Origin of the sequence: Burkholderia sp. 22313, assembly GCF_052045245.1 — a bacterium.
GTDB lineage: Bacteria > Pseudomonadota > Gammaproteobacteria > Burkholderiales > Burkholderiaceae > Burkholderia.
Window position 1 is genome coordinate 1 of record NZ_JBQEON010000018.1, and the last position, 57,671, is coordinate 57,671.

Below are 57,671 nucleotides of genomic sequence, written 5' to 3' on the forward strand. Positions count from 1 at the left end.
ATGTCGCGTACTGAGTCGCCCCGGCCGTTGCTCGAGATGCGCCGGATCAGCAAGACGTTTCCGGCCGTGCGCGCGCTCGACAACGTCAGCCTGACCGTCTACCCCGGCGAGATCCATTCGCTGATGGGCGAGAACGGCGCAGGCAAATCGACGCTGATGAAGATCCTGTCGGGCGCCTACCGCGCCGATGCCGGCGGCGAGATCCTGATCGACGGCGAGCGCATCGACGTCGACGGCCCGCTCGCCGCGCGCGATGCGGGCGTCGCCGTGATCTACCAGGAGCTGTGCCTCGCCCCGAACCTGACCGTCGCGGAAAACATCTACGTCGGCCGCGAACTGCGGCACGGCAACCGGCGCTGGGGCACGATCGACCGCGCGGCGATGGCGCGCGGCTGCCAGGACGTGCTCGCGCGTCTCGGCGCGCCGTTCGGGCCCGACACGCTCGTCGGCACGCTGTCGATCGCCGAACAGCAGCTCGTCGAGATCGCGCGCGCCGTGCACACCCGCGCCCGCATCCTCGTGATGGACGAACCGACGACGCCGCTGTCCTCGCGCGAGACCGAGCACCTGTTCGGCCTGATCCGGCAACTGCGCGAGGAAGGTCTCGCGATCATCTACATCAGCCACCGGATGGCGGAGATCTACGAACTGTCGGATCGCGTGTCGGTGCTGCGCGACGGGTCGTACATCGGCACGCTCGAGCGCGACGCGCTGTCGGCCGAGCGGCTCGTCGCGATGATGGTGGGCCGCGACATCTCCGGTTTCTACAAGAAGGAACACGCACCGTACGACCCCGGCCACCTGCTGCTGTCGGTGCGCGACATCGCCGACGGCGAGCGCGTGCGCGGCTGCAGCCTCGACCTGCATGCCGGCGAAGTGCTCGGCATCGCGGGGCTCGTCGGCGCGGGCCGCACCGAGCTCGCGCGACTGATCTTCGGCGCGGAGCCGCGCACGCGCGGCGACGTGAAGCTGGGCGAGCGCGCGTTCGGCGCCCATTCGCCACGCGAATCGATCGACGCGGGCCTCGTCTACCTGACGGAAGACCGCAAGCGCCAGGGCCTGTTCCTCGACATGAGCGTGCGCGACAACATCAACATCGCCGTGTGCAACCGCGATGCACGGCTCGGCGCGCTCGATCTCCCGCGCGGCGCCGAACGCGCACGCGACGCGATCGCATCGCTGTCGATCCGCGTGCCGCACGCGAACGTGAACGTCGGCGCGCTGTCGGGCGGCAACCAGCAGAAGGTGCTGCTGTCGCGCCTGCTCGAGACGAAGCCGCGCGTGCTGATCCTCGACGAACCGACGCGCGGCGTCGACATCGGCGCGAAGTCCGAGATCTACCGGATCATCAACGAACTGGCCCGCGCGGGCGTCGGCGTGATCGTGATCTCGAGCGAACTGCCGGAGATCATCGGCGTCGCCGACCGCGTGCTCGTGATGCGCGAAGGCGAGATCGCCGGCGAACTCGGCGGCCACACGCACACCCCGATCACGCAGGAAGCGATCATCGCGCTCGCCACCGGCTCGCAAGCCGAACTCGCCGACGCGCACTGACCACGGCCCCTTCATTTCCCTCTTCATTCAAGGTACCGAAATGATCAACCCGACCAAGCAGCGGAACCTCGCTTCCGCGCCGGCCCAACCGGTCGCCAACCGCACGCCGCTGATGCGCGGCGCCGATCATCGCGCGCGCATGCAGTCGCTGCTGCGCACCGCCGGCATGCTGCCGGTGCTGCTGGTCCTGTGCATCGGCTTCGGCTTCCTGACCGACGGCTTCTTCACGCTACAGAACCTGTCGATCGTCACGCAGCAGGCATCGATCAACATCGTGCTCGCCGCCGGCATGACCTTCGTGATCCTGACGGGCGGCATCGACCTGTCGGTCGGCTCCGTGCTCGCCGCGTCGGCCGTCGCCGCGCTGCTCGCCTCGACCCTCCCCGGCTGGGGCTGGCTCGGCGTGCCGTTCGCGCTCGCCGTCGGCCTCGTGTTCGGCGCGATCAACGGCGGCCTGATCTCGTTCCTGCGCCTGCCCCCGTTCATCGTCACGCTCGGCGCGATGACCGCCGTGCGCGGCGTCGCCCGCCTGATCGGCAACGACACGACCATCTTCAACCCGCAACTGCCGTTCGCGTTCATCGGCAACGGCACGGTGCTCGGCGTGCCCTGGCTCGTCATCATCGCGGTCGCGGTGATCGCGCTGTCGTGGTTCATCCTGCGCCGCACGGTGCTCGGCATGCGCATCTATTCGGTCGGCGGCAACCCGGAAGCCGCACGGCTGTCGGGCATCAACGTGCGGGCGATCCAGCTGTTCGTGTATGCGGCATCGGGCCTGCTCGCCGGTCTCGGCGCGGTGATGTCGGCCGCCCGGCTCTACGCGGCCAACGGCCTGCAGCTCGGCCAGTCGTACGAGCTCGACGCGATTGCCGCGGTGATCCTCGGCGGCACGAGTTTCGTCGGCGGCGTCGGGTCGATCGTCGGCACGCTGATCGGCGCATTGATCATCGCGGTGCTGACCAACGGCCTCGTGCTGCTCGGCGTGTCCGACATCTGGCAGTACATCATCAAGGGGCTCGTGATCATCGGCGCGGTCGCGCTCGACCGCTATCGCCAGCGCGACTCGGCCCGCACCTGATACCGCTTCCCTCGCTGTTCAACCATCGGGGCGCAGGCAGGTCCTCCTGCGCCCGTTTGCCAACGGACCTTCCGGAGACACAACGACATGTTCAAGCACCACGCCGCCCTGACCGCCGTCGCCTGCGCACTCGCCTTCGGCGCTGCCGCCGCCCATGCCGCCGACAAGCCGCTGAAATCGATCGGCGTCACGGTCGGCTCGCTCGGCAACCCGTACTTCGTCACGATCGTGAAAGGCGCCGAGGCCCGCGCGAAACAGCTCAGTCCGAACGCGAAGGTCACCGCGGTGTCGGCCGACTACGACCTGAACAAGCAGTTCACGCAGATCGACAACTTCATCTCCGCGCACGTCGACATGATCCTGCTCAACGCGACCGACCCGAAGGCGATCGAGCCGGCGGTGAAGAAGGCGCAGGCGGCCGGCATCACGGTCGTCGCGGTGGACGTCGCGGCCGCGGGCGCGAACGCGACCGTGCAGACCAACAACGTGAAGGCCGGCGAGCTGGCATGCGACTACCTCGCGAAGAAACTCAACGGCAAGGGCAACGTGATCATCGAGAACGGCCCGCAGGTGTCGGCCGTGATCGACCGCGTGAACGGCTGCAAGGCCGTGCTCGCGAAGAATCCGGGCATCAAGCTGCTGTCGAGCGACCAGGACGGCAAGGGCTCGCGCGAAGGCGGGATGAACACGATGCAGGGCTACCTCACGCGCTTTCCGAAGCTCGACGGGGTGTTCACGATCAACGACCCGCAGGCGATCGGCAGCGATCTCGCGGCGAAGCAGCTGAACCGCCCGAACATCGTGATCACGTCGGTCGACGGCGCGCCCGACATCGAGGTGGCGCTGAAGTCCAACACGCTCGTGCAGGCGTCGTCGAGCCAGGATCCGTGGGCGATGGCGCAGCAGGCCGTCAACGTCGGCTACGGGATCATGAACGGCCGGAAGCCGGCCAACCCGATGATCCTGATCGAGCCGACGCTCGTCACGCGCGACAACGTGAAGGACTACAAGGGCTGGAGCAGCCCGCGCTGATCGCGCCGCGCGATCGGAGAACCGGTCGACGCGGTGCTGTCGCACCAGATGTGGCCAGACGGCACGCGCATGCACCGGACGGCGCATGCGCGACGCGTCGTCATGCGCCGCCCTTCGCGCCGTTGCCGCGCGCCTGCAGCTGTTGCAGGCTCTCGTCGACACTCAGTTCGGACATCGCATCGTCGCGCAGCGTATCGTCTGCCGCGCGGTGCAGCGCATGCAGCGCGTGCTCCTTGAGCCGCACGATCGCGAACTGCAGCCCGCGTGCCGCGCATTCGGCCGCGAACGTGCGCAACGATTCGATCGTCGTGCCGTCGACATCCGGCGTTTCCTCGAGGCTCAGCATCACGGTATGCGTATCGGGCGCGGCCTTCATCAGCGCGCGCGCGCGATTGAGCATCCGGTCCGCGTTCGCGAAGAACAGCTGTGCCTCGGGCCGCACGATCAGCACACCGGGCACCGGCTTTGCATCGGCATGATTCGCCACGTCGACGAAGTCGTGCCCGTCACGCAGCCGGCCGAGCACGCTCACGTTCGGCTCCGACAGCTTGCGCAGTGTCAGCAGCAGGCTCACGCCGATGGCCGCGAGCAGCCCGTGCAGCACGCCGAGCACGAGCACCGCGAGCAACGCCGCGATCACGACGAGCCGGTCGCGATGCCAGACCCAGTACGGCCGAAACACCGACGGATGCAGCGAATGGCTGACCGCGAAGATCACGATTGCCGCGAGCACGGGTTCCGGCGTGCGCGCGAGCTGCGGCAGCAGCAGCCACACGATCAGTGCGACCACGCCGGCGGCCCACAATCCCGCGAAACGCGACTGCGCCCCGGCCGCCTCGTTCGCGGACGTCGCGGAATAGCCGGCGCCGACCGGCATGCCGTGCAACAGCCCTGATACCAGGTTCGCGCAGCCGATGGCGACCAGGTCGCGGTTGGCCGACACGCTGTCGCCGTGCTTGAGCGCGAAATTGCGGATCGAGCCGTACGACTCCGCATACAGGATCAGCATCAGCGCGAACGCGAGCTCGATCGTCTGCATCCATGCGCTGCGATCGAGATGCGGCAGCCCGAATTCCAGGTGCCGGAAATCGATGTGTCCGACGATCGCGATCCCGTACTGCTGCCAGTCGAGCACATAGCCGGCCGTGATCGACAGCACGATCACGACGAGCGTCGCGGGCACGCGCGAGCGCCGCCCGAGTATGAACAGCAGCGCGAGCGCGGTCGCGCCGAGCCCGCCGCTCGCGAGGTTCGCGTGCGGCGCGCCGGTAACGAGGTCAAGCGCGACGCGCGGCGCGTCGCTGTGGTGCACGGAGATCGCGAGAATCTTCGGCAGCTGTTTGATGACGATCGTCAGCGCCAGTCCAAAGGTGAAACCGCGCAGGACCGGACGCGCGACGAAATCCGACATGCCGCCGAGCCGCGCGGCGCCTGCCAGGATGAACAGCACGCCGGTCATCGCAACGAGCGCGGCCGCCAGCGCGAGCTGCTCGGCCAGCGCCAGGCCTGACTCGGCCAGCACGGTCGCCGCGAGCACCGCCGCCGACGACGAGGTCGACGACACGATCGCAAAGCGGCTGCGGCCGGTCAGCGCATAGACGACGAGGCCCGACAGCAGCGCGATCAGGCCGGCCTGCGGCGGCAGGTTGGCCAGCCCCGCATACGCGACCGCCTCGGGAATCAGCAGGCCGGCGATCGACAGGCCGGCCAGCGCATCGAGGCCGATGCGCTGCGTGGGCGGCGGCGTTGCCGCATCGAGTGCAGCAAAATGCTCGGGATGCTGCGGGCCGGCATCCGGGCGGGTCTGTGCGGTCGTCATGAGGCGATCGGCGCCGTGCGCGTGTCAGGGCTTGACGGCGATGACACCCGACCAGCCGGGCAGATAGCGCGCGTCCTGCTCGTGGGCTCGGCGCAGTGAGATATCGAGCGCCTTCGAGAAGTTCTTGCGAATCTGGTCGAGCGTCACGTGCTGGCGCAGATAGTCGGCCCACAGGAATTCGCTGAACGGCGTCGCATCCTTCGCATAACCGCCGGCCGTGCGCAGCTCGCCGGCAAGGCTGCGATACGGATCGTCCTCGAGCCCCGTCAGCGACTTCGGCAGGTGTGCGTAGTCACGCCGCGAGCCGTCCGCGCCGAACGGATGCACCCACTGGTTGTGCTCCATCATCCGCCAGAAGATCGTGTCGTCGAGCCAGGACAGATCCTTCAGCAGCATCGCGTTGACGCGCGATTCCCCTTCCTCGATCAGCGCGAGGCCGAGATGGTGGTGATCGGTAATGTAGTGCTGGCCGCCCGGGCCGATGATCGCCGGAAACCAGTGCGATTCGATCGCCGCCTTGCGCGCACGCTTGCCGAGCGTCTTCCAGTGCTTGCGCTTCGCTTTCACTTCGCGATAGCCGACCGTCATTTGCGTCGGGTGCAGCGCGTCCAGCCGGACGGGAATCAGATGAACGTCGTTGCCGAGTGCCATGGTCGTACCCCATGTTGCGAATTTCCGGCAACGATACTCCTGATCGAGCAAGTCGTTAAGACGTCGCGACCTCGATACCCGTGCGATGGCCCCTCTCTGACACGCGGCCGCGCGCACGGCGACACGTTCGCGGCATTACATCCGCAAGTCGTCGCGCTCGAGGCGATGGCGAACGTAAGGCATCCCGTCGTGCACGACGCTCACGCGCCGCATCCCGAGCTTGCGCGCGACGTTCAGCGAACCCGTGTTCGCTTGCGCGATGTCGGCGATCACGCGCGGCAACCGCACGGTGTCGAACGCATGGCGCACGACGGCCGCCGCGGCCTCGCACGCGACGCCGCGCCCCCATGCCGCACGCACGAGCCGCCAGCCGATCTCGACGTCGCGCGCGCCGCTCGCATAGTCGGGAATCAGCAGGATCCAGCCGAGGAACGCGTCGGGCGCCGCCTTCTCGAAGATCGACCAGTAGCCGAGGCCCGGCGGATAGTCGCGCGTGATCCGGTGCGTGACGAAGCGGCGATGCTCGACCGGGTCGTGCCACGGGCCCGCGATGTGCCGCGTGACCTCGGGATCGCGATCCATCTCGATGCATGCGTCGAGGTCGGCCAGCACGCGTGGGCGCAGCCACAGCCGCCCGGTCTCCAGCACGGGCAACGTGGCAACGGAAGCTTCGGTCATCGGGACTCCTGATTCGGTGGCGATGCGCATCGCACTCATTACATAACTGATACAAATAGCCTTCCGGAATGATACAGATGCCTGACACTCGTCTCGCGCCGCCCCGTTTCCGCTTCCGCAATAGCGCATTTCATAGGGATTATTCCCGATTCGAGGTTATCGCGCCCCACATCGCACGGCACGGCGGCCTACACTCGATTGCATGCCCCCGCAACGCGCGCCGGCCGGGCTGGCATTCGCCTGCAGATCGCGAGCGCGCAAGCCAACAAGGAGACCTCGGACATGAGCTGGACCCGCGAACAACGCAACGTCACGATCGCCGCCTATCTGGGATGGACGCTCGACGCGTTCGATTTTTTCCTGATGGTCTTCGTGCTGAAGGACATCGCCGCCGAATTCGCGTCGACCATCCCCGCCGTCGCGTTCGCGCTGACGCTGACGCTCGCGATGCGTCCGCTCGGCGCGCTCATCTTCGGCCGGCTCGCCGATCGCTTCGGCCGCCGTCCGACGCTGATGGTCAACATCGCGTGCTACTCGGTGCTCGAACTCGCGTCGGGCTTCGCGCCGAGCCTGACCGCGCTGCTCGTGCTGCGCGCGCTGTTCGGCATCGCGATGGGCGGCGAATGGGGTGTCGGCTCCGCGCTAACGATGGAAACCGTGCCGACCCATGCGCGCGGCTTCGTATCGGGCCTGCTGCAAGCCGGCTATCCGAGCGGCTATCTGCTTGCGTCCATCGTGTTCGGTCTGTTCTACCAGTACATCGGCTGGCGCGGGATGTTCATGATCGGCGTGCTGCCCGCGCTGCTGGTGCTGTACGTGCGCGCCCACGTGCCCGAATCGCCGGCCTGGAAGCAGATGGAAAAGCGCGCGCGGCCGAGCCTCGGCGCGACGATGAAGCAGAACTGGAAGCTCACGATCTACGCGATCGTGCTGATGACCGCGTTCAACTTCTTCTCGCACGGCACCCAGGATCTCTACCCGACCTTCCTGCGCGAACAGCATCACTTCGATCCGCACACCGTGTCGTGGATCACGATCGTGCTGAACATCGGTGCGATCGTCGGCGGCCTGTCGTTCGGTGCGATCTCGGAGCGGATCGGCCGCCGCCGCGCGATCTTCATCGCCGCGCTGATCGCGCTGCCGGTGCTGCCGCTGTGGGCGTTCTCGAGCGGCGCACTCGCGCTCGCCGCCGGTGCGTTCCTGATGCAGATCTCGGTGCAGGGCGCGTGGGGCGTGATCCCCGTCCACCTGAACGAGATCTCGCCCGACGAGATCCGCGCGACCTTCCCTGGCGTCGTCTACCAGCTCGGCAATCTGCTCGCGTCCGGTAACGCGACGATGCAGGCATCCTTCGCGGTTTCGCAAGGCAACAACTACGCGTATGCCCTCGCGCTCGTGGCCGGCACCGTGGCCGTCGTGATCGCCGTGCTGATCCTGTTCAGCCGCGAACGCCGCGGCATCGACATGACGCAATCGGTCAATACGCGTACCACCGTCGGCTGACCGCTCGTATTGCCGCATCGCATCATCGCGCGTGCCCCGTCCCGTCGGGGCCGCGCGACAGACTTTCCGCATCCGCACATCGAACTAGAGGAATTTGTCCAGATTCCCCGCTTGCCCGCGCCGCCCGCGTCTTTTTATCTTAATAAAAACGGCTGTTTGAATCAGATAAGCAAATCACCTGTTCGCGGCCGGGCGACCGGCATTGGGAGGCGGGACATGGCAGTAAGTCAGGAGGGACGACCGTCCGCGGGACGGTCGTCCGGGACGCGGTCATCCGGCAATCGGCAGACCGGCGGCACGAAGGCGCGCATTCTCGACGCGGCCGAGGACCTGTTCATCGAACATGGCTTCGAAGCGATGTCGATGCGGCAGATCACGTCGCGCGCGGCGGTGAACCTCGCCGCGGTCAACTACCACTTCGGCAGCAAGGAAGCGCTGATCCACGCGATGCTGTCGCGCCGGCTCGACCAGCTCAACCAGGAACGCGTCGGCATCCTCGACCGCTTCGATGCGCAGCTCGGTGCGCATATCACCTGCGAACACGTGCTCGGCGCGATGTTCATTCCCGCGCTGAAGGCGTCCCGCGACCCCGAGCGCGGCGGCCCCGCATTCCTGCGGCTGATCGGCCGCGCGTACACCGACCCGTCGCCGTTCGTGCGCAACTTCCTGACCGCGCACTACGCAAGCGTCGCCGGCCGGTTCTTCGATGCGTTCCAGCGCGCGCTGCCGCATCTGCCGCGCACGGAGCTCGGCTGGCGGCTGCACTTCGCGATCGGCGCGCTGTCCGGCGCGCTGGCCGGTGCCGAGACCGAAAGCCTGATCGACGAGTTCTCGCAAGGCCGCACGATGAACGACGTGCAGATGATCGCGCGGCTGTCTTCGCTGATCGTCGCCGCACTGAAGGCGCCGATGCCCGACAGTGCGCAGTTGTCGATCTTCGCGGCCGTGCTCGACGATGCGGGCGCGAGCGAGGCGTTCGGGCTGTCGTCGAGTACGGCAGCCGTCGATACCGCGACGCTGCATTCGGCAAGCTGATCGCATCCGGCCGCGCAGGCGGCGTTCCACGATATGGGCGGCCCGGGTCGGCGTTGATGCGCGGGCTCGGGCCGAACGACTGTCATGCGGCGGGAGTCAGGCTGGCTTTCGTCGACGAAAAGCATGAGACGGGAGCAAGCGTTGAAGTGCTGACTCTCGCCGACCGCGAAGCATGGGGCGAGAGCAAGCGTTGAAGTGCTGACTTTCGCCGACCGCGAAGCATGGGGCGAGAGTAAGCGCTGAAGCGCTAACTCTCGCCGACACCGGAGACACATCATGTCCTCATCCGCAGCAACCGCAGCGGCCCAGCTCCCGCCGAACAGCGACGGCGTCTGGTACGCATCGTATCCGCCCGGCGTGCCGCACGAGATCGACGTCACGCAATACGCATCGCTCGTGCAGTTCTTCGACGAATGCACGACGCGCTTCGCCGAGCGCGTCGCCTACGTGAGCGCAGGCGCATCGATGACCTACCGCACGCTCGCGCAGAAAGTCGATGCATTCGCGTCGTATCTGCAAAGCACCGGCGTGAAGCCGGGCGACCGCGTCGCGATCATGCTGCCGAACACGTTCCAGTACCCGGTCGCGCTGTTCGGCACGCTGAAGGCGGGTGCGATCGTCGTCAACGTCAATCCCCTCTACACCGCGCGCGAACTCGCGCACCAGCTGAAGGACAGCGGCGCGCAGACGATCGTCGTATTCGAAAACTTCGCGCGCACGCTGCAGGACGCGCTGCCGGAAACGCAGGTGAAGAACATCGTCGTCACCGCGCTCGGCGACCTGCTCGCCGACGGCTTCAACGCGAAAGGACGCCTGATCAATTTCGTGCTGAAGCACGTGAAGAAACTCGTGCCGGCCTACAGCCTGCCGCAGGCGATCCGGCTGCGCCCCGCCCTCGCGCTCGGCGCGCGCGGCAAGCCGCAGCCCGTGCAGACCACGCGCGACGATCTCGCGTTCCTGCAATACACGGGCGGCACGACCGGTGTCGCGAAAGGCGCGATGCTCACGCACGGCAACCTGATCGCGAACCTGCTGCAGGCCAAGGCGTGGATCGCCGACCAGGTGTCGGGCGACGTCGAAACCGTGCTGACGCCGCTGCCGCTTTATCACATCTATTCGCTGACGGTGAACGCGTTCATCTTCATGGGGCTCGGCGGGCGCAACATCCTGATCGCGAACCCGCGCGACATGAAGATGGTGATGAAGATCATCCGCCACGAAACGTTCACCGGAATCACCGGCATCAACACGCTGTACAACGCGTTCCTCGACAACGAGGAATTCCGCAAGCGCGACTTCTCGCAGCTCAAGCTCGCGATGGCGGGCGGGATGGCGATGCAGCGCGCGGTCGCGGAGCGCTTCCAGCAGGTCACGGGCCGGCCGGTCGTCGAAGGCTACGGGCTCACCGAATGCTCGCCGATCGTCACGATGAATCCGGTGGACCTGAACGACATGGCCGCGTTCAGCGGCTCGATCGGCCTGCCCGCGCCGTCGACGCTCGTGCGCTTTCGCCGCGAGGACGGCACCTGGGCCGGCATCGGCGAGCCGGGCGAGCTGTGCGTCCACGGTCCGCAGGTGATGCGCGGCTACTGGCAGCGGCCCGACGAAACCGCGAAGGTGATCGATGCCGACGGCTGGCTCGGCACCGGCGACATCGGCGTGATGGACGAGCGCGGCTTCATCCGTCTGATCGACCGCAAGAAGGACATGATCCTCGTCTCGGGCTTCAACGTGTATCCGAACGAGATCGAGGAAGTGCTGGTCATGCATCCGGGCATCAGCGAAGCCGCCGCGATCGGCATTCCCGACGAGGTGCAGGGCGAGCGGATCAAGGTGTTCGTCGTGCGTCGCGACCCGACGCTCACGGTCGACGACGTGCTCGCGCACTGCCGCAAGAACCTCACCGGCTACAAGATGCCGAAGCTCGTCGAGTTCCGCGACGCGCTGCCGCAGACGAACGTCGGCAAGATCCTGCGCCGCGCGCTGCGCGACGAGGAACTCGCGAAGATCAACGCCGCGAAGCACGGCTGAAGCCCCATCGCCCCAGGAGACGCTGTCGATGAACGAAGGAAAGAAGCACCGCGCGGCGCACGTTGCCGCCGCTGCGGTTGCGTGCATGCTGTTGCTCGTGCAGCCGGGGCTGCATGCGCAGGAAACGGCCGATGCCGCGAGCGCGGCACAGGAGGCCGCCTTGCCGGCGGACCTGGCAAAGGTCACGCGCGAGCCGGTCTCGCAGCAGGCGCGCTGGCTGCGCACGGCCGCCCAGCGCGGCACGCTCGCGCAACTCGACGACGCCACGCTCACGGCACTCTTCAAGGCACTCGATCCGCTCGCCGTGCCGCTCTATATCCGCAACGGTCCCAACGGCTATCCGTCGTACCAGTTCACGATGGTGCGCCAGGAACGCATCAGCGGGAAATGGTCCGATACGCCCGACCGCATGCTCGTGAAGATCACCCGCGAGCCGCTGCGCGTGTATGCGAAATGGCTGCCGGGTGGCGCGCATGCGGGCCAGGAGACGATCTACGACACGACGCAGCGCAAGGACGAGATGTACGGCCATCTCGGCGGCCTGCTCGGCAAGATTCCGTTGTGGACGGCGCTCGACGGTGCGCTCGCCCGCGCACAGTCGAATCACCAGGTGAAGGATCTCGGCACCGAGTTCATCACGAACCTGTACCTGACCGAAGGCAAGAAATACCAGGAAGCCGGCGTGCAGCGGCCGACGCAGGTGGAAGCGAAGACGATCGGCGGCGTGCGCGTCGTCGCGCTCACCTATGAGACGCCCACCGGCCGGCCGCAGTTCTACGCGAAAAAGGAAACCCTCGGACTCGACCTGCACGCGCCCTACTTCCGGACCGTCGAGTCCTATGACAACGACGGCAGGATCTTCGAGCGGATCGTCATCGAGAAGATCGCGCCGGCGACACTCGACGAATCCGCGTTCGATCCTAAAAATCCTGACTACGCGTTCTGAGCGTCACGCGCGCCGCGCACGCCGGAGTCAGTCGTCGTCATCGTCGTGATGCTTGCGCCAGTGCTTGTAATAGTGCCGGCGCCATTTGCGGTAGCCGTCGTCGTCCTCGTCGCCGTAGTAGCCGTATCCGTAGCCCGGATAGGCGACCACGGCCGGCTGCGGCGCCACATAGACCGGTGCCGGCTCGGCATAGACCGGCGCGACCGGCACGCCGATGCCCACCGACAGGTCGACGTGCGCCATTGCACTGCCGGAAGCGAGCAATGCCATGCTCCCGATCAAAACCGCCAATCCCTTCGTGTTCATGTTCCCGTTCCCTGATCTGCCGGCCTGCCCGGCACGCGCGACGAAGGTACGTCAGCCGCGCACCGGCAGGTGCTACGCCGTTGCGAGAGTCGTAACGCGACGTAACCGAACGGCACTAGCCATTTGACCGAATCGCGAAAATGCGCGGGAACGTCTATAGTGGGTTACGGTTCGACACAATCACGACTGCGCGCTCGTGGAACGAACAGGGTAAAATCCCGCCAAACACCGGGTGGGCGACCACGCCACACACACGCACAACATATTCTCTGACGCAGGCTCCTGCCGCACCTCAATGGCCAATCCCGCAGAATCCCATCCGCAAAACGACTTCATCAATGCGGCGCGCAAGGAACGTAAGCGCGTTGAAATCTATCTCGTCAACGGCATTCGCCTGACGGGGTGTATCGAGTCGTTCGACCAGTACCTGGTGATGCTGCGCACCCCCGTGGGTCTGCAAGGCATCTACAAGCGCGCGATTTCCACGATCCAGCTCGACACGGGCGGCTCCCGTCCTGGCGGCAGCGGTCCCCGCGGCCCGCGGCCCGGCGGCCGGCCGGGCGGTCGCGAAGGTGGCGGCCACAGCCCGTACGGCTCGCATGGCGGCTCCCGCGAATCGCGCGGCGACGGCGGCTACGGCTCGCGCGAGCCGCGTGAAGGTTACGGTTCCCGTGAACCGCGCGAGGGTTATGGCGCGCCGCGTGAACCGCGCGAAGGCTACGGCGCCCCGCGCGAACCGCGTGAATACGGTGCGCCGCGTGATGCCGGCGATGCATCGGGCAATACGTCGTCGTCCGATTCGCGCGGCGGCAACGGGCCGGTGATCGTCACGCGCCGCCGGCGAATCGTGCCGGACGGCCAGTAAAACAAAAGGGCAAGCCAACCGGCTTGCCCTTTTTACTGGTGGGTCGGCGCGGCATGTCGCCGCAGCGGCCGCGCCGTGACCGCTCAGCGTACCTTCGTCGGCAAGCCCGCGTCGGCCTCGCGCTGCAGCGAACGCACCTGCTGCTGCAATGCGCGCAACTGCGACTGGAGCTCCGCCTGTTGCGCCTGCAACGCCGCCGTTTCGTTACGCACGTTCTTCTGGCGATCCGCGACAGCTGCCTGCTGCTCGCGCGCGATCGAGATGTCGGCCTGCAAGCGCCGCGCCCGCTCCTGCGTGACTTCGATCTGCCGGTCCATTTGTGCCTTCTGCGATTCCAGCTTCGCCGCACGCAACTCGTTGACGGCCAGCCGTTCCGCCTGATGCGAGAAATCGCGATAGATCGATTCCGCGCGTGATTCGTCGGAAGTCTTGATCACGCGCCAGAATGCCTTCTGCTGGAACAGCGCGACGAAATAGGAACCGTCCTTCACGCTGAACAGCAGGCTTGCGCCGTAGCTGCCGTTATAGCTCGTGCGCATTTCAGTCAGCGAACGCGCCTGGATCTGGCGCTGCAACTCGTCGACCGTGCTCGGCCCGGTCGTTTCACCCGCCTGCGGCTGCACCGACGTCTGCACCTGCTGATCGATCACCGGAATCGCCGCCACCGGTGCCGATGCCGGCTGTACCGCCGGCGCCCCATTGCCGGCCAAGCCTTGCGCGTACGCGCCCTGCATGCCTCCCATCATGGCGAGCAACACACACGCCCGCCCCAACCCCGTCATATGGCTCATGAATTTTTATTCCCGCCCGTGTCGTTGTAATTCAGCGCGATTTTATCTCATTAATTACTCGCTTTCGCGGGTCTCGGGCTCTTCGTCGAATATCTGATATTTACGCATCTTTTCCCACAAGACCTTGCGGCTGATGCCGAGCTGCTGCGCCGTATCCTGGCGTCGCCAACCGTTCGCATCGAGGGCCGCGATCACGCGGCTGCGCTCGCTCATGTCCCACTTGCTGCGGTCGACGAAAACTTCCGCCGCGCTCTCCACCGGCACCGGCTGCGCCGAATTGCGCGCATGCGCGACCAGCCGCTGCAGTCGCGCGGCATCCCAGCCGCCCGTCTGCCGCACCGTCACCCCGACCCGCTCGGCAAGATTGCGCAACTCGCGCACGTTGCCGGGGAAATAGCTGTCCGCGACCGCGTCGGCGAGCCAGTAAGGCAGGTCGGACAGTTGCGCGAGCCGCTCGTCGCCCACCACCTCCGCGACGAACGACTTGAACAGCGCGATCTTGTCGACCGCGCCGCGCTCTTCCAGCGACGGAATGCTCAGCTCGATCACCGCGAGCCGGTAGTAAAGATCCGCGCGGAACAGGCCATCCTTCACCAGCTGCGGCAGCTTCTTGTTGCTGGCCGCGACGAGACGGAAATCGACCTTGATCGGCGTCGTCGCGCCAACCCGCAGTACCGCGCCGTCCTCGAGCACGCGCAGCAGCTTGACCTGCTGGTACAACGGCAAGTCGCCGACTTCGTCGAGGAACAGCGTGCCGCCCGCCGCCTGTTCGAAATAGCCTTTATGCGCAACAACCGCACCGGTGAACGAGCCTTTCGCATGCCCGAAGAACAACGATTCGAACAGGCCGTCCGGAATCGCCCCGCAGTTGACCGGTACGAATTCGCCCTGGCGGTAACGCGAATGCTTGTCGTGCAGCAGTTGCGCGATGCGCTCCTTGCCGACGCCGGTTTCGCCGTGCAGCAGCACGTTGGTATCGCAGTCGGCGAACGTGTCGACTTCGTGCAGCAGCGCCTGCATCGACTCCGAGTGCGCGACCAGTTCGGACGGCTGCAGCGTTTCGGCCGCGTGCGCACGCAGTTGCGTGACGAGCTTGCCGATCATCCCGCGCAGTTCGGCGCAGGTGAAGTCGAGCGGCAGGATGTGCGAGTAATCGGGCGGATACTGCGACGCGTCGTGATCGCGTGCCGCACCGACCCACACGACCGGCATGCCGATGTTGGCCTGCCAGTCGCGCAGGAAGGCCGCGCCGGTTTCGATCATCGTCACGCTGATGATCGCGAGCGACGGCCGCATCGCGGCGCGCTCGGGCGAGATCTCCGCATTGTCGGCGCGGATCACCTCGACGTCGAAGCTCGCCATGCAGCGGGCAACGCGGTCGACGATGTCCGCCTTGCCTTCCCAGACGTACAGGTCGAGTTCTGCGATTGCGGGGGGGGTTCTCATCGGGTGGTCTTGCTTCTCTAATTGCTGACAGTTTGCGCAGCGCCGCAGGTCAGCGACATTTGATGTACCGTGGCGGCACCGAGCTGGACGCCCAGCAGATCCAGCAGCGGATCGATGATACCGTCCAGCGCGCTCAACAGCGGGCTCAAAACGCCGGTCAGGACGTCCAGCAGTTTTGGAATGAAATCCGGTGTGACCGTAACGGTGACCAGTCCGAACAGCAGATCCACCTTCGGTGTGATCGTGGCCGAGCTCAGACCAGCCAAGGCATTGCTCACGGCCGAACCCAGCGCATTCGTGTTGGTGGTCCAGTAGTAGGACGGATCGCTTCCGCCCCGTCCGTAAAACGTATTGGTCGCCGTGTTGCCTGCCAGATTCACCGACACGTTGGAAACGGTCGCGGAAACCTCGACCGCGCCAGCCAGCACCAGCACGTCGAGTACCTTGGCGGGCGTCGAGCAGTTGTAGGTCGCCGGCAGGTTGAGCAGGTTGCCGCTGAGTGGTGGCTGGCCGATACAGAGATTCGCGACGCTCGGTTGCGCGCTGATCGTGGCCGAATTCGGCGAGGTCAGGCAATTGGTGGACAACAGCGTTGCGCTGCCGGCACCGAGCTGCAAGTAGATCGGCAAGTAAACGTTGGCGGACGCCACGACCGGCAGCGGGTTCACCCCAAGGTTGACGAGAAGATAGAGGCCGATCTGCGCATTCGTCGCGACCGTGCGCCATGCGCCGGTCGCGACCTTCCCGCCTTCGCCTACCGCGATGGTCGGCGGGCTGATGACCTGCGCCTGCAACTGCACGATCGAAACGGAGTTGCCGTTCGACAGCGTCAGCGGCACGTTGGCGCCGATCACGACGCCCGGCTTGCCGCTCTGCGAGATCTGCGCCATCGCCATCACGAGATCGAGCACGTTGACGGTCGCGTCGGCTGCCGCCTGCGCGTTCGCGAGACCGAGCGTGAGCAGCGACGTGGCACTCTGCCCGGTCAGCTTCGCGACGTTGATGTTGGTATTGCTGAGCAGACTCAGATTGAGGATGTTGTTCAGTGCGCCGGTCGCACTCGACTGCAGGGTGGCGCCGAGCGTGGTGGTCTTCCCGACGGCCGCCACCATCGCGTTGAGCAGCGTACCGACCGATGCCTGCGCATTGACCAGCCCGCCTATGGTCCCGTTGCCGACCGACAGCGATTGCAGTGCGACGGCGATATCGCCGAGCTTGACGTTCGCGCACGCGAGCCCCTGGTAAGACGCGAGATTGAGCGTCAGTGGCGTACCGCCCTGGCCTTGCAGCAACGCGCCCAGCAGTGCATTCACAAGACCGGGATTACCGGTCGGCACACCCGAGCAGCCGACTCCGCCGACGGCGGCCAGCGTCGCACCGATTGAGAACGTGTCGATGTTGGTCGCCTTCGCGGTCGACGTGGCGGTCACGGTGCGCGTCGGTCCGAAGAAGAAATACGGCATCGATTTGGAAATCGTGACCCGGACCGCGTTCAGCTGCGTGAGCTTGGGGATCGACGTCTTCGACGTATAGAAACTGCTCGACGTCCCGGTTGCCGTCGGTGCCCAATAACCGCAATCGGCCGACAGCGTCGTGGTGCCGTCGACGGAAAAGCCGTTCGTCGATGCGTTGTTCGTGGCCACGCTCGTCACGTTCGCACACGTATCATCCAGCCGCTGGACCGCGGCGAGTGCTGCGAGATCGGCGACGCGCTGCATGTCGCGACGCGCCAGGAACACGTTGCCGATGTCGACCGAACCGAGAATCACCATCGCCAGCAGTATCCATACGGATGCCATGACGACGACCGCGCCGCGCTGGCGCCGCGGCGCGACGTGCCCTCGTCCGGTCACGCGATTTGATGAATGGCGAGCCGCGCTCATTGCCGCCTCGCTCAATACGATTGCATGGGATGCTGTCCGCCGGACCCGCCGTTGCCGTTCGAGTTGACCGGCGACCCCATCGACTCCGGAATCTTGTGCTTGAACGAATCGAGATAGCGCTGGTAACTGAGCGACGCGGCATCACCCAGCATCGGCAATGCCGGTCCGGCCGCACGGTTGTCGCGCTGCAGCGCGAGCAGCGCATCGGTCGAATGGCCGATTTCCGATGCCCTCGCCGTCGATTGCTCGCAATGGGCTGCCGTCGCGGCCCCCATCAATGCAACCAGTGCGATGCCGCGATGCAGCCATGCCAGGTGGCGATTGAAACGTTTGTCGTTCGACATGTCACTTCCCCCCGAATGCTTTGTCATTGTGCGAACCGCTGCAGCAGCGGCACGGTGGGATCGAATCCCTGAATGTTTGCGACTGGCGACGGCCGCCTTGCGACATCGGCACCCGACACGTTGACCACGCTGCCCGAGCCAACCGGCGTCGGCGTCGCCGTCGCGACCGAGGCCGGTGAAGAGGCCGCACGGCGCCACGCACGCGCTGCCGTCGTGATTTTCATCGCGTCGCCACGGATGTCGTTGCGAATGTCGGCCGACAGCTTCTGCTGCGTCATGAGGCGCTGCGCGTCGTGCGTACGACCGGACGCGAGCAGGTACAGCACCAGGTTGCTGATGATCTTGGGATTGTTCTGATCGAGTTCGGCCGCCTTCATCAGCGGGATGCGCGCGCCTTCGACATCGCCGCTGCGCAGTTTCGCGTAAGCGAGATCCGACAGCGTCGCGGCATCGGTCGGTGCCAGCACCGTCGCCTGCGACAAGGCTTGCGCGGCGCGCGGGAAATCGCCCGCCGCACCGGCGATCAGCCCCAGTCCGCGATACCCGCGCGCGGCCAGTGGCGTGTTGAGCAGTTGCGTATAGACGACCGTGCTTGCGGCCGGCTGGTCGGTCATGCGCAACGCATCGGCGCGCAGCAGGATGGTCTGCGGTGACGCACCGTACTGCTTCTCGTATGCGTCGATATGCGCGAGCGACGCGTAATACAGTCCTTGCGACTGCATCCGCTCGATCAGGCCCAAATACATGCCGGGCGTGTCGGGTGCTGCCTGCTTCTGCGCCGCGGCGTCCATCAATGCCGCTCGCTCGGCCTGCGGACCGACGCCATACCCGCTTTCCTTGAACGCCGAACACGCGCAGAGCAGACTCGCCATCGCCACCATGCCGGCTACTTTCGCGATTTCATCGATGCGTTTCATCTTCCGTCCTTTCCCTTCCCTGCGTCAGTGCTGCGCTTGGCTCAGCGCACGCAACACCGAGATCATCCCCGGGCCGGCCGTCACGATCAGCAGCGCGGGCAGAAGCGTCACGATCATCACGCCCGTCATCTTCACCGTCAACCGACCGATGCGCTCACGCAGCATGGCACGACGTGCCTCGCGCAAGCGTTCGCCGAACTGCTTGAGCGGTTCCTGGACCGCGCCGCCGTGCTTGTCGACCTGGATCAGCAATCGCACGATGGCACGCAGATCCTCGTTTTCAAAGCCAGACGACAACCGCTGCAACGACTGCTCGCGCGTTCGCCCCGCCGCGAACTGCCGTTGGGCGATCTCCATTTCCGACGACAGCACGGGCATCATGCCTTTGAAGTCGTTCGTGACGACCTGGATACTCTGATCGAGCGACAGGCCAACCCCTTGCAGCAGGCGCAACATGTCGACCAGCAGCGGCAACTCGTCGATGACGGATTGCCGACGCTTCGCGGCACGGCGCCGCAGGTAGAGCTTCGGCACCATGAATCCGACGATGAACGAAATGCCCACGCCGAGCCACCACTGCGTGCCGCTCACACGCGACCCGATCACGCCGATATAGGCGAGCGGAATGACGATCGAGCAGGCGATCCGCGCACTCAGGAACAACCCGCGAGTGCGCGTATCGACAAAGCCGCACTGTTCGAGCAGCAACCGATCCTCTTCCGCAACGACAAGCCGACCGATACCGGTATCCAGCCAGCGCATCCCGAGCGCCGACAGACGCGCCTGCAATTGCGCGAATCGCGACGGCTGATCGGTTGCCTGCCGCGCGTCCCGATCTTTCCGCAACGCCTCGTCCGTATCCTGCGCCGCCCGTCCGCTTGCGGCCGCCAGCGTTGCGAGCCGGCGCTCAAGCGCGTCGGTCAGCGTCCGGCCGCTGCGCGATTGCGCATTCGCACTGCGGATCGCGAGCAGCGCCAGCAACAGGATGCCCAGCGCACCAAGCACCAGTGCGAGCGAACCAAGTTGATTGGCTGTCATGCCGTCACCTGAGTTTGGCCATGTGATAAAGCCAGATCCCGCCCGCGACCTGCAGCATGAAGGCGAGGACCAGCAACTGGCGACCGGTGTAGTCGTTCCACATCGACTGCAGATAGAGCGGATTGGTCGCAATGACGAAGCTGCCGATCGCGATTGGCAGCATGACGAGCACCCATGCGGACAAACGCGTTTCCGACGACATCGCCTCCAGTTCCCGCTCGGCCTGTTCGAGGTCGCGCATGAACGTCGACATCCGGTCGAGCATGATGTCCGCGCGACCGCCGTAGCGCACCGACAGCCGCAGCACCGACCCGACCAGTTCGAATTCCTTGGTGTGGTAGACGCTCGCGATATGCATCATCGCGCGGTCGATCTCGACACCCGTGCGCAGCATCCTCGACACATGGTCCAGGCATCCGCGCAACGGCGCCTCGGTCGTCTGCAGCGCGGCCTGGAACGCGGCCGGCACACTATTGCCCAGCGTCACCAGCCGCACGATCCCGTCCAGAAACGACGGCAACTGACGAACGATCATCAGGCGCCGCCGATGTATGCGCGACACCAGCCAGAACACGAGCAGTGCTGCTCCGCAGACGAGCGCGGCGATGCCGCCGAGCCAGCCGCCCCGGCTGCCTGCAGCGAACGCGACCCCGGCCAGCGCCAGCAGCGCAAGCAGCGCCTTGCCGCGCGCGTCTTCGATTCCCGCACGGCTTGCCACGTTGGCGAAATACTCGGTCGCGACTGCACGCCAGCGCCCCCATTGCGAAGCCGATACGCCGGACGACACGCGTGCCGCGGCGGGCGCTGCCGCTGCGACAGACGCCGGCCGGATATCCCGCTGCGGCACACCGCCCGCGCGCGCACCGGGTTCGATCCGGCTGTCGATGAAGCGCTGCACGTCGGCACGATCGCGTTTCATCTCGCCGTGCCGCCACAGCATCAGCGCGGCGGCAGCGAGCAAAAGCGCCATTGCCAGCACGCTATACATTGAAACCCCCGCCGCCGCGGCCGAATCCGCCGCTGAACCCGCCACCGCCGCCGAAGCCGCCATCATTTCCGCCGAAACCACCCTTCAGCGTCTGACGGAAGCGGGCGAGCTTCGGCGAGTGCGGATGAATGCCGAGCGACTCCCAGTCGTCGACCTCTTCGCCGTCGGGTGTCACACGCGCCTCGTAGCGATACAGTTCCTGCGTCGCGATGATGTTGTCCGACAGTCCGGTGACCTCGGTAATCGACAGGATCCGGCGCCGCCCGTTCGACAGACGGCCGATTTGCACGATGAAGTCGATCGCGTTCGCGATCTGCCGGCGCAGGCTCGACTCGGTACCCTGGAACCCGGCGAAGCCGGCCAGCATCTCGAGACGATAGAGGCATTCGCGCGGCGAACTCGCATGCACGGTCCCCATCGAGCCGTCGTGACCCGTGTTCATCGCCTGCAGCATCTCGAGCACCTCGCCGCCGCGCACTTCGCCGACGATGATCCGGTCCGGCCGCATCCGCAACGTATTGCGCAGCAAATCGCGAATCGACACGACACCGGTCCCGTCGAAGCCTCCGGGCCGGCTTTCGAGGCGCACGACATGCGGGTGATTCAGCGACAGTTCGGCCGTATCCTCGATCGTCACGACACGTTCCGGCTCAGGAATGTGGAATGCGAGCGCATTGAGCAGCGAAGTCTTGCCCGAGCTCGTGCCACCCGACACGAGGATGTTGCAGCGCGCCTCGACCGCCGCCTCGAGCAGCGCGCCGACCTCCGCATTGAACGTGCCGTTGCCGAGCAGATCGGCCGGCTTGAGCGGATCCTTGCGGAATTTCCGGATCGACACCACCGGCCCGTCAATCGACAGCGGCTCGATCACCACGTTGACACGCCCGCCGTCCGGCAGCCGCGCATCGACCATCGGATTCGATTCGTCCAGACGCCGGCCTATCGGCGCAAGGATGCGCCGCACGATACGCAGCAGGTGTGCGTTATCGGTAAAGCGAATCGGCAGCTTGACGAGGATCCCGTGGCGCGACACGTAGATATCGTTGTAGCCGTTGATCAGGATGTCCTCGACATGCGGATCGGCGAGCAGATCCTCGATCGGCCCGAATCCGGCAAGCTCCTTGGTCAGCGCCTCGGCAATCGCCCTGACCTCGTTCTCGTTAAGCGGGATACGCCGCAAACGCACGAAGCTGTCGATCTCGAGATCCACGAACTGGTTGATCGCCTGGCGCGACCAGCGACCGAATTCGGCCCCCAGTTCCTCGATGCGCGTCAGCAAGTGTTCGTGCGCGGCATTCTTGATGTCATGGAACTGTTGCGACTGGGAGAACGGCGCGGCGCCGTCGGCAAATTGAATGTCGTGTGCCATCGCTTACGAACGCTTGGACGAAGGTTGAATGAAACGCTTGAGTACGGACAGTCCCGAAGCGGCGCTCTTTCCCGCCGTCACCGTGCCTGCCAGTCGCTCCGCGAGCGGCTCGAGCGCACGCACATACGGATCGCGCTCGGCCATGTCGACAATGAGTCGCCCCTGGTTCGCCGCCTGCCCGATCGACACGCGTCGAGAAGGTAACGTCGTCAGCAACGCGATGCCGAGCCGGTCCGCGATCTGTGCCGGCGTGAGGCTCAGCGCCGCGTCGTACTGATTGACGACGACACGCATCTTGCCGAGGTTGATCCCCGCATCGCGCAGCCCTTCCAGCAGATCGACCGCGGAGACGATCGACGCAACGCCTTGATCGCAGACGAGCCACGCCTCATCGGCAACCGCTGCGATCTGCGCGACGAACTCCAGGTTCGTAAAGCCACCCAGATCGACGATCTGCTGATCGAAGAATGCGCGCAACCGGTTCAGCAGGCCGACGCAAGCCGCATACGACACGTCGCGCAAATCGGCGAGGTTCGGCGGCAACGTCGTCAGCGCGACGCCGCTCGCATGTCGTGCGAGGGCCGTGTTGACGAATGTCCTGTCGATGCGGCGCAGGTTGCGCACGGCCTCGACAAAGTGGAATTCGCAACGCGTATTGAGGAACAGCGCGCTATCGCCCGCCGGCAGGCCCAGATCGACGAGCGCCGTTTGCCGGGCATGCGGTGTGGCGACACCGAATGCGGGCGCATCGCCTGCGACGTTGCCGACAGCCGCGCGCTTGTGCAGCCGAACGGCCAGGTTCGATGCGAGCGTACTCACGCCCATCCCGGCACGCGCGCCGAGCAGCGCGACCAGCTTGCCGTGGCGATTGGCCGGTTCCGCGCCGGCGTGCTCGAGCAGCCCGCGCGTGATACGCAATGCGTCTTCAGCACTGCCGGAAACGTCGATGAAATCGCGTACCCCGGCCCGCAGCGCGGCGAGCGCGCTTTCCGGTTCCGCCAGGGTACCGAGCGCGACGACCGGCAGGCTCGGGTGCGCAACGCGCACTGCCGCCGCGGCAGCACTTGCTTCGGCCTGGGCACGGGAAAAATCGATGAAGACGATCGCGGGGTTCAGCCCCACGATGCGCTGGGCCAGCGCGCCAGGCTCCAGCGACACCGCTTCCACGGTACCGGCCGAGGCGAGCGTATCCCCCAGCCAGCGGAGATGCTCGTCCTGGCGGGATGCGCATACAAAATAGTCAGTCACGGCGGACTCAGCCAATGAAAGGGTTCTCGCGTTCATGTTGAATACCCCCGAATCCGTATCGCGCGACGCGGCGCCGTGCGGTCATTTCGAAAATCCCGGTGCGGCGTCCGGCGACGCGATACCGCCAAGATACGAACGCCAGACCGGCCCGTCGCGCTGCTCGGACAACTCGCCCGGCGTTGCCGGAAGCGGTGCGCCCTTCGCGATCGGTGCGACCAGATGCGGTGTCACGATGATCACCAGTTCCTTGTCGTTCTGCTGGTAATTCAACGACTTGAAGAATGCACCGATGATCGGCAGATCACCCAGGAGCGGCACCTTGCTGATGTTCGACATCGTTTCGCGGTCGATCAGACCACCGATCACGAAGCTCTCGCCATCGCCCAGCTCGACCGTCGTATCCGCGCGCCGGGTCGTGATGGCCGGCACCGACACGCTGTTGATCGTGACGCCATGCTGAAAGTCGAGCTGGCTCGATTCGGGTGCGACCTTGAGCGCAATCCGCCGCTGGCTCAGCACGGTCGGCGTCAGCGTCAGACCGACGCCGTACTGCTTCCAGTCGATCGCTGTCGAGCCCAGTGCCTGCGGCACCGGTACCGGAATTTCACCGCCGGCGAGAAAGCTCGCGCTTTGCCCCGACAGCGCCACCAGCGTCGGCTGCGCAAGCACGCGGGCCAGGTTGTTCGCTTCAAGAATCGAGATATTGCCGAAGATGCCGCGGCCGGCGGAATTCACGACCAGGTTGAACGCCGACGCGATCGGAATGCCGGCCGTCGCCTGGAATGCCGACGTCGCGCCGCCCGTCACGGACTGAAGGCCACCCGGCGAAAATGCGCCGAACGCGAATCCGTTGCTCTGCTTGAAGAAGTTCAGCCCCGCCTCCTTCAGCACCGAGCGGCTGAATTCGACGACGCGCACGTCGACCTGCACGACGCTCCGGCTACCGACGGTCGACGCATCGATCACCGTGCCGTCCTTGCCCCCCATTCGTTTGCCGACCGCCACGGCACGTTCGTGCGCATCAAGCGAAGCCGAGGCGCCCGACAGGACCGCAGCTCCGCCGTATGCCTTGACCTTCGGCCCCGAACCATCCAGTGCCGCCTGAGCCGCTGCATCGACGACATTGACGTTCCACACCGTCGGCTCGTCGCGTCCCCGTTCCCATAACAACACGTTCGTCGAACCCGGTGCCTTTGCAACCAGCAGCACCGACCCCGCATGGCTCCCCTTCATGACCAGCACGTCGACGACGGCGGGATCGCCCACCGCAATCCGTTGCAGCGTGCGGCCGGCAGCGATCTGCCGTTGCGAGCCGACCGCAAGGTCAATCGACGCGTTCGTGCCGGCAGCCTCCGTCAGAACCGCAAAGGTCATGGCCCAAATGGCAATCGCGTATGCAATCAGTTTATTTGTCATTGTGTCGGGGGCCGTCGCGCGGCCTTCTCTCTTCCGTAGCTGCTGTCGATGATCGTACGTTGATGTCAATAGGCGACCGTTTCGGCATGCCCGCCACGAATGACTTCGATGCTGCTGCCGCTCCCCCGGGCCATGATCGGCGCGCGCGGGGCAACCGGCGCGCGGGGCGTACCGCGCGCGCGCGCGCCCGACAGGTCGTCCAGCCATACGCCGCTCGCGGCCTGCGCCGACGGCGTCGCGTCCCCGACCGCCGTATGAACCGCGACCGTCTGTGTCGCGATTTCGGTGTCGCGCGGATTGCGCAGCGCGAGCGTCAGACGACCGCTTGCCTCGGCAAGCGTGAGCGCATCGACCTGTGCCGTCGGCACGGCGAGCACCGCGGTCCGTACCGCGCCGCTCGGACCACCGCCGCCGTCCCGATCGGATGTAGCGTCGCCAAACGACAGCACACGAACTTTCGACAACAGCAGACGTGCCTGCGTACCGGGGATCTCCATGTTCGCCTGGGCGCCGCCGGAGCCGTCACGTCGCAGATTCAGGAACACGTCGACGAAGTTACCGGGCCGCAACCGGTTGCCGACCGCGTTCGTTTCGTCGACCTTCACGGCGACGGCGCGCTCACCGAGTGCAATCTGGTCGGCCAGTCCGGAGGTCAACCCGCCTTCGACCACCGGTGCCGCGGCAAGAATGTCGTTCGCCGGCACGCGACCGACCAGGACCGTCGGATCGCTGAACCCGCCCGTCGGCATCATGGAAACCTGTGCAAGCTTCAATGCATCGGCGGGAATCGGCTGGCCTGCCGGCAGCAAGCGTGCCGCCACGACGATCGGCACCGTTTGCGCCGCGGTGGTCGACATCGCCACAACCGGCGGATGGGCCGGCGCGCGACCAAGCGTCCATGCATAGATCCCGAGCAGGACGGCGATTGCGATCAGCAGCCCGGCGATGATCTTCGTCAAGTTGTTGGCCATGGTGAATGTCGGTGCCGTAGATTGATGTAGTTATGGTCGAACGAGGACACCGCTGCGTGCATGTGACCCGCTGTGTGTGCTGTCCGGCTCATAGGATGCTTGCCGGATTGATCTGGACGGTGGCCGTGCCGGTAAGCTGCGTCGGCGTGACGAGACCCAGCAACGGCAGAGACGGAACCAGTGGATGCGCCTGGTATGGATAGGTCACCGTGACCGTCACGCAATACATCGTCGGGTCGTAGCTGCATGTGCCCGATACCGGCGTCGGGATCTGGACATTGGTCAGCCAAGAAGTAAGGCCGACAGCCGTCGCCTTCGCTGCGCTCGCCCGGTCCGCCAGCGCCTGTGTGCCCGAACCGTTGGCCTCGTACACATAGTTCAGTGCCGAGCGCGCCCCTTCGGTCGCGGCAAGCGTCAGGCCCTGCTGAACCGCGAAGATCAGCCCGAACGTCACGATCGCGTACAGAATGAGGAAAAAGAGCGGAAATACCAGCGCAAATTCGACGGCAGTCGCCCCTCGCTCCCGCAAGCGCACGCCCGGTCGATCCTGTCGTTTCATCGCCCGCTCCAGGTAACGACCAGATAGCCCAGCCAAATTGCCGCGGCAATGACGAGACACGCCGCGTATGGTGTCGAGCGTCGTCCGCCGAGCGCCATTGCCGGCAATCCGCGCACCCATAACGTGCCGAGCGGCGTGTGAGTGAGCAGCATCAACGCAAGCACGTGCAATCCGGCGGCAAGGCTGGCAATAACCCACAGCCAAAGCAATATCGGCAGACCGCACCACGCGCCGAGAACCGCGAATACCTTGACGTCCGCCGCGCCCATGACGCGCATCGCAAAAAGCGGGAAGAAACTGACCAAACCGACCAGCATGCCGATCAATGCCTGCCCTGTCGAAATACCAAACGGATTTGCGTTTACCAGTGAACTGACGAGTGCAGCAGTGCCCCCGCAGATGACAAGCGAATTCCGTACGAGCCGAAATCGAATATCACCGGCAGCAACGAGAGCGGCCCAGGCAAAAAAAATGCTGGTGCTGATGAGATGTGCCATATCGGTGAACGACTGCGCATGCCGATGTAACGGCGAGCGAGCCGCAACCGCGACTCGCTCGCCCCAACGAACTGCAAGGGTCAGGGCAGCGAACTGGCAATCGTGGAGAACAGAGCCGAGATCTTCGTGCCGATGGTCGTCACGCTGGTAATGATCAAGGCTGCAATCAGACCCGCAATCAGCCCATACTCGATCGCGGTAACCCCGTCTTCTTCCTTGAGGAAGCGCTTGATGAGTGCTTTCATTTTTTAATTCCTCGTGCCTAAATGTACATTTTTTGGCCTTTTATACGTTGTACATCCCCGCATATCCGGCCCTTGCCCCACGCTGTTCGCTACATCTGCGGTAACGACAACCGGGTGCGCTTTCTTTATATGTCACCCCGAGGGGTATGTATCACGATTTGATGCAAGTTAACATTCGCGATAGTGACCTCCTCGAACGTTGTGTACCGAACTGTACATTTCCTTACATCTGCTCCAGATTCTATATCCGATCCTATTTAACCTCCAACTTCTTTTAAGACCGGATCGTAAAAACTTTCCGAAGCACGACGTATTTGTACGGCGTTTCGGTACGACTTACACATAGGATTTACGATAGGTTAGATGTGCACACCTAATCCACCAGTAAAACAATCTACCTGCCCGCCAGGCCCGCCTGAGCCCCACGTTACGCCGCACGCGTAACGCCAATGTTGTGACGTTACGTTACGAAACGGCCGAAACCGTTCTCATTTGACTGCCCTTAAACATTTTCAACAATCTTTCAGTTTCCACAAATCCCTTTCCCGACAAGGAATTGCTCCGTTTAAAACCAATCCTCGATCCGTCCGCAATCGACGTGGCACGACAGTTGCAGAGTAATCCTCGCATCACCCAACACAACACATCAGTTTCAATGCGAGGACGAAATGGACATTCAGGTTATCCCTCATGGCACGCTCCGGACGACTATGATCGCGGCCACCGTGGCAGCCATGCTTTCCCTCTCCGCGTGCGGCGGCTCCGGTTCAATCAGCAAGGGTTTCAGCGGCGGCTCGAGCTCGGGCAGCGGCGACTCGATCTCCACGTCGGGCGGCGGGACCTCGGGCGGGACCTCGGGCGGCACATCCGGCTCGACGAGCGGCAGCACGTCGGGTAGCACCAGCGGATCGACGAGCGGCAGCACCAGCGGCACGTCGAGTGGAACGTCCAGCGGTACGTCCAGCGGTACGTCCAGCGGCACGAGCGGCACCTCCGGTGTGTCGGCGAACCCGGTGGGAAATCTCCTCGCAGGCACCAGCAACCCCATCACGAATCTCGGTGGAACCGTGTCCAGCCTCGGCGGCGTCGTCGCGAGCCAATCGCTGCCCGGCGTCAATCCAGGCACGACGCAGGCGGCAGGCGGCATCGTGCAACACGTCGGCGGCGCGGTCACGGCGCTCGGCAATGGCCTCGGCAACGGCCTCGGCCAGCTCGGCGCGACGAAAGACCCGGTTGGCGTCACGGTCGCCAGCACGGGCGGCGTGGTGAATCAGCTCGGCGGCGCGGTCACGCAGACCGGCAATCTGGTCACGAGCCTCGGCGCCGGCCCGCTGTCGCCGCTCGCCCCCGTCACGGGCGCCGTCGGCGGCCTCGTGACGCAGGTCGGCAACGCGGTATCGAACGGCGGCACCACGCTGTCCAACGTGCTGTCGACGGGCCCGATCCAGCAGATCACGCAAACGGTCAGCTCGGCGATCACGCCGATCACGACGATGGTCGGCCAGACGACGCAGACGGTCGGGACAGCCACCGGCCTCGGCGCTCCGGTCAACACGCTACTCGGCACGATCGGCAACGGTCTGAACCAGGCGGGCGCGATCATCGCGTCGACCGGCGGCAACCCCGTCACGACCGGCCTCGGCGGCACCGTCTCGTCGACCGGCAATACCGTGAAGGCCGTCGGCGGCCTGCTCACGGGCGGCAGCGGCGGCGCGACCAACCCGCTCGCCCCGCTCACGGGCCTCCTGTCGACCGTTGGCGGGCTGGGCGGCGCAACGGGCGGCACCAGCGGCGGCCCGCTCGCTCCGGTTACCGGCCTCGTCTCCACCGTTACCGGTGCACTCGGCGGTGCAACGGGCGGCAGCAGCGGCCCGCTCGCTCCGGTCACCGGCCTCGTGTCCACCGTTACCGGCGCACTCGGTGGCGCAACGGGCGGCAGCGGCGGCCCGCTCGCTCCGGTCACCGGCCTCGTGTCCACCGTCACCGGCGCCCTCAGCGGCGCAGCAGGCGGCAGCGGCGGCCCGCTCGCTCCGGTCACCGGCCTGGTCTCGACGGTCACCGGCGCACTCGGCAGCGCAACGGGCGGCGGCAACCCCATTGCCGCTCCGATTCCCGCAGGCACCAGCACGGCCGGCGCACCGTCACTGAGCGGCGGCACGGGTGCCGTCACGAGTTCCGGTTCGGGCTCGAACCTGCTCTCGCCCGTCACGTCGCTGATCGGCGGCCTGCTCGGCGGCACGCACGGCAAGTAACCCGACCTTCATTCATCGACAAGACAGCGAGGAGTCCATCATGTCCCAGCAACGTTCCATCACGACGGTCGCGCTGCGCCAGTGGCGCGTGCCCTTCACCGCCTTCGCCGCAGCGTGCCTGCTGGCTGCTTGCGGCGGCAACAGCGTCAGCACGCCGCCAACCAGCAACAACGGCGGCAGCTCCAGCGGCACGAGCGGTACCAGTGGCACGAGCGGCACCAGCGGCTCGCCCACCGGCACCAACGGCGCCGTCAGCACGCTCGGCCAGACTGCGACCGATCTCGGCAGCACGGTCGGCAACGTCAGCGTGCCGGGCCTCGGTGACGGCGTGACGAAGGGCGTCGGCAGCACCGTCTCGAGCACGGGCACGATCATCAACGCGGCCGCCGATGCGCTGAGCAACGGGCTGGGACAGACCGGCACGATCAAGGATCCGGTCGGCACGACGGTCGCCGGCCTCGGCAATGTCGTCGGTGCGACGAGCAACACCGTGTCGGGGCTGAGCTCGACGGTCAAGGCACTCGGCACGGGCCAGCTCGCGCCGCTCGCGCCCGTCACGACGCCGGTCGGCACCGTGCTCGACACGGTCGCCAACGGCCTGGCGGCTGCCGGCACGACGATCGGCTCGACGCTGTCGTCGGGTGCCGTGCAGCAGGTTACGCAACCGCTCAGCTCGGCGATCACGCCGCTGGTGATCACCGCCGGCCAGGTCACGCAACAGGTCGGCACGACCACCGGCCTCGGACAACCGGTGTCGGGCCTGCTCGGCCAGGTCGGCGGCGCAATCAGCTCGGCAGGCACGAAGGTCGCAAGCACGTCGAACCAGCCGCTCGTTGGCGACGTCGGCCAGCTCGTCACCACGGTCGGCAACACCGTGACCAACGCGGGCGGCCTCGTGAACCCGAACGGCCCGAATGGCGCGGCACCGATCCCCGGCCTGATCACGAGCCTCGTCGGCAGCTCGACGGCAACCGTCCAGAACGGCTCGTCGTCGGGCTCCAGTTCGACGAACCCGCTCGGCGGCCTGCTGTCCGGCCTCGGTTCGACGCCGCTCGGTTCGCTCACGGGTGCGGTCGGCGGCACCACGGGCGGCTCGGGCAGCAGCCCGCTCGCTCCGGTCACGGGCCTCGTCTCGACGATCACCGGCACGCTCGGCGGCGCAACAGGTGGCGCAGGCGGTGCAAACCCTCTCGCGCCCGTCACCGGTTTGCTGAATACTGTCACCGGAGCAGTCGGCGGCGCAGCGGGATCCGGGGGTTCGTCGAGCCCGCTCGCACCGGTCACGTCGCTCGTCGGCGGTGTGTCGGGTTCGGCATCGTCGGGCAGCTCGACGGGCCTCCTGGCGCCGGTAACGGGATTGCTGGGCACGCTGGGTAGCGTTGGCAAGTAAGGAGGACGACCGCGCCTTTGCAGCCGGAGCATAAGGCGCGGCCGTACAAACACAACCGGCAATGCGGTACGCGGCGCGCGACACCCGGTGTCGCGCGCCCGCATTAGAAAGAAGACGAAAAAGCAAGGCCTACGAGGAAGAACAATGAAATCCAGACTCGACAGATGGATGATGCTGCTCGCCATCGCGGCGGCCAGCACGGCACAAGCACAGACGCGCGCAGCAGGTAACCCGCTCGACTCCCTCCCCCAGATCAACGCACCGAAGAAAGGCCCGAGCGTCACCGTGCAGGTCGCGCCGCAGGCACCGCAACTGCAGGAACTGCTGTCGCGGCACCTGACGCCGACGACGTTCCAGGTCGAAGGCGTGAAGTCGGTGCCGTTCGACGAAATCTCGCGTCGCTTCACGCCTCTCGTCGGCAAGGACATCACGATCGGCGAACTGATCGAGACCGCCAACGGCGTGACGAAGCTGTACCAGGATCGCGGCTACGCGCTGTCGTTCGCGTTCATTCCCGCGCAGACGTTCGAGAACGGCGTCGTGCGCGTCACGGTCGTCGAGGGCTACGTGTCGGACGTGAAGGTCACCGGCAAGCCCGGCGCGATGGAATCGAAGATCCGCGCGATCGCCGCGCACATCACGGCCGATCGTCCGCTGCGCCGCGCCACGTTCGAGCGCTACGTCAACACGTTCGGCCTCCTGCCCGGCGTGACGGTGAAAGCCAACGTGCCGCCGCCGCAGACGACCGACGGCGCGACGACGCTCGAACTGGCGGTCGACCGCAAGGCATTCAATGTCAGCACCGGCATCGATTTCAATCACCCGGGCGTACAGGGCCTCATCACGGCCACGGAGAACGGCCTCACGTCGTTCGGCGAGCAGTTGAGCATTTCCGCGCTGGTGCCGCCCGGGCGCGACAAACAGACTTACGTCGCGTTCAGCGGTGCGGTGCCGGTCGGCAGCAGCGGCCTGGTCACGCGTCTCGATGCCAGCACGTATCGCGGCAAGCCGACCGACAACCCGGGCCTGCCGTCGAGCGTCGAGCGTACCGTCAAGAACGAGAAGCTGGGTCTTTCGGCATCCTATCCGTTGCTGCTGAACAACCAGCGCAGCCTGCTCGGCACCGTGTCGGGCTATGCGTCGCACAACGAGGACCGTTACCAGAACAGGATCTCCGGCAACAGCATCGACACCCGTTCACAAGTCCGCGTGCTGCAAATGCAGCTCGACTACACGAGCGTGTCGGCCAAGCAGGTGCAGAAGTTGAGCGTCAACGTCGCAAAGGGCTTCAACATTCTCGGCGCCTCGAAAGCGCAGGACATCACGATCGGCTCCAACACGACATCGGTGGACAGCCCGATTTCGCTGACGTTCGTGCGCACCGGCGCGACCTTCACGCAGACCAACGAATGGCCGTTCAAGATCGGCACGTCGGTCTCGCTGACCGGCCAGTACAGCCCCGATTCGCTGCCGACGTCGGAACAGATTTCGTTCGGCTCGACACGCTACGCGCTCGGCTACCAACCCGGCGAAACGTCGGGCGACTCCGGCTGGGGGATGTCGCTGGAGGTCAACCGCGGCTTCACGCCGGGCTGGACTTACATGAAGTCCGTCACGCCGTACATCGCGTACGACATGGCGCGCGTGTATCTGCACACGGGCACGCCATCGCCGAGCCGCCTGTCGTCGGTCGGTATCGGCGTGCGGTTCACGGACAACCGCTACTACAGTCTCGACCTGAACATCGCGAAGCCCGTCGGCGACGCACCCGTCGAAAGCGCATCGCGCAGCCCGCGCGTGAATGCGGCCTTCTCGTATCAGCTCAACTGATCCGACACCGAACAGCCCGCGTCTCGCGGGCTGTTTCGATTAGAGCCCCCTCTATCAAACGCAGCGCGCGGTTTCACGTATTCTGGCAAAGCTCGCAACATGCCACCGCCCCATGCAGACGGTCGTGCGAGCGAATCGAATACGACACGAAACAAGGAGGAAGACGATGATTCAACTGACCCGCCCGTTGCGCGCCCTGGCCATCGCGAGCGCACTGTTCTCTTGCGCCGCCCCCACGTTCGCACAAGCCGACAGCCCGATCGGCATGTGGCAGACGATCGACGACAACACCCACGCGCCGAAGGCACTCGTGCAGATCGCCGACGACGGCGACGGCACGCTGTCGGGCAAGGTCGTCAAGGGCCTCGGCGCCAACGACACGCCCGATCGCCGCTGCACCGCGTGCACGGACGAGCGCAAGGATCAGCTCATCAAGGGCATGACGATCATCAAGGCGATGAAGAAGGAAGGCGATCACTGGGATGGCGGCAACATCCTCGACCCGGAAAACGGCAAGGTCTACAAGTGCAAGATGTCGCTGGAAGACGGCGGCCAGAAGCTCGTCGTGCGCGGCTACATCGGCGTGTCGCTGCTCGGCCGGTCGCAGACCTGGGTTCGCGCGCAGTAACACGACGCGCGTCAAAACGCGCGATGCAATGAAAAATCGGCCTGCGACGAAGTCGTCAGGCCGATTTTGTCTGAATGCGGGCGTGAGCGGAATCGACCGACATCACGCCGCGTGCTTCAGCGTATCCCGCGCATAGCTGCCCGGCGTGCGATACACCGGCGCCGCGGCACTCCGCACCGCCGCCGCCTTCGATTGCGTGTGCTTGCGCATTCGCGTGGACAGCTCGTTGCACAGATTCACGCCTGCGTCGCCATACAGCTCGCGCATCACCTGCATCAATGTGCCGGTCTCGTGCCACACCTTGAAGCGACGATGGCACGTCTGATACGAAGGGTAGCGGCGCGGCATCGCGGACCAGGTCGCGCCGCTATAGATAACCCAGAGTACGCCGTTCAAGACGGCGCGCGTGTTGGCCAACGGCCGACCGCGCAACTCGGTGCGCGGCTGCATTTCGGGAAGAAGCGGCACGACGCAGCGCCACTCGAGGTCGGTCAGATCGCGATACGGTGTCATGGACATCTCCAGCCTTAGGAACCATGACACAACGATATCGGCTGACCCTAACGATGAACATAAGACAAATCCGAAAATACCCCGAGATCAAGAGAATTTGACCGGAATTGACGTTTGAAGCCCACCACTTGCAGGCAGCTGCGATCAGGTCAGCGATGTATCAACGATGCGGCGCGGCGTTTCGATGTACTCCTTCGACTGCATCTCCACGATCCGCGATACCGTGCGCGCGAATTCGTTCGCCATCGGTCCTTCGACGTACAGTTGCTCCGCCGGCACCGCCGCGGACATCAGCAGCTTGACCTTGTGGTCATACAGCACGTCGATCAACCAGGTGAAGCGCCGCGCCTCGGACGCCATCCGCGGCGACATCTGCGGCACCTCGGACAGCACGATCGCGTGGAAGCGGCTGGCCAGCTCGAGATAGTCGTTCTGCGAACGCGGACCGCCGCACAGCGTCGCGAAATCGAACCAGACGACCCCATCGGCCTTGCGCAGCGCCTTCAGCTCGCGCTTCTCGATATGCAGGATCGGGCTTTCGTCCGGCACCGCGGCGAGCTTCGCGAACGCATGACGCAGTTCGCGATCGGCGTCCGCGCCGAGGGGCGTGTGATACATCTGCACCTGCGCGAGCGTGCGCTGGCGATAGTCGACGCCCGCGTCGACGTTCAGCACGTCGAGCTTCTGCTTGATCAGCGCGATCGCCGGCAGCATGCGGTCGCGATGCAAGCCATCGGGATACAGATCGTCGGGATCGTAGTTGGACGTCATCACGAACTGCACGCCGTTGTTGAACAGGCGATCGAGCAGCCGGTACAGGATCATCGCGTCCGCGATGTCCGACACGTGGAATTCGTCGAAACAGATCAACCGGTAGCGCTTCGCGATGCGGCGCGCGAGCTCGTCGAGCGGATCGGCCTGTCCCTTCAGTTCCTCGAGCTCGCGGTGCACTTCGCGCATGAACTCGTGGAAATGCAGGCGCGTCTTGCGCTGCACGGGCACCACCGCAAAGAAGCTGTCCATCAGGAAGCTTTTGCCGCGGCCCACCCCACCCCACATGTAGACGCCGCGCGGCAGGTCCGGATGATTGATGAGCTTCTTGAACGCGTTCGAGCGGCGCGCCTTGTAGTCGACCCACTCGTCGAAGCAGCGCTGCAGGCGATCGACGGCGGCGCGCTGGGCGGGATCGGACTGATAGCCGCGCGTGGTCAATTCGCGCGTGTAGTATTCGGTGACGTTCATCGGGCAAACCGGAAAAAACGAAGGCGAGCGGGAAACCCCCGCCCGCCTTCGTCATGAGACGGCTGCGCCGGCCGAGGGCCGGCCGGCGCTAGACCGCGCTCAGCTGTTCAGCGAGCGCTTGTCGACGGCGAGCGCCGCTTCGCGCATCACTTCCGACATCGACGGGTGCGGATGGCAAATGCGGGCGATGTCTTCCGACGCCGCCTTGAACTCCATCGCCACCACGGCTTCCGCGATCAGGTCCGATGCGTTTGCCGCGATCACGTGCACGCCGAGCAGTTCGTCGGTCTTCGCGTCCGCGATCATCTTCACGAAACCGTCCGGCGCGTTCATGCCGAGCGCGCGGCCGTTGATCGAGAACGGGAACTTGCCCGACTTGATCTCGCGGCCTTCGGCCTTCAGCTGCTGTTCCGTCTTGCCGACCCATGCGATTTCCGGGTACGTGTAGATCACCCACGGAATGCAGTTGTAGTCGATGTGCGGCTTCTGGCCGTCGATCACTTCCGCGACCAGCACGCCTTCATCTTCCGCCTTGTGCGCGAGCATCGGGCCACGCACCACGTCGCCAATCGCGTACACGTTCGGCACGGCCGTACGGCAGTGGTCGTCCACGTCGATGAAACCGCGCTCGTTCGCCTTCAGGCCGATCGCCTCGAGGCCGAGGTTGTCGGTGTTCGGCACGCGGCCGACCGACACGATCAGGCGGTCGGCGTCGAGCGTCTGCGCGTTGCCGTCCTTGTCCGTGTAAGCGATCGACACGCCGTTCGCGGTCGTCTTCACGTCGCCGATCTTCACGCCGAGGTGGATGTCGAGACCCTGCTTCTTGAACAGCTTGGCCGCTTCCTTCGCGAGCGCTTCGTCGGCTGCGCCGAGGAACGCCGGCAGCGCTTCGAGAACCGTCACTTCGGCACCCAGGCGACGCCACACCGAGCCGAGCTCGAGGCCGATCACGCCTGCGCCGATCACGGCGAGCTTCTTCGGCACCACGTCGAACGTCAGCGCACCTTCGTTGTCCGACACGATCTTGTTGTCGACCGGAAGGTTCGGCAGGTGACGTGCCTTCGAACCCGTCGCGATGATCACGTTCTTCGCGGTGACGACTTCGGTTTCACCCTCGCCGCTCACTTCGATCTGCACGCCGGCGTCGGTCTTGCCGGTGAACTTGCCATGGCCCTTCAGCCAGGTGATCTTGTTCTTCTTGAACAGGAACTCGATCCCGCTCGTCATCTTCTCGACGATCGCATCCTTGCGGCCGAGCATCTTCGCGACGTCCATCTTCACGCCGTCGACCGTGATGCCGTGGTCGGCCAGGTGATGCGACGTGTTCTCGAACTCTTCCGACGACGCGAGCAGCGCCTTCGACGGAATGCAGCCGACGTTCAGGCAGGTGCCGCCGAGCTTCAGCGCGCCGGCCGGGTTCTTCCACTTCTCGATACACGCAACGGTCTTGCCGAGCTGCGCGGCGCGAATCGCCGCGATGTAGCCGCCGGGGCCGGCGCCGATCACGACGACGTCAAATTCCTTGGACATGACAATCCTTTCTACTTGTACGCCCGCGGGTTCGCGCGTGCGCGCGAACCCGCGGAACGGGTCGATGCAGTGAGACTCGGCTTACAGGTCGAGCAGCAGGCGTGCCGGATCTTCCAGCGCGTCCTTCATCGCGACGAGCGACAGGACGGCTTCGCGGCCGTCGATGATCCGGTGGTCGTACGACAGTGCCAGGTAGTTGATCGGACGGATCACGATCTGGCCGTTTTCGACGACCGGGCGCTCCTTCGTCGCGTGCACGCCGAGGATGGCCGACTGCGGCGGGTTGATGATCGGGGTCGACAGCATCGAGCCGAACACACCGCCGTTCGAGATCGAGAACGTACCGCCCGTCATTTCCTCGATCGACAGCTTGCCGTCCTTCGCCTTCTGGCCGAATTCGGCGATCTTCTTCTCGATCTCGGCGAGGCTCAGCTGATCCGCGTTGCGCAGGATCGGCACGACCAGGCCGCGCGGCGAACCGACCGCGATACCGATGTCGAAGTAGCCGTGATAGACGATGTCGTTACCGTCGATCGACGCGTTCACCAGCGGGAACTTCTTCAGCGCGTGCACGGCCGCCTTCACGAAGAACGACATGAAGCCGAGCTTCACGCCATGTTCCTTCTCGAACTTGTCCTTGTACTTGTTACGCAGTTCCATGACCGGAGCCATGTTCACTTCGTTGAACGTCGTCAGGATCGCGTTGGTCTGCTGCGACTCGAGCAGACGCTCGGCGATACGCGCACGCAGACGCGACATCGGCACGCGCTGTTCCGGACGATCGCTCAGCCACGTTGCTGCCGACGCCGGCACCTTCACTTCCGGCAGCGACGGCTTCGCAGCAGCGGCCTTCGCCGGTGCGGCGGCCGGCGCAGCCTTCGGTGCGCTGCCTGCGGCCAGCGCGTCGCCCTTCGTGACGCGGCCGTCGCGGCCCGAACCTGCGACGTCGCCCGCCGACAGGCCCTTCTCGGCCAGCAGCTTCGACGCGGCCGGCGATGCGGCGGCCGAGCTCGATGCGACTGCAGCGGCCGGCTGTGCGGCCGGTGCGGCTGCAGCAGGTGCTGCCGCCGGCTTCACTTCCGCGGCGCCTGCCGCTGCTTCGGCTGCACCTGCCTTCGCTTCCGTGTCGATCGTCGCGATGATCTGGTCGGCAACGACCGTGTCACCGTCGTTCTGCAGCACTTGCGCGAGCACGCCCGCGGCCGGTGCCGGCACTTCGAGCACGACCTTGTCGGTCTCGAGTTCGATCAGGATTTCGTCCTGCGCGACTGCTTCGCCCGGCTTCTTCTTCCACTGCAGCATGGTGGCTTCCGAAACCGACTCCGAAAGCTGGGGGACTTTGACTTCTACGATAGCCATGTGATTTTCCTGGATGCTTAGTCTGGGTAATGACGAGGTTCGTGCGACTCCTTCGGCCGGTGCGGCGCGCGACGCGCCCGGCAGGCCAAAAGAGACGGGAAAGCGCAGTGCGCCTTCCCGTTTCGCTTCCGTCGATTATTTCGCGATCGATGCGCTCTTCAGGCGGCCGAACGCACCTTCGATGAGTGCCTTCTGCTGCTCGTAGTGCTTCGCGTAGTAGCCAACCGCCGGCGAGGCCGAAGCCGGACGGCCGCTGTATGCCAGCTTCTGCCCTTCCTTCATGCCTTCCTTCAGGTGGTGCTCGACGTAGAACCAGGGCCCCTGGTTCTGCGGCTCGTCCTGCACCCAGACCACTTCAGTCGCGTTCTCGTACTTCTTCATTTCGGCTTCGAACTGCTTGTGCGCGAACGGATACAGCTGCTCGATACGGATGATCGCGACGTCGTTCGCCTTCGCTTCGCGGCGATGCGCGACGAGGTCGTAGTACACGCGGCCCGAGCAGGCCACCACGCGCTTGACCTTCTTCGCGTCGATGCCGCCGTCGGTTTCGCCCAGCACCGGCTGGAACGAACCCTTCGCGAGTTCCGACAGGTCCGACACCGCTTCCTTGTGGCGCAGCAGCGACTTCGGCGTGGCGACGATCAGCGGCTTGCGGAACAGGCGGATCATCTGGCGACGCAGCAGGTGGAAAATCTGCGCCGGCGTCGTCGGCTGAACGACCTGCATATTGTGGTCGGCACACAGTTGCAGGAAACGCTCGATACGGGTCGACGAGTGTTCCGGGCCCTGGCCTTCGTAGCCGTGCGGCAGCAGCATCGTGAGACCCGACACGCGGCCCCACTTCACTTCGCCCGACGAGATGAACTGGTCGATCACGACCTGCGCACCGTTGACGAAGTCGCCGAACTGGGCTTCCCACAGCACGAGCGTGTTCGGCTCGGCGGTCGAGTAGCCGTATTCGAAGCCCAGCACTGCCTCTTCCGACAGCACCGAGTCGATCACCGTGAACTTCGCCTGACCTTCGGCGATGTTCTGCAGCGGCACGTACGTGCCGTCGTTCCAGCGCTCGCGGTTCTGGTCGTGCAGCACCGCGTGACGGTGCGTGAACGTGCCGCGGCCCGAGTCCTGGCCCGTCAGGCGCACCGAGTAGCCCGATGCGACGAGCGACGCGAACGCCAGGTGTTCGCCCATGCCCCAGTCGAGCGGCTGGTCGCCACGCGCCATGTTGCGGCGGTCGTTGATCACGCGCTCGACGAGCGGGTGAACCTTGAAGTTTTCCGGGACCGTCGTGATGCGTTCGCCCAGGCGCTTCAGTTCGGCGAGCGGCACGGCCGTATCGGCTGCGTCCGTCCACTTGCGGTTCAGGAACGGAACCCAGTCGACCGCGTACTTGCTCTTGTAGTTCGACAGGACCGGATCGACGGTGTGGTGGCCGTCGTCCATTGCCTTGCGGTACGCCTTCACGTAGCCGTCGGCGTCTTCCGCGGCGATCACGCCCTGCTGCACGAGCTTCTCGGCGTACAGCGCACGGGTGCCCGGGTGCTGCGCGATCTTCTTGTACATCAGCGGCTGCGTGACGGCCGGCGTGTCCTGCTCGTTGTGACCCAGCTTGCGGAAGCAGACGATGTCGATCACGACATCCTTGTGGAACTGCATCCGGTAGTCGATCGCGATCTGGATCGCGAGCACGACGGCTTCCGGATCATCGCCGTTCACGTGCAGCACCGGCGCTTCGATCATCTTGACCACGTCGGTACAGTACAGCGTCGAGCGCGCGTCGCGCGGGTCGGACGTCGTGAAGCCGATCTGGTTGTTGATGACGATGTGCAGCGTACCGTGCGTGCCATAACCGCGCGTCTGCGCGAGGTTCAGCGTTTCCATCACGACGCCCTGGCCAGCGAATGCCGCGTCGCCGTGGATCTGCACCGGCAGCACTTGCAGGCCGTCTTCGTCGCCGCGACGGTCCATCCGCGCCTTCGCGGAACCTTCGACCACCGGGTTCACGATTTCGAGGTGCGACGGGTTGAACGCGAGCGACAGGTGGACCGGGCCGCCTTCCGTCGACACGTCCGACGAGAAGCCCTTGTGATACTTCACGTCGCCTGCCGGCAGATCGTCGACGTGCTTGCCTTCGAATTCGGCGAACAGGTCGGCCGGCATCTTGCCGAGCGTGTTGACCAGCACGTTCAGACGGCCGCGGTGGGCCATGCCGATGATGATTTCCTGCACGCCGGTCTTGCCTGCGTGCTGGACGACTTCGTCCATCGCCGCGATGAAGCTTTCGCCGCCTTCGAGCGAGAAGCGCTTCTGGCCGACGTACTTGGTGTGCAGATAGCGCTCGAGGCCTTCCGCTGCCGTCAGGCGATTCAGGATGTGCTTCTTCTTGTCGGCCGAGAAGGCCGGCGTCGCGCGGGTCGATTCCAGGCGCTCCTGCCACCAGCGCTTCTGCTCCGGGTCGCTGATGTACATGAACTCGGCGCCGATCGTGCCGCAGTACGTGTCACGCAGGCCCTTGACGATGTCGCGCAGCGAAGCCTGGTCGAAACCGAAATACAGGTTGCTCGCGCTGTACGTCTGGTCGAGGTCGCCTTCGGAGAAGTCGTAGAACGCGGGTTCGAGTTCGGGAATGGCGGGACGTTCGCGACGCTTCAGCGGATCCAGATTGGCCCATTGCGAGCCGAGGAAGCGATAGGCGCTGATCAGGGACTGGACGTGGACCTGCTTGCGCGCGGTTGCCAGGTTGCTGGTGCTTTCGCGCGGGATGAAGGCATTGGCCTTCGCACGCTCGGCGAACGATTCGACGATCGGGAAGTGAGCGACGTCATTGGCGTTCGAGCCGTCGGTTGCAGGGACGTTCTGCAGCGCGTCGAAATACTCTCGCCAGTTCTCCGGCACCGATGCCGGATTGTTGAGGTATGCATCGTACAGTTCTTCAACGTACGAAGCATTGCCGCCGAACAGATAGGAGTTCAGCTGAAACTGCTTCATTACATCTGACATTTTACGCTCACCTTTCTTCGAGCTTCTCGAGAAATAGCGGGTTACTCAACCTTCCGCGACACGGCCTGACCGTTTAGCGGATTGCGAATCAAGTCTTGCTTGGAAGGACCTAAAACTTGCGTGCGCGCAGCATATCACAGAACCGTTACCGGAGTTCACGACGAAATGTGCCTGAAAGCACCGCACGACGGGGATTTGCCGGATTGCCACGACCCGCGGGAACAGTGTTTTGCAGCCTGCCCCGTTGCGCATCGCGCAGATGCGAAAAAGGCCGCCCGACGGCGGCCTTTTCTGTCATGCACGGGAACGATCGATGCTTAGTCGACCGCGCCTTCGCGGCTCGCGCGGCGACGCTCGTGTTCCTTCAGGTGACGCTTGCGCAGACGGATCGACTGCGGCGTCACTTCGACGAGCTCGTCGTCGTCGATGAATTCGACCGCGTACTCGAGCGACATCTGGACCGGCGGCACGAGACGCACGGCTTCGTCGGTACCCGACGCCCGCACGTTGGTCAGCTGCTTGCCCTTGATCGGGTTCACGACGAGGTCGTTGTCGCGGCTGTGGATACCGATGATCATGCCCTCATACAGCGCGTCGCCCGGCTTCACGAACATGCGGCCGCGATCCTGCAGCTTCCACAGTGCGTAGGCCACGGCCGCGCCGTCGTCCTGCGAGATCAGCACGCCGTTGCGGCGCTCGAAGACCGAGCCGTCCTTGACCGGTGCGTACGAGTCGAAGATGTGGCTCATCAGGCCCGTGCCGCGCGTGAGCGTCAGGAATTCGCTCTGGAAGCCGATCAGGCCACGCGCCGAGATCTTGTACTCCAGACGCGTGCGGCCGCGGCCGTCCGACGCCATGTCGAGCATCTCGCCCTTGCGGCGGCCGAGCTCTTCCATCACGCCGCCCTGGTGTTCGTCTTCGACGTCGACCGTCAACAGCTCGTACGGCTCGTGCCGCACGCCGTCGATTTCCTGCATCACGACGCGCGGACGCGACACGGCGAGTTCATAGCCTTCACGGCGCATGTTCTCGACGAGAATCGTCAGGTGCAGCTCGCCGCGGCCCGACACTTCGAACACCGTTTCGTCGCCCGTGTCCTTCACGCGCAGCGCGACGTTGTGGTTCAGTTCCTTCATCAGGCGGTCGCGGATCTGGCGGCTCGTCACGAACTTGCCTTCGCGGCCGGCCAGCGGCGACGAGTTGACGAGGAAGTTCATCGTCAGCGTCGGCTCGTCGACGGTGATCATCGGCAGCGCTTCCGGCGTATCGACCGCGCAGATCGTTGCGCCGATGCCGACGTCTTCAATACCGTTGATCAGCACGATGTCGCCCGCTTCGGCCGATTCGACCTGCACGCGCTCGAGGCCCGTGAACGACAGCACCTGGTTGATCTTGCGGTTCAGCACGTCGCCTTCCGGGCCGAAGCGCATCACGACCGGCTGGCCCGGCTTGATGCGGCCGCGCGTGATGCGGCCGACGCCGATCCGGCCGACGTACGTCGAATAGTCGAGCGACGTGATCTGCAGCTGCAGCGGCGCGTCCGGATCGGCCGGACGGACCGGCACGTGCTCGAGGACGGCTTCGAACAGCGGGCGCATGTCGCCTTCGCGCGCAGCCGGGTCGAGCGACGCATAGCCGTTCAGGCCCGATGCGTAGACGATCGGGAAGTCGAGCTGCTCTTCGGTTGCGCCGAGCTTGTCGAACAGGTCGAAGGTCTGGTTGATCACCCAGTCGATCCGTGCGCCCGGACGGTCGATCTTGTTGACGATGACGATCGGCTTCAGGCCGAGCGCGAGCGCCTTTTTCGTGACGAAGCGCGTCTGCGGCATCGGGCCTTCGACGGCGTCGACGAGCAGCAGCACCGAGTCGACCATCGACAGCACGCGCTCCACCTCACCACCGAAGTCCGCGTGCCCCGGCGTGTCGACGATGTTGATGTGCGTGCCTTCGTATTCGACCGCGCAGTTCTTCGCGAGAATCGTGATCCCGCGCTCTTTTTCGATGTCGTTCGAGTCCATCACCCGCTCGGCAATCTGCTGGTTCTCGCGGAAGGTGCCGGACTGGCGGAGCAGTTGGTCGACGAGCGTGGTCTTGCCGTGGTCGACGTGAGCGATGATGGCGATATTGCGAAGGGCGCGGGTCATAGAAACCTGGAAATCGTTGAACGCGCAAACGCGCACGCTCGTCAGTCACCGGGACACGTGCGCGCGCGTTGCAGCTTGGAAACCGCAAATTATAGCACGTGAGAATGTCGAAAGCCGGACGACCCGGTGGCACGCAACAAAACGACGCCCCGCCCGGCACCCCGCCGCCCTTGCTGCAAACCGTGCAAGCAGCCGCCCGGCGCGGCTGCTTGCGGGCGAAGACCCTGACGATCTTAAGGTGATTTCGCACCGGTGAGCGCGCCCTCGCGCGTTCGATTAATATTTGCCGCGGCAAGCAAATAGCGCCTATACTGCTGCCTAGTCAACTATTGCAGCTTCAGGGTTTTATGTCGGATTCTCCTACCCAACCGCCTGTTTCGCCGCTGTCTTCGTATCAGATGAACGACAGCGTCGGCTATCTGATGTCGCGCGTGAAATCGGTGATGACCAACCTCGTCACGCAGCGCACGCAGGAAGAGCTCGGCATCACGGGCACCCAGGCAAGCATGCTGTTCATGATCGCGGTCGGCAAGTGCTCGACGGCCGCCGAGCTCGCGCGGGAATACGGGATCGACGCCAGTGCGGTCACGCGCCTGCTCGATCGCGTCGAGAAACGCGGCCTGCTGTCGCGCGTGCGCAGCATCGAGGATCGGCGGGTCGTGCGCCTCGAACTGACCGGCGAAGGCCGTGCGCTGGCCGAGCGGCTGCCGCCGGTGTTCCGCAGTGTGCTCGACGAGCTGCTGGACGGATTTACGCCGGAAGAAGTCGGGTTTCTGAAGAGCATGCTGCGCCGCATTCTCAGCAACTATTGCGAGAACGCCGGCGGCAGCATCACGGAATAGTTGCCATAACAATTACTTTTGACAGATTAATGTAAGGAAATCCTTGCAGTGTCCATCATTCATTCCGAGTCAGGGAACAGCGCGATGAAATCCTCCCCGTTGTCCGTGCGCGCCGGGTCGTGCCGCGCCGCCGTCGCCGCCGCGGTTGCCGCGCTGGCGCTGGCGGGCTGCGCAAACTACATCGGCATCAAGAGCGACAAGCAGATCGCTCCCGCGTCGCAATTCGAAACTGCCCAAAGCCTGCCGGCCCAGGGTGGCCAGTGGCCGGCGCTCGACTGGGCCAGCCAGTTCGGCGATCCGCAACTGCCGAAGCTGATCGACGAGGCGCTCCAGGGCAACCCGTCGATCGCGCAGGCACAGGCACGTATCGCGAAGGCGTCGTCGTATATCGAATCGTCGCGCTCGAACCTGATGCCGAAGGCCGAAGCCAGCTACTCGTGGACGCGCGAGCTGTATTCGTCGAACGCACTGTTCCCGCCCCCGTACGGCGGCCAGTGGTACAGCGAGAACAACGCGCTCGCGAGCGCATCGTGGGACCTCGACCTGTGGGGCAAGAACCGCGAGCGCCTGCATACGGCCGTGTCGCAGGAAAAGGCCGCCGAAGCCGACATGCAGCAGGCGCGCATCACGCTCGCGTCGTCGGTGGCCCGCACTTACAACTCGCTCGCGCAACTGTATGCGCTGCGCGACATCGCGCAACGCGAGATCGCCAACCGCCAGACGGTCGGCAAGATCACCGACGGCCGCGTGTCGGCCGGCCTGGACACCAACGTGGAACGCCAGACCGCGCGCGGCAACATCGCGACGACGCAGGCGTCGCTGTCCGATCTCGACGGCCAGATCACGACCGTGCGCTACCAGCTCGCCGCGCTGCTCGGCAAGGGCCCGGACCGCGGGCTGCAGATCGCCGCACCCGTGATGAACCCGACCGGCGAAGTCGCGCTGCCCGGCAACCTGCCGGCCGACCTCGTGGCGCGCCGCCCCGACATCGTCGCCGCGCGCTGGCAGGTCGAGGCCGCGATGCACGACGTGAAGGAAGCGAAAGCCGAATTCTTTCCCGACGTGAACCTGGCGGCCGGTTTCGGCTTCGATGCGTTCGGCTGGGGCAAATTCCTGAATTTCGCGAGCCGCCAGGCGCAGTTCGGCCCGGCCATCCATCTGCCGATCTTCGACGCCGGCGCGCTGCGCGCGCAGCTCAAGGGCCGCTACGCAGACTTCGACCTGTCCGTCGCGAACTACAACCAGACGCTGATCAACGCGCTGAACGACGTCGCGACGCAGGTCGCGTCGATCCGTGCGGTCGATCGCCAGATGGACGACGCGCAGCGTGCGCTCGACGCGTCGACGCGTGCGTACGATCTCGCCGTGATCCGCTACAAGGCCGGCCTGTCGCCGCAGCTTCAGGTGCTGACCGCGGACAGCAACCGCCTCGCGTCGGAACAGACGGTGACCAACCTGAAGATGCGCCGGCGCGACATGCAGCTCGCGCTGATCAAGGCGCTCGGCGGCGGGTTCGACGCGACCGGCACGCGGCTGGCCGCGCCCGACGCCGACAAGCAGACCAGACAGGCCGCCAACTGATCCGGCGCCACCACTACGCAGACACTCGAAATAACGGACGGAGAAAATCGCCATGAGCGACCCTCAACAAAACGCCGCCAGCGCACAGCCGCAGAACAACGGGAAGCGCAAACGGATGATGACGCTGCTGATCGCGGTCATCGTGATCGCGGCCATCGCGTACGGTCTGTACTACTTCCTCGTCGCGCGCTTCCATGAAGAGACCGACGACGCGTACGTGAACGGCAACGTCGTGCAGATCACGCCGCAGGTCACGGGCACCGTGATCGCCGTGAAGGCCGACGACACGCAGACGGTCAAGGCTGGCGATCCGCTGGTCGTGCTCGATCCGGCCGATTCGCAGGTCGCGCTGCAGCAGGCCGAGGCCAATCTCGCGCAGACGGTGCGCCAGGTGCGCGGCCTGTTCGTCAACGACGACCAGTACCGCGCGCAGGTCGCGCTGCGCCAGTCCGACCTGTCGAAGGCCCAGGACGACCTGCGCCGCCGGATGGCCGTCGCGCAGACGGGCGCCGTGTCGCAGGAAGAAATCTCTCATGCACGCGACGCCGTGCGCGCCGCGCAGGCGTCGGTCGACGCCGCACAGCAGCAGCTCGCGTCGAACCGCGCACTGACCGCGAACACGACGATCGCGTCGCACCCGAACGTCATGGCCGCGGCAGCGAAGGTTCGCGACGCGTACCTCGCGAACGCGCGTAACGTGCTGCCCGCGCCGGTCACCGGCTATGTCGCGAAGCGCTCGGTGCAGGTCGGCCAGCGCGTGTCGCCGGGCAACCCGCTGATGTCGGTCGTGCCGCTGAACGCGGTGTGGGTCGATGCGAACTTCAAGGAAGTCCAGCTCAAGCATATGCGCATCGGCCAGCCGGTCGAGCTGTCGGCCGACATCTACGGCTCGTCGGCCGTCTACCACGGCAAGGTCGTCGGTTTCTCGGCCGGTACGGGCTCGGCGTTCTCACTGCTGCCGGCGCAGAACGCAACGGGCAACTGGATCAAGGTCGTTCAGCGCCTGCCGGTGCGTATCGAGATCGATCCGAAGGACCTCGAGAAGCATCCGCTGCGCATCGGCCTGTCGATGCAGGTCGACGTCGACATCAAGGACGAGCGCGGCGACCAGCTCGCCAACGCCCAGAACACGGTCTACGAGACCAACGTGTTCGCGAAGTACGGCGACGAAGCCGACGCCGAGATCGCGCGCATCATCGCCGAGAACGCGGGCAGCAATGCGCCGGCCCCCGCCGCGACGAAGTCGAACGGCGTCGCCAAGATGATGTAAGGACTCCGGTCCCGGAAAACTACCGACATGGCACAGGCTCCTGTCTCCCACCCGCCCCTGCAGGGCGGGCAACTCGTGCTCGGGACGATCGCGGTATCGCTCGCGGTGTTCATGAACGTGCTCGACACGTCCATCGCGAACGTCGCGATTCCGACCATCTCGGGCGACCTCGGCGTGTCGTCCGACCAGGGTACGTGGGTCATCACGTCGTTCGCGGTCGCGAATGCGATCTCCGTGCCGCTGACGGGCTGGCTCACCGACCGCTTCGGACAGGTTCGCCTGTTCCTCGCGTCGATCATCCTGTTCGTCATCTCGTCGTGGATGTGCGGGCTGGCGCCGAGCCTGCCGTTCCTGCTCGCGTCGCGCGTGCTCCAGGGTGCGGTCGCCGGGCCGATGATTCCGCTGTCGCAATCGCTGCTGCTGTCGAGCTACCCGCGCGCGAAGGCGCCAATGGCGCTCGCGCTGTGGTCGATGACGACACTGATCGCACCGGTCGCAGGCCCGATCCTCGGCGGCTGGATCTCGGACAACTACTCGTGGCCCTGGATCTTCTACGTGAACATCCCGGTCGGCATCGCCGCCGCACTGGCCACGTGGTCGATCTATCGCACCCGCGAATCGACGATACGCCGCGCGCCAATCGACGGCGTTGGCCTCGCGCTGCTGGTGCTGTGGGTCGGCTCGCTGCAGATCATGCTCGACAAGGGCAAGGATCTCGACTGGTTCGCATCGACCACGATCATCGCGCTCGCGCTGATCGCGGTCATCTCGTTTGCGTTCTTCGTGATCTGGGAGCTGACCGCGGAGCACCCGGTCGTCGACCTGTCGCTGTTCCGCATGCGCAACTTCACGGGCGGCACGATCGCGCTCGCGGTCGGCTACGGGCTCTACTTCGGCAATCTCGTGCTGCTGCCGCTGTGGCTGCAAACCCAGATCGGTTATACGGCGACCGACGCCGGCCTCGTGATGGCGCCGGTCGGGCTGTTCGCGATCCTGCTGTCGCCGCTGACCGGCAAGTTCCTGCCGCGCACGGACCCGCGCTACATCGCGACCGCCGCGTTCCTGACGTTCGCACTGTGTTTCTGGATGCGCTCGCGCTACACGACCGGCGTCGACGAGTGGTCGCTGACGCTGCCGACGCTCGTGCAAGGCATCGCAATGGCCGGCTTCTTCATCCCGCTCGTGTCGATCACGCTGTCCGGCCTGCCAGGCCACCGCATTCCGGCGGCATCGGGCCTGTCGAACTTCGTGCGGATCATGTGCGGCGGCATCGGCACGTCGATCTTCCAGACCGCATGGGATCACCGGAACAACTTTCACCACGCGCAGCTGGTCGAGCAGACCAACCCGTACAACCCGACGTTCAACCAGGCCGTCACGCAGATGGGCAACCTCGGGCTGACGCAGGAGCAGGCGCACGGCCTCATCAACAACCTGGCCACGCAGCAGGCCGCGCAGCTCGGCGTGAACGATCTGTTCTACATCTCGGCGGCAATCTTCGTGCTGCTGATCGGACTGATCTGGATCACGAAGCCCGAACGCGCGGGCGGCGGCGATGCGGGTGCGGCGGCGTCGGCTGCACACTGAGCACCACGCTCGAACGAGCGCGCCAAACAAAAAGCCCGGTCGATTTCGACCGGGCTTTTTCGTTCCGACGACGGCGCTTGCGCGCCGCGCATCATGCAGCCGTCACGACGAGGCGTTCGGGCGCGAGCACGCCGTTGGCCTTGCGCGCCACGCCGAGCAGTCGCTGCGCGTCGTACACCCGCACGCGCTCACCCTCTGCCGCGTCGATCGAATCAAGCGCAGACAGCGGCAGGCGCTGGCCGTGCAGGAATCGTTTCGCGCTGGTTTCGTCGAGACGCACCAGCGGAAATGTCGACAGCAGCGCATCGACCGGCTGAAGCCACGCGTCGCGCGCCGCTTCGGCAGCGTCGGACAGCGCGTCGAGCGTCACTGCATGCTCGAGCGTCAGCGCGCCGACGCCCGTGCGACGCAGCATCGTCAGATGCGCGCCGCAACCGAGCGTTTCGCCGATATCTTCGGCCAGCGTGCGCACATACGTGCCCTTGCTGCAGGTCACGCGAAACGTCACGTCCGGCAGCTCGCAGGCGAGCAGCCCGAGCGCATGGATCGTCACGTTGCGACCTTCCCGTTCGACGGTCTGGCCCGCGCGCGCATATTCGTACAGCGGCTTGCCGTCGCGCTTGAGCGCCGAATACATCGGCGGCACCTGCACGATCTCGCCCGTGAAGCGCACGAGCGCCGCTTCCACCGCCGCGCGATCGCATTCGACGGCGCGCGTGTCGAGCACGTCGCCTTCCGCGTCGCCGGTGGTCGTGCGCACGCCGAGACGCATCGTCGCTTCGTAGGTCTTGTCCGCTTCCAGCAAGTCCTGCGAGAACTTCGTCGCCTCGCCGAAACACAGCGGCAACAGGCCCGAGGCGAGCGGGTCGAGCGTGCCGGTATGGCCGGCTTTCTTCGCGAGCAGCAGGCGCTTCGCGCGAATCAGGGCGTCGTTGCTCGACAGGCCGACCGGCTTGTCGAGCAGGAGGACGCCGTCCAGCGCGCGTCGCGGCACGCGTGGACGCTGAGGAGCTGCAGTCGTCATAGGGCGCGCGCGCTCAATCGTCCTTCGCGGGCGCGTCGGCTTCGTCGTCGTCCTTCGCGCGCGTCGAGTTGGCTTCCTTGATCAGGCGCGACATCTCCACGGCCTTTTCGATCGTCTGGTCGTAATGGAAATGCAGCGTCGGCACCGTATGAATGTGCAGGCGCTTGAACAACAGGTTGTGCAGGTGCCCCGACGCGTGGTTCAGCGCTTCCTGCGTCTTGTCCGGATCGCCGGTGAGCGCCGTGAAATAAACCTTCGCATGCGCGTAGTCCGGCGTGAGCTCCACGCTCTGGATGGTCACGATGCCGATGCGCGGATCCTTGACCTCGCGCATGATGAGTTCGGACAGATCGCGCTGAATCTGGTCGGCAATCTGAACGTTGCGATTGGGGGAAGTACGTTTCCTGGACATGATCGATCCGTGATCCGTTTATCAGGATAAAGCGGCGCGCCGTTGGCACGCCACCATGAAAATGGGCGGGACAGGCCCAAGCCTGCCCCGCCCCATGAGTCGATACGCGACGATTACAGCGTACGTGCGACTTCGGTCACTTCGAAGACTTCGAACTGGTCGCCTTCGGTGACGTCGTTGAAGTTCTTCACCGACATACCGCACTCGAAGCCTTGCTTGACTTCCTTCACGTCGTCCTTGAAACGCTTCAGCGACTCGAGCTCGCCCGTGAAGATCACGACGTTGTTGCGCAGCACGCGAACCGACGACGAGCGCTTGACGATACCGTCGGTGACCATACAGCCGGCAACCGTACCGATCTTCGGCACCTTGAACACCTGGCGCACCTCGACCATGCCGGTGATGACTTCGCGCTTCTCCGGCGCGAGCATGCCCGACATTGCCGCCTTCACCTCATCCACTGCGTCATAGATGATGTTGTAGTAGCGGATGTCGATACCGTTCGACTCGGCCAGCTTGCGCGCCTGTGCATCCGCGCGCGTGTTGAAGCCGATGATGACCGCCTTCGATGCCGTTGCCAGGTTGACGTCGTTTTCGCTGATGCCGCCCACCGCGCTGTGCACGATCTGCACGCGCACTTCGTCGGTCGACAGCTTGAGCAGCGACTGCACGAGCGCTTCCTGCGAGCCCTGCACGTCCGCCTTGATGATGAGCGGCAGGTTCTGCACTTCGCCCTCGCCCATCTGCTCGAGCATGCTTTCCAGCTTCGCGGCCTGCTGCTTCGCCAGCTTGACGTCGCGGAACTTGCCCTGACGGAACAACGCGATTTCGCGCGCCTTGCGCTCGTCCGGCAGCACGATCACTTCCTCGCCTGCACCCGGCACTTCCGACAGACCCTGGATTTCGACCGGGATCGACGGGCCGGCTTCCTTCGTCGGCTTGCCGTTCTCGTCGAGCATCGCACGCACGCGGCCATAAGCCGTGCCTGCCAGCACGATGTCGCCGCGGTTCAGCGTACCGGACTGGACCAGGATCGTCGCGACCGGACCCTTGCCCTTGTCCAGCTTCGCTTCGATCACGATACCCTTGGCCGGCGCTTCGACCGGTGCCTTCAGTTCCAGCACTTCGGCCTGCAGCAGCACGTTCTCGAGCAGATCGTCGATACCGACGCCCGTCTTCGCCGACACCGGCACGAACGGCGAATCGCCACCGTACTCTTCCGGCACGACGCCTTCGGCAACCAGTTCCTGCTTGACGCGGTCCGGGTTCGCTTCCGGCTTGTCGATCTTGTTGATCGCCACGACGATCGGCACGCCACCCGCCTTCGCGTGGGCAATGGCTTCCTTCGTCTGCGGCATCACGCCGTCGTCCGCCGCCACCACCAGCACCACGATGTCGGTCGCCTTCGCGCCGCGTGCGCGCATTGCCGTGAACGCTTCGTGACCCGGCGTATCGAGGAACGTGATGACGCCGCGCGGCGTGTCGACGTGGTAAGCGCCGATGTGCTGCGTAATGCCGCCCGCTTCGCCCGCTGCAACCTTCGCGCGGCGGATGTGGTCGAGCAGCGAGGTCTTGCCGTGGTCGACGTGACCCATCACCGTGACAACCGGCGGACGCGGCAGTTGCTCCGCATCGGTACTCGTCTCGCCTTCGACCAGCAGTGCTTCCGGATCGTCCAGCTTCGCGGCAACCGCGCGGTGGCCCAGTTCCTCGACGACGATCATCGCCGTTTCCTGGTCCAGCACCTGGTTGATCGTGACCATCTGGCCCATCTTCATCATCACCTTGATGACTTCCGAGGCCTTGATCGACATCTTGTGGGCAAGATCGGCAACCGAAACGGTTTCCGGCACGTGCACTTCCCGCACGATCGGTTCGGTCGGCGCCTGGAACGACGATGCGCTATCCTGGTGACGGCCGCGACCCTTCGGGCCGCCGCGCCAGCCGCGGTCGACGCCGCCGCTCGAATCGCCGCGCGTCTTGATGCCGCGGCGCTTGGCTGCGTCGTCCTGCCAGCCGCCCTTGCCGCCGCCCGGCTTCTTGTTGCGGTCGCCCGCGCCTGCCGGGGCCTGCGTCGTCGTCGGTGCGGCGCCAGCCGGCTTCTTCACGGCCGGACGTGCCTGCGCGCCTGCGCCCGCCGGCTTTGCCGGCTTGTGCAGCGTGCCCTTCGCTTCGGCCGGCTTCGGCGGTTCCACCGGCTTCGGCGGCTCGACTGCCTTGACCACGGCCTTGCGCGGCGTGTTCATCATTTCGCGGATCGCACGCGCTTCGGCTTCTGCCGCCGCACGGCGCTTGCTGATCTCTTCCTGCTCGGCGCGCGCCTTGTCCGCCGCCTCGCGAGCAGCATCCTCGGCCTTCTTCGCCGCTTCGCGCTGGGCCGCACGTTCGGCGGCCGCGCGTGCTTCGTCCTGTGCGGCCGGCGCCGGCGCGGCCGGCGCAGCGGCTGCTTCCTGCTTGGCCTCGACGGCCTGCTGCTGGGCCGCAGCCTGCTGCGCTGCGGCGGCTTCGGCCGCGGCACGCTTCGCCGCCGCCTCTTCCTCGGCGCGACGACGCTCGGCTTCAGCCGCTTCCTCGCGGGCGCGGCGCTCGGCCTCTTCGCGCTCGAGGCGCTCCTGGCGCTCGCGCAGTTCCTGCGCCTGCTTCTCGAGCAGCTCGGCCTCGCGGCGCGCCTCTTCCTCGCGACGCTTCAGTTCGGCATCGTCGTCCGCTTCGGCGACCTGCGCCTGACCCTGTTCCGCACCCTCGCCTACTTCGTCGCGCTTGACGAACGTACGCTTCTTGCGGACCTCGACCTGAATGGTGCGAGCCTTGCCCGTCGCGTCAGATTGCTTGATCTCCGACGTGTGCTTGCGGGTCAGCGTGATCTTGCGCTTGTCGCCGTCGGTTGCGCCGTGCGACTTGCGCAAATGATCGAGCAGACGCGCCTTGTCCGCCTCGGACAGCGCATCGTCTTCACTCGCTTTCTGGACGCCCGCTGCCTGCAGCTGTTCGAGCAGCACCCCAGCAGGCATTTTCAGTTCCGCGGCAAATTGGGCTACGTTGTTACTCGCCATTCATTCCTCTTAGTGCAAGGACCGATTCCTTGCGGTTAGCATCGGGTCAGGCCATACGGCCGCCATCAAATCAGTGCGCCATGGTCATTTCTCACTGGAACCAATGTTCACGTGCTTTCATGATCAACGCCTTAGCGGCATCCTCTTCCATCCCGGTCATGTCGACCAGTTCATCCACAGCCAGCTCGGCGAGATCGTCGCGCGTCTGCATGCCGTGTTCGGCCAGCTTCGCGAGCAACTCCGGCGTGACGCCGTCGAGGCCCTTCAAATCCAGCGCTGCGTTCTCGACCTTTTCTTCATTCGCGATCGCCATCGTCAACAGGGCGTCGCGTGCGCGGTTGCGCAGCTCGTGCACCGTGTCCTCGTCGAACGCCTCGATTTCGAGCATTTCGTTGAGCGGCACGTAAGCGATCTCTTCGAGGCTCGTGAAGCCTTCGTCGATCAGGATGTCGGCGACTTCTTCGTCGACGTCGAGACGCGCCATGAACAGCGCGCGCAGTCGATCGCGCTCTTCACCCTGCTTCAGGGCGGATTCGTCCGGCGTCATGATGTTGATCTGCCAGCCGGTCAGTTCGCCGGCAAGGCGAACGTTCTGACCGCTGCGGCCGATCGCGACAGCCAGTTCGTTCTCGTCGACGACGACGTCCATCGAGTGTTTTTCTTCATCGACGACGATCGACTGGACGGCTGCCGGCGCGAGCGCGCCGATCACGAACTGGGCGGGATCCTCGGACCATAGCACGATGTCGATGTTTTCGCCACCGAGCTCGTTGCGCACGGCCTGCACGCGGGAACCGCGGATGCCGACGCAGGTGCCGATCGGATCGATCCGCTTGTCGTAGGCGATCACGCCGATCTTCGCGCGCACGCCCGGATCGCGAGCCGCTGCCTTGATCTCGAGCAGACCCTGCTCGATTTCCGGCACTTCCATCTCGAACAGCTTCATCAGGAACTCGGGCGCCGTGCGCGAGAGTTCGATCTGCGGGCCGCGCGCCGTGCGGTCGACCTTCGCGATGTACGCACGCACGCGGTCGCCCACGCGCAGGTTTTCCTTCGGGATCAGCTGATCGCGGCGCAGCAGCGCTTCGACACGGCCCGATTCGACGATGAAGTTGCCCTTGTCGAGGCGCTTCACCGTGCCGGTCATGATCTTTTCGCCGCGCTCGAGGTAGTCGTTCAGGATCTGCTCGCGCTCGGCATCGCGGACCTTCTGCAGGATCACCTGCTTGGCCGCCTGCGCGCCGATACGGCCGAACTCGATCGACGGCACCGGCTCCTCGACGAATTCGCCGACTTCGACGTCGGGGTTCTGCTCACGTGCTTCGAACAGCAGGATCTCGCGATCCGGCTCCTGCAAGCCTGCCTCGTCGGGTACGACGAGCCAGCGACGGAAGGTTTCGTGCTCGCCGCTTTCGCGATCGATATGGACGCGGATTTCGGCGCCTTCGTCGAACAGCTTCTTGGAAGCGGACGCGAGCGCAGCCTCGAGGGCGCCCAGCACCACATCCTTGTCGACGTTTTTCTCGCGCGCCAGCGCATCCACCAGCATCAACACTTCGCGACTCATTATTTGCGGCTCCTAAAGTCAACTTGCGGAATCAGGCGGGCTTTGTCGATATCGGCCAGCGTGAAATCCAGCATGGCTGCCTCGCCCTTCTTCCCCTCAAATTCCAAACCGATCGTTTCGCCATTCGGCGCGTGCAGAATGCCCCGGTACGTCTTGCGCCCGTCCAGCGGCTTTTTCAAGGTCACGGAAACTTCGCTGCCGGCGAAGCGCTCGAAGTCGGCCAGCTTCTTCAACGGGCGGTCGAGCCCCGGGGACGAGACTTCGAGCCGTTCGTAATCGATATTTTCGACCGTCAAGACGTGCTGGAGCTGACGCGTAACCTTTTCGCAATCTTCGAGCGAGATGCCGGCAGGCTGATCGATGTAGATGCAAAGCATGCCGCGCCCGGTGCGCTCGAGTTCCACCAGCTCGTAGCCGAGCCCGGTGACCGTGGTTTCTATCAGTTCCGTCAGTTGCACAGTGTCCTCTCAGGTGTTCGCGCCCGCCGCTCGCGATTCACCCGCGGGCGCGCGCCTTAGCCGGCGCAGGAAGCGCTACCCGAGATGCCTAACCGTTTCAGCAAAAAAAAATGGGCGGAACGCCCATCTTCTTACTGGTGGTCGCACCTGAGCCGCACATTGAATCCGTACGCCCAGCGACTCCGCGATTATAGCGATTTTTGGCGCAAACGCCAAGCCAGCCGGCAAAAGCAGCGTCCTGCCCGCCTTTACCGGCTCAAAAATGCGAAACCGGACTGTCCGACCAGGCGACACAATCCGGCAGCGCGATATATACAGTCAAGGCGCCGACTCAACCAGACCGATGCCGATTTCGCCGGCATCCCGACGGCTACACGCCGCCGGACGCCCGAAACGCTCAGCGACCGCGCGAGCGATTGCGCTGCGGACGCTGGCCGCCGCGCGCACCGCCGCCGCCGTTGCCGGCGCCTTCGGCACGATTGCCGTTCGGGTTGCGGTTGCCGCCCTTCGGGCCGCCTCGCTTGCCGCCCGCGCCTTCACGCTTGGGGCCAGCGCCATACGACGCGCGATTGCCGTCGACATCGCGGCCACCGCCCGAGCGGTTGCCATGGCCCGACGGCGAAACCGGCAGACTGCCGTAGCCGCTCAGGCCCGGCAGGCCCGGGCCGCCGCGCCGGCCGCCACCACGACGCGGCTGGTCGAGTTGACCATGCGCCGTCAGCACCGGTTCGCGGCCGATGAAGCCCATCGACGTCTGCATCGGATCCGGCTGGCGACGCTCGGCCTGCCCGCTGCCACCGCGCTTGCCCTTCTCCTCGGACGGCGCCTTCAGGCCGACGGTCGCCATCAGCTTGCGCACCTGCGCCTCGTCGAGCTCTTCCCAGCGGCCGCGCTTCAGGCCGCGCGGCAGCGGGATCGGGCCGTGACGCGTGCGGATCAGGCGGCTCACCATCAGGCCGGCCGCCTCAAACATGCGGCGCACTTCACGATTGCGGCCTTCAGCCAGCGCGACGTGATACCAGTGGTTCGTGCCTTCGCCGCCGCCGTCGCGAATTCGCAGGAAGTTCGCCGGGCCGTCATCCAGCTCGACGCCATGCAGCAACTTCTGCCGCATCCCTTCGGACAGCTCGCCGACGACGCGCACCGCGTACTCACGCTCGACGCTGTAGCGCGGATGCATGAAGCGGTTTGCGAGATCGCCCGACGTCGTCAACATCAACAGACCTTCGGTATTGAAGTCGAGACGACCCACCGCCAGCCATTTCGCCGTTTTCATCGGCGGCAGGCGGTCGAATACCGACGGACGACCCTCCGGGTCAGCGTGGCTGACGATCTCGCCCGTCGGCTTGTGGTACAGCAGCACGCGCGGCGGCTTGTTCGGCAGCTTGCGCTTGACCGGCTTGCCGTTGATGCGGACCTGGTCGGTCGGCATGATGCGCTGGCCGATATGCGCGGGCTCGCCGTTCACCGACACGCGACCGGCGACGATCAGCTCTTCCATTTCGCGACGCGAACCCATGCCGGCTTCCGCGAGCACCTTGTGGAGCTTCGGCGCGTCGTCGTCCGGCGACAGCACGCGCTTGTTCGCCGGCTGGCTGCGGCCGCGACGCAGCATCGGCGCACGCACGCCGCTGCCGCCCGCCGAATTGTCGGCGTCGAAGGCCGGCGACGTCACATAGGCGAACAGATCGTCCTGCGACGCTGCATCGCCCTCGGCCTTCGCCGCACCACCGCGCCGCCCCTGGCCGCCTTGCCCACCCTGGGCACCCTTGGCCGCGCCTTCACGCTTGCCGGCCGGCTTGCGGCCGCCCTTGGCCGCGCCTTCCTTGCGCGGCGCGCGTGCGGGCTGCGCGTCAGCGGCCTCGGCCGGCTGCGCATCCGCGCCTTCGCCGCCCTGCGACTCGCCATCGGCGCCCTTCGACTTGGCCGCCGCGCGGCGACGCGCGATCAGGCTGCGCGGGCCGCGCCGCAAGCCGCGGCGGGGGCGCTCGTCACCACCCGGAGCGTCCTGCTCCGGCGCATCGTCGGCACGCGCGGCCTGCACGGCAGGCGCGGACGATTCAATATCGTGGATATCTGTCAAAACAACCTCAAAATGTCAGGTCTCGCGCCCGGCGCGGGCGCGGCAAGAAGTCGGCCGCGATCAGGCGCGGCGCTGTTCGGGTTCTGCTTCGTCGTCCGGCAGCGCGTCGGCGCCGATGGGCGCGCTGGCACTGCGTACGGCATCGGCGAGGCTGTCGGACGTATCGTCCAGCATCTCGCCATCCGCGGGACGGGAGCGTGTGGCATCGGCCTCGCCCGGCATGTCGCCGGCCGCTTCCGCTCCGTCTCCGGCAACCGCGTCGGCGGCCGGCTTGCGATCTTCCTCGTTCCACTCCGCGCGCAGCGGCTCGGGCTGCCCGCCGGCCGACGCTGCTTCGGCGTCAGCCTGTTCGGTTCGAACGCGATCAGCTTCCAGCGTATCGCGGTTCGGCATTTCCTGCGTCGCCGCGACGTCCGTCGCGGCATCGCCCGACAATCCGCCAGGCTGCGCCTGCGGTTCGTCGGCCGCTGCTTCGCCGGCTTCCAGCACGTCTTCCGCCGCCGGCGCATCGCCGTCGAAATCCATCGCCTGCTGCGCGAGCAGCGCGGCCTCGATGTTCGCGGCGGGCTCCTCGAGCGCGGGCAAGTCGTCGAGCGCCTTCAGACCGAGATCGTCGAGGAACTGCTTGGTCGTCGCATACAGCGCCGGACGCCCCGGCACGTCGCGATGCCCGATCACCTCGATCCAGCCGCGATC

The 57,671-nt window shown here is 65.5% G+C and carries 47 protein-coding genes (1 of these 47 running past the window's edge); 16 read left to right on the forward strand and 31 right to left on the reverse strand.

What is annotated here, in order from left to right; all coding sequences use genetic code 11:
- From ACTJKF_RS16360 to ACTJKF_RS16370, 3 genes are all read left to right on the forward strand, one after another.
- Positions 1 to 1,554, forward strand: a complete 1,554-nt coding sequence (locus ACTJKF_RS16360; protein ID WP_440623310.1) for a sugar ABC transporter ATP-binding protein — start codon at positions 1 to 3, stop codon at positions 1,552 to 1,554.
- Between the two features lie 40 nt (positions 1,555 to 1,594).
- Entirely contained in the window at positions 1,595 to 2,632 is a 1,038-nt protein-coding gene (locus tag ACTJKF_RS16365; RefSeq protein ID WP_440623311.1) for an ABC transporter permease subunit, read from the forward strand.
- An 87-nt stretch (positions 2,633 to 2,719) separates the two neighbouring features.
- Complete coding sequence (locus ACTJKF_RS16370) at positions 2,720 to 3,664, forward strand: ABC transporter substrate-binding protein (RefSeq protein WP_440624557.1); 945 nt, start codon at positions 2,720 to 2,722, stop codon at positions 3,662 to 3,664.
- 100 nt (positions 3,665 to 3,764) lie between these two features.
- Here the strand turns inward: ACTJKF_RS16370 and ACTJKF_RS16375 are convergent, their stop codons facing one another.
- The 3 genes from ACTJKF_RS16375 to ACTJKF_RS16385 form a co-directional block, all read right to left on the reverse strand.
- Positions 3,765 to 5,483, reverse strand: coding sequence for a SulP family inorganic anion transporter (locus ACTJKF_RS16375; RefSeq protein WP_440624558.1), 1,719 nt, complete (start codon positions 5,481 to 5,483; stop codon positions 3,765 to 3,767).
- A 24-nt stretch (positions 5,484 to 5,507) separates the two neighbouring features.
- The gene (locus tag ACTJKF_RS16380) at positions 5,508 to 6,134 is read right to left on the reverse strand and encodes a ParB-like protein (protein ID WP_440624559.1); all 627 of its coding nucleotides are present in this window, start codon (positions 6,132 to 6,134) and stop codon (positions 5,508 to 5,510) included.
- A 135-nt stretch (positions 6,135 to 6,269) separates the two neighbouring features.
- Entirely contained in the window at positions 6,270 to 6,812 is a 543-nt protein-coding gene (locus tag ACTJKF_RS16385; RefSeq protein WP_440624560.1) for a GNAT family N-acetyltransferase, read from the reverse strand.
- 282 nt (positions 6,813 to 7,094) lie between these two features.
- Here ACTJKF_RS16385 and ACTJKF_RS16390 point away from each other — a divergent pair, with 282 nt between their 5' ends.
- From ACTJKF_RS16390 to ACTJKF_RS16405, 4 genes are all read left to right on the forward strand, one after another.
- Positions 7,095 to 8,315, forward strand: a complete 1,221-nt coding sequence (locus ACTJKF_RS16390; protein WP_440624561.1) for an MFS transporter — start codon at positions 7,095 to 7,097, stop codon at positions 8,313 to 8,315.
- Between the two features lie 216 nt (positions 8,316 to 8,531).
- A complete protein-coding gene (locus ACTJKF_RS16395) occupies positions 8,532 to 9,350 on the forward strand; it encodes a TetR/AcrR family transcriptional regulator (RefSeq protein WP_440624562.1) in 819 nt (272 codons plus the stop codon).
- 276 nt (positions 9,351 to 9,626) lie between these two features.
- Entirely contained in the window at positions 9,627 to 11,381 is a 1,755-nt protein-coding gene (locus ACTJKF_RS16400) for an AMP-binding protein (protein ID WP_440624563.1), read from the forward strand.
- A 28-nt stretch (positions 11,382 to 11,409) separates the two neighbouring features.
- Complete coding sequence (locus ACTJKF_RS16405) at positions 11,410 to 12,327, forward strand: DUF1571 domain-containing protein (RefSeq protein ID WP_440624564.1); 918 nt, start codon at positions 11,410 to 11,412, stop codon at positions 12,325 to 12,327.
- Positions 12,328 to 12,354: 27 nt separating this feature from the next.
- Here the strand turns inward: ACTJKF_RS16405 and ACTJKF_RS16410 are convergent, their stop codons facing one another.
- The gene (locus tag ACTJKF_RS16410) at positions 12,355 to 12,633 is read right to left on the reverse strand and encodes a hypothetical protein (protein WP_440624565.1); all 279 of its coding nucleotides are present in this window, start codon (positions 12,631 to 12,633) and stop codon (positions 12,355 to 12,357) included.
- A gap of 295 nt (positions 12,634 to 12,928) precedes the next feature.
- On the opposite strand from ACTJKF_RS16410, the gene hfq reads away from it, so the two are divergent.
- Positions 12,929 to 13,498: an RNA chaperone Hfq gene (gene hfq, locus ACTJKF_RS16415; RefSeq protein WP_440624659.1), complete on the forward strand. Its 570-nt coding sequence runs from the start codon at positions 12,929 to 12,931 to the stop codon at positions 13,496 to 13,498.
- 83 nt (positions 13,499 to 13,581) lie between these two features.
- Here hfq and ACTJKF_RS16420 read toward each other — a convergent pair whose 3' ends face one another.
- The 14 genes from ACTJKF_RS16420 to ACTJKF_RS16485 form a co-directional block, all read right to left on the reverse strand.
- Complete coding sequence (locus ACTJKF_RS16420; protein WP_440624566.1) at positions 13,582 to 14,289, reverse strand: DUF2968 domain-containing protein; 708 nt, start codon at positions 14,287 to 14,289, stop codon at positions 13,582 to 13,584.
- 54 nt (positions 14,290 to 14,343) lie between these two features.
- Positions 14,344 to 15,735, reverse strand: a complete 1,392-nt coding sequence (locus ACTJKF_RS16425; RefSeq protein WP_440624567.1) for a sigma 54-interacting transcriptional regulator — start codon at positions 15,733 to 15,735, stop codon at positions 14,344 to 14,346.
- A gap of 17 nt (positions 15,736 to 15,752) precedes the next feature.
- Positions 15,753 to 17,618, reverse strand: coding sequence for a TadG family pilus assembly protein (locus ACTJKF_RS16430; RefSeq protein ID WP_440624568.1), 1,866 nt, complete (start codon positions 17,616 to 17,618; stop codon positions 15,753 to 15,755).
- Between the two features lie 11 nt (positions 17,619 to 17,629).
- Positions 17,630 to 17,962, reverse strand: coding sequence for a DUF3613 domain-containing protein (locus ACTJKF_RS16435; protein ID WP_440624569.1), 333 nt, complete (start codon positions 17,960 to 17,962; stop codon positions 17,630 to 17,632).
- Between the two features lie 23 nt (positions 17,963 to 17,985).
- Positions 17,986 to 18,879, reverse strand: a complete 894-nt coding sequence (locus ACTJKF_RS16440) for a pilus assembly protein (protein WP_440624570.1) — start codon at positions 18,877 to 18,879, stop codon at positions 17,986 to 17,988.
- A gap of 24 nt (positions 18,880 to 18,903) precedes the next feature.
- Positions 18,904 to 19,917, reverse strand: a complete 1,014-nt coding sequence (locus tag ACTJKF_RS16445) for a type II secretion system F family protein (RefSeq protein WP_440624660.1) — start codon at positions 19,915 to 19,917, stop codon at positions 18,904 to 18,906.
- Positions 19,918 to 19,921: 4 nt separating this feature from the next.
- Positions 19,922 to 20,905, reverse strand: coding sequence for a type II secretion system F family protein (locus ACTJKF_RS16450; RefSeq protein ID WP_440624571.1), 984 nt, complete (start codon positions 20,903 to 20,905; stop codon positions 19,922 to 19,924).
- Positions 20,898 to 22,274, reverse strand: coding sequence for a CpaF family protein (locus ACTJKF_RS16455; protein WP_440624572.1), 1,377 nt, complete (start codon positions 22,272 to 22,274; stop codon positions 20,898 to 20,900). Before ACTJKF_RS16455 ends, ACTJKF_RS16450 begins: the two co-directional genes overlap by 8 nt.
- Positions 22,275 to 22,277: 3 nt before the next feature.
- Complete coding sequence (locus ACTJKF_RS16460) at positions 22,278 to 23,558, reverse strand: fimbrial protein (protein WP_440624573.1); 1,281 nt, start codon at positions 23,556 to 23,558, stop codon at positions 22,278 to 22,280.
- Between the two features lie 45 nt (positions 23,559 to 23,603).
- Positions 23,604 to 24,938 (reverse strand): type II and III secretion system protein family protein, encoded by a 1,335-nt coding sequence (locus tag ACTJKF_RS16465; RefSeq protein WP_440624661.1) that lies wholly within the window; start codon positions 24,936 to 24,938, stop codon positions 23,604 to 23,606.
- A 65-nt stretch (positions 24,939 to 25,003) separates the two neighbouring features.
- Positions 25,004 to 25,909: a Flp pilus assembly protein CpaB gene (gene cpaB, locus ACTJKF_RS16470; RefSeq protein WP_440624574.1), complete on the reverse strand. Its 906-nt coding sequence runs from the start codon at positions 25,907 to 25,909 to the stop codon at positions 25,004 to 25,006.
- Positions 25,910 to 25,997: 88 nt separating this feature from the next.
- Positions 25,998 to 26,468, reverse strand: coding sequence for a TadE/TadG family type IV pilus assembly protein (locus ACTJKF_RS16475; RefSeq protein WP_440624575.1), 471 nt, complete (start codon positions 26,466 to 26,468; stop codon positions 25,998 to 26,000).
- Positions 26,465 to 26,965, reverse strand: a complete 501-nt coding sequence (locus tag ACTJKF_RS16480; RefSeq protein WP_440624576.1) for an A24 family peptidase — start codon at positions 26,963 to 26,965, stop codon at positions 26,465 to 26,467. The genes ACTJKF_RS16475 and ACTJKF_RS16480 overlap by 4 nt, the downstream gene beginning before the upstream one ends.
- 80 nt (positions 26,966 to 27,045) lie before the next feature.
- Positions 27,046 to 27,210 carry a Flp family type IVb pilin gene (locus ACTJKF_RS16485; RefSeq protein WP_006753899.1) on the reverse strand — a complete coding sequence of 55 codons (165 nt, stop codon included), beginning with the start codon at positions 27,208 to 27,210 and terminating at the stop codon, positions 27,046 to 27,048.
- A gap of 668 nt (positions 27,211 to 27,878) precedes the next feature.
- Here ACTJKF_RS16485 and ACTJKF_RS16490 point away from each other — a divergent pair.
- The 4 genes from ACTJKF_RS16490 to ACTJKF_RS16505 all read left to right on the forward strand — a co-directional run bounded on the left by ACTJKF_RS16490 (position 27,879) and on the right by ACTJKF_RS16505 (position 33,310).
- Positions 27,879 to 29,462 (forward strand): collagen-like triple helix repeat-containing protein, encoded by a 1,584-nt coding sequence (locus tag ACTJKF_RS16490; RefSeq protein WP_440624577.1) that lies wholly within the window; start codon positions 27,879 to 27,881, stop codon positions 29,460 to 29,462.
- Positions 29,463 to 29,502: 40 nt separating this feature from the next.
- Positions 29,503 to 30,852, forward strand: a complete 1,350-nt coding sequence (locus ACTJKF_RS16495) for a collagen-like triple helix repeat-containing protein (RefSeq protein WP_440624578.1) — start codon at positions 29,503 to 29,505, stop codon at positions 30,850 to 30,852.
- A 144-nt stretch (positions 30,853 to 30,996) separates the two neighbouring features.
- Positions 30,997 to 32,682, forward strand: a complete 1,686-nt coding sequence (locus ACTJKF_RS16500; protein WP_440624579.1) for a ShlB/FhaC/HecB family hemolysin secretion/activation protein — start codon at positions 30,997 to 30,999, stop codon at positions 32,680 to 32,682.
- Between the two features lie 166 nt (positions 32,683 to 32,848).
- On the forward strand, positions 32,849 to 33,310 hold the full coding sequence (locus ACTJKF_RS16505; RefSeq protein ID WP_440624580.1) for a DUF2147 domain-containing protein: 462 nt from the start codon (positions 32,849 to 32,851) through the stop codon (positions 33,308 to 33,310).
- 102 nt (positions 33,311 to 33,412) lie between these two features.
- On the opposite strand, the gene ACTJKF_RS16510 is transcribed toward ACTJKF_RS16505, so the two are convergent.
- The 6 genes from ACTJKF_RS16510 to typA all read right to left on the reverse strand — a co-directional run bounded on the left by ACTJKF_RS16510 (position 33,413) and on the right by typA (position 43,098).
- Positions 33,413 to 33,823, reverse strand: a complete 411-nt coding sequence (locus ACTJKF_RS16510; protein ID WP_440624581.1) for a transposase — start codon at positions 33,821 to 33,823, stop codon at positions 33,413 to 33,415.
- A gap of 144 nt (positions 33,824 to 33,967) precedes the next feature.
- A complete protein-coding gene (gene zapE, locus ACTJKF_RS16515) occupies positions 33,968 to 35,065 on the reverse strand; it encodes a cell division protein ZapE (protein ID WP_440624582.1) in 1,098 nt (365 codons plus the stop codon).
- A gap of 99 nt (positions 35,066 to 35,164) precedes the next feature.
- The gene (lpdA, locus tag ACTJKF_RS16520; RefSeq protein WP_440624583.1) at positions 35,165 to 36,595 is read right to left on the reverse strand and encodes a dihydrolipoyl dehydrogenase; all 1,431 of its coding nucleotides are present in this window, start codon (positions 36,593 to 36,595) and stop codon (positions 35,165 to 35,167) included.
- Positions 36,596 to 36,676: 81 nt separating this feature from the next.
- Positions 36,677 to 37,954, reverse strand: coding sequence for a 2-oxoglutarate dehydrogenase complex dihydrolipoyllysine-residue succinyltransferase (gene odhB / locus ACTJKF_RS16525; RefSeq protein WP_440624584.1), 1,278 nt, complete (start codon positions 37,952 to 37,954; stop codon positions 36,677 to 36,679).
- Between the two features lie 135 nt (positions 37,955 to 38,089).
- Positions 38,090 to 40,954 (reverse strand): 2-oxoglutarate dehydrogenase E1 component, encoded by a 2,865-nt coding sequence (locus ACTJKF_RS16530; RefSeq protein WP_440624585.1) that lies wholly within the window; start codon positions 40,952 to 40,954, stop codon positions 38,090 to 38,092.
- Between the two features lie 317 nt (positions 40,955 to 41,271).
- Positions 41,272 to 43,098, reverse strand: coding sequence for a translational GTPase TypA (gene typA / locus ACTJKF_RS16535; protein WP_412526173.1), 1,827 nt, complete (start codon positions 43,096 to 43,098; stop codon positions 41,272 to 41,274).
- Between the two features lie 347 nt (positions 43,099 to 43,445).
- On the opposite strand from typA, the gene ACTJKF_RS16540 reads away from it, so the two are divergent.
- The 4 genes from ACTJKF_RS16540 to ACTJKF_RS16555 all read left to right on the forward strand — a co-directional run bounded on the left by ACTJKF_RS16540 (position 43,446) and on the right by ACTJKF_RS16555 (position 48,378).
- Positions 43,446 to 43,940 (forward strand): MarR family winged helix-turn-helix transcriptional regulator, encoded by a 495-nt coding sequence (locus tag ACTJKF_RS16540; RefSeq protein ID WP_440624586.1) that lies wholly within the window; start codon positions 43,446 to 43,448, stop codon positions 43,938 to 43,940.
- 84 nt (positions 43,941 to 44,024) lie between these two features.
- Positions 44,025 to 45,521: an efflux transporter outer membrane subunit gene (locus tag ACTJKF_RS16545; protein ID WP_440624587.1), complete on the forward strand. Its 1,497-nt coding sequence runs from the start codon at positions 44,025 to 44,027 to the stop codon at positions 45,519 to 45,521.
- A 52-nt stretch (positions 45,522 to 45,573) separates the two neighbouring features.
- Positions 45,574 to 46,791, forward strand: coding sequence for an HlyD family secretion protein (locus ACTJKF_RS16550; protein WP_440624588.1), 1,218 nt, complete (start codon positions 45,574 to 45,576; stop codon positions 46,789 to 46,791).
- A gap of 27 nt (positions 46,792 to 46,818) precedes the next feature.
- A complete protein-coding gene (locus ACTJKF_RS16555; RefSeq protein WP_440624589.1) occupies positions 46,819 to 48,378 on the forward strand; it encodes a DHA2 family efflux MFS transporter permease subunit in 1,560 nt (519 codons plus the stop codon).
- Between the two features lie 91 nt (positions 48,379 to 48,469).
- Here the strand turns inward: ACTJKF_RS16555 and truB are convergent, their stop codons facing one another.
- From truB to scpB, 7 genes are all read right to left on the reverse strand, one after another.
- On the reverse strand, positions 48,470 to 49,402 hold the full coding sequence (truB, locus tag ACTJKF_RS16560) for a tRNA pseudouridine(55) synthase TruB (RefSeq protein WP_440624590.1): 933 nt from the start codon (positions 49,400 to 49,402) through the stop codon (positions 48,470 to 48,472).
- Between the two features lie 13 nt (positions 49,403 to 49,415).
- Positions 49,416 to 49,814, reverse strand: coding sequence for a 30S ribosome-binding factor RbfA (gene rbfA / locus ACTJKF_RS16565; RefSeq protein WP_006495346.1), 399 nt, complete (start codon positions 49,812 to 49,814; stop codon positions 49,416 to 49,418).
- Positions 49,815 to 49,927: 113 nt separating this feature from the next.
- On the reverse strand, positions 49,928 to 52,867 hold the full coding sequence (gene infB, locus ACTJKF_RS16570) for a translation initiation factor IF-2 (protein WP_440624591.1): 2,940 nt from the start codon (positions 52,865 to 52,867) through the stop codon (positions 49,928 to 49,930).
- 91 nt (positions 52,868 to 52,958) lie between these two features.
- Entirely contained in the window at positions 52,959 to 54,434 is a 1,476-nt protein-coding gene (gene nusA, locus ACTJKF_RS16575; protein ID WP_006752290.1) for a transcription termination factor NusA, read from the reverse strand.
- Complete coding sequence (gene rimP / locus ACTJKF_RS16580; protein WP_006476167.1) at positions 54,434 to 54,892, reverse strand: ribosome maturation factor RimP; 459 nt, start codon at positions 54,890 to 54,892, stop codon at positions 54,434 to 54,436. Before rimP ends, nusA begins: the two co-directional genes overlap by 1 nt.
- Before the next feature lie 397 nt (positions 54,893 to 55,289).
- Positions 55,290 to 56,975, reverse strand: a complete 1,686-nt coding sequence (gene rluB / locus ACTJKF_RS16585) for a 23S rRNA pseudouridine(2605) synthase RluB (protein ID WP_440624592.1) — start codon at positions 56,973 to 56,975, stop codon at positions 55,290 to 55,292.
- A 60-nt stretch (positions 56,976 to 57,035) separates the two neighbouring features.
- Positions 57,036 to 57,671, reverse strand: the 3' portion of a protein-coding gene (scpB, locus tag ACTJKF_RS16590) for an SMC-Scp complex subunit ScpB (RefSeq protein ID WP_440624593.1). It continues 378 nt past the right edge of the window; the window shows 636 of its 1,014 coding nt (coding positions 379–1,014); its start codon lies beyond the right edge, outside the window — the gene reads right to left on this strand; it ends in the stop codon at positions 57,036 to 57,038.

Bases quoted from the DNA above. Each gene is read 5' to 3' on its own strand.
- ACTJKF_RS16455 (WP_440624572.1), bottom strand. From the start codon at position 22,274: ATGGCACACGACATTCAATTTGCCGACGGCGCCGCGCCGTTCTCCCAG.
- ACTJKF_RS16490 (WP_440624577.1), top strand. From the start codon at position 27,879: ATGGACATTCAGGTTATCCCTCATGGCACGCTCCGGACGACTATGATC.
- ACTJKF_RS16400 (WP_440624563.1), top strand. From the start codon at position 9,627: ATGTCCTCATCCGCAGCAACCGCAGCGGCCCAGCTCCCGCCGAACAGC.
- ACTJKF_RS16545 (WP_440624587.1), top strand. From the start codon at position 44,025: ATGAAATCCTCCCCGTTGTCCGTGCGCGCCGGGTCGTGCCGCGCCGCC.
- ACTJKF_RS16445 (WP_440624660.1), bottom strand. From the start codon at position 19,917: ATGACAGCCAATCAACTTGGTTCGCTCGCACTGGTGCTTGGTGCGCTG.
- ACTJKF_RS16380 (WP_440624559.1), bottom strand. From the start codon at position 6,134: ATGGCACTCGGCAACGACGTTCATCTGATTCCCGTCCGGCTGGACGCG.
- ACTJKF_RS16505 (WP_440624580.1), top strand. From the start codon at position 32,849: ATGATTCAACTGACCCGCCCGTTGCGCGCCCTGGCCATCGCGAGCGCA.
- ACTJKF_RS16555 (WP_440624589.1), top strand. From the start codon at position 46,819: ATGGCACAGGCTCCTGTCTCCCACCCGCCCCTGCAGGGCGGGCAACTC.
- hfq (WP_440624659.1), top strand. From the start codon at position 12,929: ATGGCCAATCCCGCAGAATCCCATCCGCAAAACGACTTCATCAATGCG.
- truB (WP_440624590.1), bottom strand. From the start codon at position 49,402: ATGACGACTGCAGCTCCTCAGCGTCCACGCGTGCCGCGACGCGCGCTG.
- ACTJKF_RS16530 (WP_440624585.1), bottom strand. From the start codon at position 40,954: ATGTCAGATGTAATGAAGCAGTTTCAGCTGAACTCCTATCTGTTCGGC.
- cpaB (WP_440624574.1), bottom strand. From the start codon at position 25,909: ATGGCCAACAACTTGACGAAGATCATCGCCGGGCTGCTGATCGCAATC.
- rbfA (WP_006495346.1), bottom strand. From the start codon at position 49,814: ATGTCCAGGAAACGTACTTCCCCCAATCGCAACGTTCAGATTGCCGAC.
- ACTJKF_RS16385 (WP_440624560.1), bottom strand. From the start codon at position 6,812: ATGACCGAAGCTTCCGTTGCCACGTTGCCCGTGCTGGAGACCGGGCGG.
- ACTJKF_RS16540 (WP_440624586.1), top strand. From the start codon at position 43,446: ATGTCGGATTCTCCTACCCAACCGCCTGTTTCGCCGCTGTCTTCGTAT.
- nusA (WP_006752290.1), bottom strand. From the start codon at position 54,434: ATGAGTCGCGAAGTGTTGATGCTGGTGGATGCGCTGGCGCGCGAGAAA.
- ACTJKF_RS16440 (WP_440624570.1), bottom strand. From the start codon at position 18,879: ATGAAACGCATCGATGAAATCGCGAAAGTAGCCGGCATGGTGGCGATG.
- zapE (WP_440624582.1), bottom strand. From the start codon at position 35,065: ATGAACGTCACCGAATACTACACGCGCGAATTGACCACGCGCGGCTAT.
- ACTJKF_RS16550 (WP_440624588.1), top strand. From the start codon at position 45,574: ATGAGCGACCCTCAACAAAACGCCGCCAGCGCACAGCCGCAGAACAAC.
- ACTJKF_RS16465 (WP_440624661.1), bottom strand. From the start codon at position 24,938: ATGACAAATAAACTGATTGCATACGCGATTGCCATTTGGGCCATGACC.
- typA (WP_412526173.1), bottom strand. From the start codon at position 43,098: ATGACCCGCGCCCTTCGCAATATCGCCATCATCGCTCACGTCGACCAC.
- ACTJKF_RS16390 (WP_440624561.1), top strand. From the start codon at position 7,095: ATGAGCTGGACCCGCGAACAACGCAACGTCACGATCGCCGCCTATCTG.
- ACTJKF_RS16425 (WP_440624567.1), bottom strand. From the start codon at position 15,735: ATGAGAACCCCCCCCGCAATCGCAGAACTCGACCTGTACGTCTGGGAA.
- ACTJKF_RS16360 (WP_440623310.1), top strand. From the start codon at position 1: ATGTCGCGTACTGAGTCGCCCCGGCCGTTGCTCGAGATGCGCCGGATC.
- ACTJKF_RS16375 (WP_440624558.1), bottom strand. From the start codon at position 5,483: ATGACGACCGCACAGACCCGCCCGGATGCCGGCCCGCAGCATCCCGAG.
- ACTJKF_RS16435 (WP_440624569.1), bottom strand. From the start codon at position 17,962: ATGTCGAACGACAAACGTTTCAATCGCCACCTGGCATGGCTGCATCGC.
- lpdA (WP_440624583.1), bottom strand. From the start codon at position 36,595: ATGTCCAAGGAATTTGACGTCGTCGTGATCGGCGCCGGCCCCGGCGGC.
- ACTJKF_RS16450 (WP_440624571.1), bottom strand. From the start codon at position 20,905: ATGTATAGCGTGCTGGCAATGGCGCTTTTGCTCGCTGCCGCCGCGCTG.
- ACTJKF_RS16475 (WP_440624575.1), bottom strand. From the start codon at position 26,468: ATGAAACGACAGGATCGACCGGGCGTGCGCTTGCGGGAGCGAGGGGCG.
- ACTJKF_RS16510 (WP_440624581.1), bottom strand. From the start codon at position 33,823: ATGACACCGTATCGCGATCTGACCGACCTCGAGTGGCGCTGCGTCGTG.
- ACTJKF_RS16365 (WP_440623311.1), top strand. From the start codon at position 1,595: ATGATCAACCCGACCAAGCAGCGGAACCTCGCTTCCGCGCCGGCCCAA.
- ACTJKF_RS16500 (WP_440624579.1), top strand. From the start codon at position 30,997: ATGAAATCCAGACTCGACAGATGGATGATGCTGCTCGCCATCGCGGCG.
- ACTJKF_RS16405 (WP_440624564.1), top strand. From the start codon at position 11,410: ATGAACGAAGGAAAGAAGCACCGCGCGGCGCACGTTGCCGCCGCTGCG.
- ACTJKF_RS16460 (WP_440624573.1), bottom strand. From the start codon at position 23,558: ATGAACGCGAGAACCCTTTCATTGGCTGAGTCCGCCGTGACTGACTAT.
- infB (WP_440624591.1), bottom strand. From the start codon at position 52,867: ATGGCGAGTAACAACGTAGCCCAATTTGCCGCGGAACTGAAAATGCCT.
- ACTJKF_RS16370 (WP_440624557.1), top strand. From the start codon at position 2,720: ATGTTCAAGCACCACGCCGCCCTGACCGCCGTCGCCTGCGCACTCGCC.
- ACTJKF_RS16395 (WP_440624562.1), top strand. From the start codon at position 8,532: ATGGCAGTAAGTCAGGAGGGACGACCGTCCGCGGGACGGTCGTCCGGG.
- ACTJKF_RS16485 (WP_006753899.1), bottom strand. From the start codon at position 27,210: ATGAAAGCACTCATCAAGCGCTTCCTCAAGGAAGAAGACGGGGTTACC.
- ACTJKF_RS16410 (WP_440624565.1), bottom strand. From the start codon at position 12,633: ATGAACACGAAGGGATTGGCGGTTTTGATCGGGAGCATGGCATTGCTC.
- odhB (WP_440624584.1), bottom strand. From the start codon at position 37,954: ATGGCTATCGTAGAAGTCAAAGTCCCCCAGCTTTCGGAGTCGGTTTCG.
- ACTJKF_RS16430 (WP_440624568.1), bottom strand. From the start codon at position 17,618: ATGAGCGCGGCTCGCCATTCATCAAATCGCGTGACCGGACGAGGGCAC.
- ACTJKF_RS16420 (WP_440624566.1), bottom strand. From the start codon at position 14,289: ATGAGCCATATGACGGGGTTGGGGCGGGCGTGTGTGTTGCTCGCCATG.
- ACTJKF_RS16480 (WP_440624576.1), bottom strand. From the start codon at position 26,965: ATGGCACATCTCATCAGCACCAGCATTTTTTTTGCCTGGGCCGCTCTC.
- ACTJKF_RS16495 (WP_440624578.1), top strand. From the start codon at position 29,503: ATGTCCCAGCAACGTTCCATCACGACGGTCGCGCTGCGCCAGTGGCGC.